Genomic DNA, 56,653 nt, shown 5'->3' with positions numbered 1-56,653 from the left:
AGATCGAGGATGCGCTGATTCTTGAAAGAGGGATTGCCTCCGCGGTGCTGTTCCAGTGCTGCACCGCAGAAGGCGTTGAGGAGGATTTCCAGCGTTGTGTAGGCGCCGATCTCGTGCAACGTCTTGCGCTTGTCCTGGAATATCTTCTGACGGGCCATTGCTTTTGCCTGCACGACGCAGGCCTTGGCCGGGCCGTGCATGTGCTCGACCAGATCACCATGAAGCTCGCCTCGCAGCAGGTTGTGCTGCTGCTCGACGAACGCTGTGGCGGCGGCGTTGGTCAGGTGCTCGATCGCCTTGCCGCGCAGAATCGCCAACTTGCGCCGTCGCGAATCGCGTGGCCCCAGCTGGCGATAGGTTTCCGGAATGTCATCGCCCACCAGCCCAAGCAGCAGGGCTTCCACCTCGGCATAGTCGAGCAGCTCCATCTCCAGACCGTCTTCCAGGTCGATCAGCCCATAACAGATGTCGTCGGCTGCCTCCATTAGATAAACAAGGGGATGGCGAGCCCAGCGTTGATCGGCAACCTTGGGCAGGTCTAGCTTCTGCGCGATCTGTTCCAGCAGCGACAACTCGTTCTGATAGCAACCGAACTTGTGCTTCTTGTAGCCGAGCGCCTCGGCGTGACGTGATGTCCATGGGTACTTCAGGTAAGTGCCCAGAGTGGCGTAAGTCAGGCGAGTGCCACCGTCGAACTGGTGATATTCCAATTGGGTGAGTACGCGAAAGCCCTGTGCGTTGCCCTCGAAATTGAGGAAGTCGGCTCGCTGCGAATCCGTCATCTCGTCGAGCCAGCCGCGTCCGGCAGCCTGCTGGAACCAACAGCGAATGGCGTCTTCACCGGAGTGACCGAACGGTGGGTTGCCTATGTCGTGGGCCAGGCAGGCGGATTGAACGATCATCCCGAGATCGGCGGGGCTGCACCATTCTGGCAGCTCATCGCGCAACACCTCGCCGACACGCATGCCGAGAGACCGCCCGACGCAGCTTACCTCCAGCGAGTGGGTCAGGCGTGTATGGATATGGTCGTTGCTTGAAACGGGGTGTACCTGGGTCTTGCGCCCGAGGCGGCGGAACGCCCCGGAGAAAATGATGCGGTCGTGATCCTTGTGAAACGGGCTGCGTCCCAGCTCGTCGCTGCTATGGGCGGACTTGCCGAGTCGTTCACGGGTAAGCAGTGTGTGCCAGTCCAAGGACTATCTCCATATTGCCATCAGCGGGCTGGTGCAAAACTACCATAACCGTCCATCGACCGATCGCTACTATCGCATGAAAGGTGCCGCAGGAGCGCAGGCTGGCCGGCCCTGGGTAAGGCTGCAGAGTAGCGATTGCGGGAGTTCTGCATTGAGCGGGCGAAAGCCGCTCAATGCAGTTTCTGGCGCAGTTTCTGCTGGCCCTTGATCAACGGGTAGAGGGTCAGTGCGATACGAGCCAGTTTTCCGACCTTTCCGAGACGGCGGCCGAATAACGCGAGTGCAACCGTAGCCGCAATCATCACCGGACCCTTGCCAGATGACGTCTCGGCATCGGAGCGGCGAGACGTCATGAAGCTTCTCACCTGCTGCAGAGGGTGGGACAGGGGTTGTGCATGATAAAGCAGCTGCTGGCGGTGCATCTCCATGCGCAGGCGTACCAGATCCTTGCGCATGCTCAGATCGTTAGAAGTGCTCAGTGGCTGGCTCATGGCAGTAGACGCTCCCGATTGCGTTCCAGCTCTTCAAGTGTCGCCTGGAACGGCGCTGCACATTGCTTGGCGAGCGAAACCGCGCGGCTGATGCAGATAATCATCGCCAGTGCATAAACCGCACACAGCGTGAGAATCGCCGCCATTCGATGGGTTTCCCAGAAGGCGATTACGATCGCCGCGGAGAGCCCGACAAGAATCAGAAGGCCAAAGATCAGACTGATTCCCGCGAGAAGAAACAGCCGGAACGTGCGAGCTTTTTCCTCCTGGACCTCGATGCCGATTAGCTCCAGATGACCTTGCAACAGGCCGACAAACGCGCCGCCCAGCTTTTTGAGCGATGGCTTGGGAGCTTCGGTGCCAGGCTTCGCATCCATTGGCGGTACTCCCATCAGCGACGTGTGATCAGACCGAGCAGAAATCCGACGCCTGCAGCGATGCCGATCGATTGCCAGGGATGGGTGTGAACATATTCCTCGGTGCACTGGATCGCAGCCTGGCCCTGCTCGCGCATGGAGCCCTCGCGCTCTTTGAGCATCTCACGAGCCTTGGCGATGTTTGCGTTGATCTTGTTGCGCAGCTCTTCGGTCTGCCCGCCTGCAGATTCCTGCGTGTGTCTAAGGAGGCGTTCGGTATCACCGATGAGTGTATGAAATTCCTCGATCAGCGCATTCTGGGCGGCCTGCAGGTTCCGACGATGGGCGGATGTATCGATCAGGGGGCGGGTGCTCCCAGCGGGACCTTCAGGAATCGGGGTGTTATCGCTGGTGCCGAAAGTGGACTCGGTAGACATGCGCAGCTCCTCTCGAATCTAGGGGCGGAAGGCCCCGTTGCCTCAAGTTTCGAGCGTTGCGTCGTGGCAAAGGTTCCCCGCTTCGTTGAGCGGTGTAGGCAGCGTTTAATTGTTTGGTTTTGGCAGAACGGCAGGGACAAAAAAGAAAACCCGCCGAAGCGGGTTTTCTTGTCTACAGCAGCGAGTGCAGTAGCCGCTATTACATCAGCGGGATGGTGTAGCTGACGATCAGACGGTTCTGATCGATGTCGCTACCGGTGCCGTTGGAGCGGAAGGTGGCGTTACGCCACTTGAGGTTCAGATTCTTCAGCGCACCTTCCTGGAAGGTGTAGCCGATATCGGTATCACGCTCCCACTCTTTGCCATCGCCATTGGCACCGAAGTCATCACCGGTGAGATAGCGGGTCATGAAGGTCAGGCCGGGGATGCCGACGGCGGCAAAGTTGAAGTCGTAGCGAGCTTGCCAGGACTTCTCGTCAGTCTTCGCGAAGTCGCCGATCTGCACGTAGTTGACGAGGTAGGGGTCGATGTTGCCGCCAACGTAGGCGAAACCGGTATCACCGGACATCTTCTGGTAACCCAGACCGAAGCTGTGGCCACTGAGCGAGTAGGTGACCATGGCGCCGAAGGCCTTGTTGTCGACGTTGGTGTTGCCGTCGTCCTTCGAGCGCTGGTAGCGCAGGTCGGTCTTCAGCGACTGGCCGTCAGCAATCGGCAGCACATGAATAAGGTTCAGTGCGTGCTGCTTGTAGAAGTCTTCCAGGTTGCTGTAGTAGTACGAAGCGCTCAGATCCTTGGTGACCTTGTAGGTGCCGCCAAGATAGACAAACTCGTCGGATTCTACGCCGCCAGTACCAGTAATGCTTTTACCGGCATTATTGACGACCATGTCTTCATAGTTCGTCGAGTTGCGGTTGTTGATCTGGTCGATATAACCCAGGTCCAGGGTCAGACCGTCGATCTCGTTGGAAACCAGCTGGCCACCGCGCATTACGGCCGGCAGCAGACGGCTGTCGCTAGTGCCAATCGCCGGGTTCTTCAATTGCAAGGTGCCGACTTTCAGAACGCTCTTGGAAACTTTGGCCTTGGCGGTCAGACCCAGCTCGGAATAATCATCCGGAGCGCGTCCAGAATCACCAACCGGCAGCAGGCCGGTGCCGGTGCGGTCAGGACTGGAATCCAGTTTGACGCCAAGCAGGCCCAATGCATCTACACCAAAGCCCACTGTGCCTTCGGTATAACCCGACTCAACGCGCAGCAGGAAGCCTTGTGCCCATTCATCTTGCTTGGATTGGCCAGCGCCGTCTTGGCGGTTATCACTGTTGTAGTAGAAGTTACGCAGTTCCAGACCAGCCTTGGTGTCTTCGATGAAGGCGGCTTGGGCCATAGTTGGGATAGCCAGTGTTGCTCCCAGAGTGGCGAGGGCCACGCCCCGGGCGATGGGGGTCTTGAGCATTTCTTATTTCTCCTCGTTGGATGATGCTCTGAAGTCGCTCTTTACGGCGCCATGCAATAAAACATTACAGAGGGTTTTCAACCTTTAGACTTTAGTCGTCAAGTCTCGCGAGTCAACGTGCTAGAGCGTCGCACTCGTGCCATCAGTTGATGGGCAGTTCGAATGCGGATCGGTTTCGCGCATTGCGTGAGCCTGGCGGTTAAAGACTAACGGGGTGTCGCCGGACAATCTGCGTTGCCTCGGGTGGCCGCATCCTAGCGTTTTACTTGGGCTGAGTCGAACGGCTCGCTCAAGATCGCCTAATCAGTGGGGGCGATTTCACAGTTTTTGAGTGCTTGCTCCGTTTGGGCAGGACGGGCAGTCGTGGCGGGCTGCGGATCAATTGCTAGAATTTGCGCTGCGAACAGATTCGAGATCAACAGATGCTGCCTGAATGTCAACTTTTCGGAACGCTGGGCTGCCATCTCTGCGAGCAGGCAGAAGAGGTGCTTATGCCTCTTGTCGAGCACGGGTTGCTGGTCGAACTGATGGATATCGCGGACAGCCCGGAATGGGTCGATTATTACGGGCTGCGCATCCCGGTGTTGCGGCGTGTGGATACAGGCGCCGAGCTTGATTGGCCGTTCGAGGCCAATCAGGTTGTCAGTTTTCTCGGTGCGCCACAACGGGAGTGAATGGCGAGCATAAAAAAACCGGCGCTTAGGCCGGCTTTTTATGTGTTCAACTAGTGCTGAACGCGGGATCTGGTCGGAGCGACTGGATTCGAACCAGCGACCTTCTCGTCCCGAACGAGACGCGCTACCAAGCTGCGCTACGCTCCGAAGATGGCGCGCATTCTACAGAAAAAGTTTTGCTGCACAAGACGTTATGCAGGATTTTTTTGATCGAGAGGGCTGCCCAAGGCGAGAGTCATGAGTCCCTGCGCCGCCTCGTTAGAGGGGCGCTGGGACCGAGGTTTATAACTCACGTACGGTGCGCACTTGGTCCTTGTTTACTTTTCCAGGCTTGCCGTCGAGCTGTTCATACTCGTAGAAGCCGGACTCATCATCGAAGTCGGGCCGATCGAGAGTTTGAATTTCCCGACCGTCGTTCAGGGTGATCACGCTTGGGTTGGCGCAGCCGGCGAGCATGCCGAAGCCCAGCGCAAGAACCAGGGTCGCGAAGTAGCGTTGGCGCATGAGGCTATTCCTTCTGAAGTATGGTTAACACATCGGACGGAACGCCCCCAGATGAAGTTCCCAGCGCAAGCTCGGCGGCCGCAAGCAGTTCCGGGGTGTTTAGATTGGCAAGGCGAATGTCGTCTTCGGCGACCCGAACGGCATGCGCTCCGAGCTTCAGTAGAAGCCGCTGCGGGCTGCGCTCGCCGGCCAGCCAATGAGCTTCGACCTCTGGTGTCAACGAGGTCGGGATGATGCTGAACAACGGTTCCCACTGCTGTCCGCGGCGTAGCATGACCGGTTTGCCCGGTGCTGCGATTGCGGCGGAGCAAAGTGATCGAAGCAACTGTTGGTCGATCAGCGGCGTATCGCAGGGCAGCAGCAGCAGCCATTGGCCGCGCGCAGCTGCCAGGCCGGCTCGTATACCCGCGAGGGGGCCAGGGTAATCTTCGCTGATGTCATGCACCAGTCGATCCGCGTAGATCGCATAACGCGATCGGTTGCGGTTGCAGGAAACGAGCAGGTCTTCCGTCAGGGGGCGTACCAGATCGTGCAGCCAGGCGATCAGCGGACGCCCGCGCCATTCGATAAGGCCTTTGTCCCGTCCTCCCATGCGCTGCCCACGACCGCCGGCGAGCAGCAGAATCGAACAGGATGGCAGTCTCGTGTCGGGCACGCTTCGGGTCCGAGTGGGTTGAGGGCTGATCCGGCATGACAAGCCGCTCGCCGAGTGAGCTGCGCCGGCTGTGGGGCATCTGGGGCGAGTTGAGCATGCACAGGAGCGGTCCGCAAGCCCGGGCGCTAAACCAACCGAAAAAGCTGTTGTCTATCTCCACCATCCGCTCGTTCCTGAGTAGTGGATGCCGCCTGCTTATTTGGCTGACATACAAGGAGAACAACACCATGCAGGAGAGAAACGTTTGGGTTGACTATGCCAAGGCGATAGGGATCATCCTCGTTGTGTACGGGCATGTCGCGCGTGGGGTATTCAACGCGGGGTTGCCGATGGATGAGGCAGAGTTCGTGCTGGTGGATAGCATCATCTACAGCTTCCATATGCCGTTGTTCTTCTTTCTGTCGGGGTTGTTCTTCTTTGACTCGCTGCAGAAGCGGGGCAGGGGCGGGTTGATCATCAACAAGATCGATACGATCGCTTATCCGTTTATCGTCTGGTCTCTGCTGCAGGGTTTGTTCGAAGTCGCGCTCTCGAACTACACGAATGGCCAAGTGACTTTGGTCGAGGTTTTCTCGCTGCTGTGGATGCCTCGGGCGCAGTTCTGGTTTTTGTATGCACTGTTCCTGGTGTTCGTGGTTTGCACCTTCCTTTATGCGAAGGCAGACCGCCGGTTCTTCCTGCCGTTTGTAGTGCTGTTTGGTGTGTTGTTCGTTTTCCAGCAGGACCTGACCATCAACAACATGACGCGCTTCATCCTGGGCAATACAGTGTTTTTTGCGTTGGGTGTCTGGTTCAATGAAGTCAAGGCTTTTTTTCTGGCGCGATATTCTTCGCTCACGCTCGTCTTCGGTGCCATGTTCATAGCTGGGCAGTATCTGTTTCACGTGACGTTTGGCATGAATTACACCGATGGTGGTTTGCCGGTCTTGGCCTTGGCCACCGTCTCCATTTTCTTCATGGTCGCGCTGTCAATGTGGCTTGGGCAGTACCGGGTCGACTGGTTGCTGTTCATTGGCGCTTCGTCGATGACCATCTACCTGATGCATATCCTGGCGGGCAGTGGTGTACGCGTGATACTCAGTAAGTTCATGGGGATCGATTCGATTACGGTCCATTTGTTGGTCGGTACGCTGATCGGTACCGCCGCTCCGTTGGTGGCGCAGCTGATCATTAATCGGTACCGACTGCACTTCCTGCTTGCTCCGCCGAAGCGAATTTCGGCATCGCACTTCCGTATGCGCAAAGCTCTTGCGTGATAGAACTCCGGACCGCTCGGCATCATTACCGAGTGGTCCGTGGCAGTCTCGGCTTACTCAACCGCAGCTGACGCGTTCGATCTTCATGTTTGCGTCGGTATTGATGTTGAGTCTCCGCGGATTGTATTCCAGGGTAACGATATCGTCGGGGCGCAGGATCCGTGCTCTTTCGGCATTGGAAAGTTGCCTCGCTTGCTCAAGGACTTCAGGGGTCGCTGTTCTACCTACAAAGTGCTGTACCACATCGGAATTACAATGCCCCTGCCTCTGAGTTGGCGTATCAGCGACCGATGGTTGCGTGGTGCTCTTGCACGCGGCCAATAGCAGCACAGCGGTGGCGATGATCAGAGCATTGCGATTGAGTCGGAACATGACATCTCCTTTCTCTTCTGGGGTTTGGGAACGCGACTATTATGAATAGTGCCGATACGGACGTGATCTGAAGTATGCAGGGCTGCGGGTATTCTGCCGGTACGGCCAGACGGGAACCGAAGCGCTGTTATTGCGTCTGATGGCGTTGTGCAATCCAGCAGTCAACGAAAACAAGGAGTGACCACGATGTTCAATTCCCCACTGCTCAAGCGTATCGCGGCGATGCTCGCCGCCCTGCATCTGCTTTTGGTGGCTCAGATCCCATTGGCGCAAGCGGCCATGATCGGTACGCCGGAAGTCGTTACGGAACAACAGCAGCAGGTGGATCGGCAGCAACTGCTGACCATGCTGGACGACCAGGACGTGCAGAAGAAGCTCGAATCGATGGGTGTTGAGCGTGACCAGGTCGAGAAGCGCATCAATAGCCTGACTGCGGCCGAACTGGCGCAATTCAATCAGCAGCTTGATCAGGCGCCTGCTGGTGCCGGCGTCGTCGGCGTGATCGTTCTGTTCCTAGTCATCTTCATCATCACTGACATGCTCTGCGCGACCAACATCTTCAATTTCGTCAATTGCATCAACCGTTGAGTCGACTGCTGCTGGTACTGCTGTTGGCCGGACTGGTCGGAGGCTGTGCATCGTCGAGAATTTCCATCGACGATGCAGGCCTTCCGTCTGCGGCTGAGCTGACCGAAGTGCCGTTCTACCCGCAGGAAGCCTATCAGTGCGGGCCGGCTGCGCTTGCTACCATGCTGGCGCAGCGGGGCATTCCTGCTGATCCGGATGTGCTCGTGGATCAGGTGTACATCCCAGAGCGAAGGGGCAGCCTTCAGGTGGAAATGGTCGCCGCAGCGAGGGCGGCGGGGCTTCTGGTATATCCGCTGCGCTCGCGCCTGGAGGACGTGCTGGCGGAAGTGGCGGCCGGCAATCCAGTTCTGGTTCTGCAGAACCTGGCGTTCGATCGGTGGCCGCAATGGCATTTCGCCGTTGTGGTGGGTTACGACCTTGTCGAACAACGGCTCGTGTTGCGCTCTGGTACCACCGAGCGTTGGATCGCCTCCTTTCGCGACTTCGAACGCACCTGGTCCAAGGCCGAGCGGTGGGCCGTCGTGACGCTTAAGCCGGATCAGCTTCCGGCGACGGCACGAGAAACCGTCTGGTTGCGTAGTGCAAGTGATCTCGAGGAGGTTGGGCAAGTACGCCCGGCGAGAGTCGCCTACGAGGCGGCGGTTGCTCGTTGGAGATCTTCGCTCGGGTTATTTGCGCTGGCCAACAGTCAGTACGCGGCCGGGCAGAAGGAAATGGCGGAGCGGTCGTTGCGGGATAGCATCGCTACGGACCCAGGCTTCGCCATTGGCTGGTTCAATCTTTCGCATGTGCTGGCCGAGCGTGGATGCCATGTCGGTGCGCAGCAGGCGCGGTCCTGCGCTAAGCGTCTAGCGCCAGACGACCCTCGTTTCGATGCGCCGCTGCCGGCAGTCACGCGGGAGTCGCCAGCATCGTGCCAGCCGGCGCCGCCGTGCGGTGCTCGCTAGGTATCATCAGAAGCCCAGTCTGTCGCGCAGGCTGTAATAAAGAGCTCCAAGTGCGCTGAGTGGCGCCTGGAAGCGTTGCCCGCCAGGAAATGGATAGTGGGGGAGGCTGGCGAATGCATCGAATCGCTCAGCCTGGCCGCTCAATGCTTCGGCGATGACCTTCCCGGCAACATGGGTGTAAGTGACACCATGCCCACTGCAACCCTGCGAATAATAGATATTGTTGCCCAGGCGGCCAACCTGAGGCAGTCGGGAGAGCGTGAGCAGGAAGTTGCCGGTCCACGCGTAGTCGATACTCACCTTGGCCAGCTGCGGGAACGTCTTGAGCATTTTGGGGTGGATAATCGATTCGATGTCAGCAGGGTCTCGAGCTCCGTAGACGACCCCCCCGCCATAGATAAGGCGCTTGTCGGCCGAGAGGCGGTAGTAATCGAGCAGGTAGTTGCAGTCTTCCACGCAGTAGTCCTGAGGGAGGAGGCTGCGCGCTAGTTCGTCATCGAGCGGCTCAGTGGCAATCACCTGGGTTCCGCAGGGCATGGACTTGGCGGCTAGCTCCGGTATCAGATCGCCCAGATAAGCGTTGCCGGCGACCACCACGAATTTTGCACGGACATTGCCGGTGGGGGTGTGTATCAAAGGCTGTTCGCCTCGCTCGATTCGTACGGCGGGGGAGTTTTCGTATACGACGCCGCCTAACGATTCGACGGCAGCGGCTTCGCCGAGCGCCAGATTAAGCGGATGGATATGGCCGCCTTGCTTGTCGAGCATGCCGCCGATGTACCGATCACTGGCTACGACCCGCTTGATGCCCTGCTCATCGAGCAGCTCCAGCTGGTGGTAGCCATATCGTTCCCACAGTGCCTTCTGTGCTTCGAGGTGATGCATCTGTTTCTGGCTTAACGCCGCAAACACGCCGCCGTCCTTCAGATCGCACTGGATGTTGTAGCGTGCGACCCGCTCGCGGATGATCCTGCCGCCCTCGAAGGCCATTTGACCGATCAATTTGGCGGCCGAGCTATCGACGCTTCGTTCGATGCTGTCGAGGTCGCGGCTGTAGCTGTTGACGATTTGCCCTCCGTTGCGGCCAGAGGCGCCAAAACCGACCTTCGCCGCTTCCAGGACAGTTACGCTGAAGCCCTTTTCGAGCAGGAACAGCGCGGTAGAAAGCCCGGTATACCCGGCGCCGATGACACATACATCCGTTTGCTTCGCTTCTTGCAGTGTCGGGCGTTCCTTGGTCATGTTTACGGTGGCGGCGTAATAGGAGGCCGGGTAGGGAGTGTTCGGCATATTGGAATCTCTGTTCTGAATCTTTTACGCATGCTAGCGCTTAGTCGCACGACTCGCCAGTGACTGAGCGCTGATAGGGGCTTTTTCAAATTTTCCAAATATCAGTGAGTTAGCTGAAAAAACCGCTTGACCTTTTTTTTCGAGTCTTTAGAATGCGCCCCCATCGAAGGCACATAGCTCAGTTGGTTAGAGCACCACCTTGACATGGTGGGGGTCGTTGGTTCGAATCCAATTGTGCCTACCAATTCGAATAAAAGGGTCGCGCAAGCGACCCTTTTTTTTGGCTCGCTTGTCAGGATCTCGGCATTCTGAAAGTATCGCCAGTCGTGTTTTCCCAGTGACTTCGGTCCGGTCGAGAGTAAGCCTTCAGGCTCCTGCCACTGTGCGGTGGGAATGCTCGCCGGGTCGCTTTCCTGGCTCATCCCAACCCATGTGGCCTTTGGTACGGGTCACCACTAGGAGAGGAGGCGCCATGCCCACTATTACTCTTCCCGATGGCAGTCAGCGTTCGTTCGATCACCCGGTTACCGTGGCTGAGGTGGCTCAGTCCATTGGTGCTGGCCTGGCCAAGGCGACGCTCGCCGGTAAAGTCGACGGTAGATTGGTCGATGCCTGTGATCTGATCGACGCGGATGCTTCGTTGCAGATCATTACGCCTAAGGATGAGGAGGGGCTGGATATCATTCGCCACTCCTGTGCGCACCTGATCGGTCATGCAGTAAAACAGCTGTATCCGACTGCGCGCATGGTTATTGGGCCGGTCATCGATGAAGGCTTTTATTACGATATCGCCTATGAGCGGCCCTTTACGCCTGATGATGTCGCGGCCATCGAGCAGAGGATGCGTGAGCTGATCGAGCGTGATTACGATGTCGTCAAGAAGATGACTCCGCGCGCCGAAGTCGTCGAGGTCTTCAAGTCCCGGGGCGAGGATTACAAGCTGCGTTTGATCGAGGATATGCCCGACGAGCAGGCGATGGGTTTGTACTACCACGAAGAATATGTCGACATGTGCCGAGGCCCGCATGTGCCGAATACCCGTTTCCTCAAGGCATTCAAGCTGACCCGCATTTCCGGGGCATACTGGCGTGGTGACTCAAAGAACGAACAGCTGCAGCGCATCTACGGCACCGCTTGGGCCGACAAAAAGCAGCTGGCCGCTTACATCCAGCGCATAGAGGAGGCCGAGAAGCGCGATCATCGTCGCATCGGCAAGCAGCTCGACCTCTTTCATACGCAAGAGGAAGCGCCGGGTATGGTCTTCTGGCATCCGGCCGGCTGGACCCTGTACCAGAACCTCGAGCAGTACATGCGTCAGGTGCAGCGCGAGAACGGCTATCAGGAGGTGCGTACGCCGCAGGTGGTCGATCGTATCCTGTGGGAAAAGTCTGGGCATTGGTCCAACTACGCCGAGAACATGTTCACCACCTCGTCGGAGAATCGCGATTATGCGGTGAAGCCGATGAACTGCCCGTGTCATGTGCAGATCTTCAACCAAGGCCTGAAGTCCTATCGTGATTTGCCGCTGCGCATGGCTGAGTTCGGCGCCTGCCACCGTAACGAGCCTTCCGGCGCGCTACACGGCATCATGCGTGTGCGCGGCTTCACTCAGGATGATGCGCACATCTTTTGCACCGAAGAGCAGGTGAAGAAGGAGGCTGCCGACTTCATCAAGTTGACGCTCAAGGTCTATGCCGATTTCGGTTTCAGCGACATCGCCATGAAGCTCTCCACTCGTCCAGCCAAGCGTGTCGGCTCCGATGAGTTGTGGGATCGTGCAGAGGGTGCGCTGGCCGAGGCGCTCAACGAGTCCGGGCTGGCATGGGAATATCAGCCGGGCGAAGGAGCATTCTACGGACCGAAGATCGAGTTCACCTTGCGTGATTGCCTGGGGCGTAATTGGCAATGCGGCACCCTGCAGTACGATCCGAACCTGCCTGAGCGCCTGGATGCCAGTTTCGTCGCTGAAGATAATAGCCGCCAGCGGCCGGTGATGCTGCACCGTGCCATTCTCGGTTCGTTCGAGCGTTTCATCGGTATGCTCATCGAGCACTACGCTGGCGCATTCCCTGCTTGGCTCGCTCCGACTCAGGCGGTGATCATGAATATCACCGACAAGCAGGCTGCGTTTGCCATGGAAGTCGAGAAAAGCCTTGTCCAAAGCGGATTCCGTGCCAAGTGTGACTTGAGAAACGAAAAGATCGGCTTTAAAATCCGCGAGCATACTTTGCTCAAGACTCCTTATCTCTTGGTTATCGGGGATCGGGAGGTTGAGACTCGATCCGTTGCTGTGCGCACCCGTGAAGGCGTCGATTTGGGCTCCATGCCCCTCGATCAATTCGCGCAGCTGTTGGCACAGGCGGTTTCCCGGCGTGGTCGCCAAGAATTGGAGTAATGACTATTAAGCGTGAAATGAGACAGGATAAACGAACTGCACCCAAGGCCCCGATCAACGAGAATATCTCGGCTCGTGAGGTCCGTTTGATTGGCGCTGATGGCGAGCAGATTGGCATCGTCTCGATTGATGAAGCGCTGCAGGTTGCAGAAGAGGCCAAACTGGATCTGGTTGAGATCTCTGCCGATGCGAATCCTCCGGTGTGCCGGATCATGGATTACGGCAAGCACCTTTTCGAGAAGAAGAAGCAGGTCGCTGCGGCGAAGAAGAACCAGAAGCAGGTTCAGGTCAAAGAAGTAAAGTTTCGTCCAGGGACGGAGGAGGGGGACTACCAGGTCAAGCTACGTAACCTGGTGCGTTTCCTGAGTGACGGGGACAGGGCCAAGGTATCCTTGCGATTCCGCGGTCGTGAGATGGCTCATCAGGAGCTGGGGATGGAACTGTTGAAGCGGGTCGAGACAGATCTCGCTGAATACGGTTCGGTCGAGCAGCATCCGAAGATGGAAGGACGCCAGCTGATCATGGTCATCGCTCCCAAGAAGAAAAAGTAACCTCCAGGGCACTGGCAGGCCTTGCGGTTATTTGTAATCACCCACAATGTGGAGTACCGAACATGCCAAAGATGAAAACCAAAAGTGGTGCTGCGAAGCGCTTCAAGAAGACTGCTAACGGCTTCAAGCACAAGCACGCTTTCAAGAGCCACATCCTGACCAAGATGACCACCAAGCGTAAGCGTCAGCTGCGCGGTTGCTCGCAAGTGCATCCGTCCGACGTCGCAAAAGTGGAGCGCATGCTGCGCGTTCGTTGATCCGGTCAAGACTCAGAGGAATAACTCATGGCTCGTGTTAAGCGTGGCGTCGTTGCCCGTCGCCGTCACAAGAAAATTCTGAAACTCGCCAAAGGCTACTACGGTGCGCGTTCTCGCGTATTCCGCGTTGCCAAGCAGGCGGTAATCAAGGCAGGCCAGTACGCCTACCGTGACCGCCGTCAGCGCAAGCGTCAGTTCCGCGCTCTGTGGATCGCCCGTATCAACGCCGGTGCTCGTGTCAACGGTCTGTCCTACAGCCGTTTGATCGCCGGTCTGAAGAAGGCGGCCATCGAGATCGATCGCAAGGTTCTGGCCGATCTGGCAGTGAACGAAAAAGCAGCCTTTGCTGCGATTGTCGAGAAAGCCAAAGCTTCTCTGGCTTAAGCCCCGGCAATCACGGATCTTCGGATTCGTTGTAAGTCATCGATAGGGGAAGAGCCTTGTGCTCTTCCCCTATTTCGTATCTGGAAGGGGCTTTTGCAAAAGTGCGCTTGGCGACAGCCTGCATGAGGCATCTAGCCAGTGCGGTTCTGCAAGAACCTCTGGAGGTTATGTACATGGAAAATCTGGATGCACTGGTCTCGCAAGCGCTAGAGGCCGTGCAACGAAGCGAAGACATCGGTGCCCTTGAGCAGGTCCGTGTTCAGTACCTTGGCAAGAAGGGCGAGCTGACTCAGCTGATGCAAACGCTGGGTAAGCTGTCTGCCGAAGAGCGTCCGCAGGCCGGCGCGTTGATCAACGCTGCCAAGAATCAGGTGCAGGATGTGCTCAATGCTCGCAAGGCCGATCTGGAACAGGCTGAGCTAGAAGCCAAGCTGGCTGCTGAGCGAATCGATGTAACCTTGCCGGGCCGCGGTGACGCGTCCGGCGGGTTGCATCCGGTGACCCGTACGCTGGAGCGAGTCGAACAGTTCTTCAGTCATATCGGCTACAGCGTTGCGGAGGGCCCAGAGGTTGAAGACGACTATCACAACTTCGAAGCGCTGAATATTCCGGGGCATCATCCCGCGCGGGCGATGCACGACACTTTCTACTTCAATGCCAACATGTTGCTGCGCACACACACTTCGCCCGTGCAGGTGCGCACCATGGAATCTCGCCAGCCACCAATTCGAATCGTATGCCCAGGCCGCGTCTATCGCTGCGACTCGGATATCACCCACTCGCCGATGTTTCATCAGGTCGAAGGTCTGCTGGTCGACGAAGGTGTCAGCTTCGCGGACCTCAAGGGAACTATTGAGGAGTTCCTCCGCGTGTTCTTTGAGAAGCCACTTGGCGTGCGCTTCCGTCCATCGTTCTTCCCTTTCACCGAGCCGTCTGCGGAAGTCGACATGCAGTGCGTGATGTGTAGCGGCAAGGGTTGTCGTGTCTGCAAGCAGACCGGCTGGCTCGAGGTCATGGGTTGCGGCATGGTGCATCCAAACGTATTGCGGATGTCGGGAATCGATCCGGAGCGCTATTCCGGTTTCGCCTTTGGCATGGGCGTCGAGCGCCTTTCCATGCTGCGTTACGGCGTCAATGATTTGCGCCTGTTCTTCGACAATGACCTGCGGTTCCTTGCGCAATTTCGCTAGTGCCGCCGACCGTCAACGCATATTTAGGAGAACAGGATGAAATTCAGTGAACAGTGGCTGCGGAGCTGGGTTAATCCGCAGGTTTCGCGTGAAGAGTTGGTTGCCCGCCTGTCCATGGTTGGGCTTGAAGTCGATGCCGTGACGCCGGTTGCAGGCAGCTTCAGTGGCGTGATCGTCGGCGAGGTGCTGGAAACAGCGCAGCACCCTGATGCCGACAAGCTCAGAGTTTGCCAGGTCAGCAACGGCAAGGAGACTTTTCAGGTGGTGTGCGGCGCGCCAAACGTGCGCCCTGGACTGAAGATTCCTTTCGCCATGATCGGGGCCCAGTTGCCGGGTGATTTCAAGATCAAAAAGGCCAAGCTGCGTGGCGTTGAATCCAACGGCATGCTGTGTTCTGAAACCGAGCTGCAGATAGGCAGCGACGACAGCGGTCTGATGGAGCTGGCAGCTGGTGCGCCGGTTGGTACAGATCTGCGCGAGTATCTCGGGCTCGATGATGTGTCTATTGAGATCGGTTTGACACCCAATCGTGGCGATTGCCTCTCTCTAGCCGGTTTGGCTCGGGAAGTCGGTGCTATCTATGGTGCCGAAGTGCGTCCGGTGGAAGTCGGCGTGGCCAATATCGCTCATGAAGATGTACGCCCGGTCGAGGTGTTGGCGCCGAAGGCATGCCCACGCTATCTCGGACGGGTAATCCGCAATGTCGACTTGTCGCGTCCGGCGCCTCTCTGGATGGTAGAGCGCCTGCGTCGCTCCGATATTCGCAGCATCGATGCGGTTGTCGATGTCACTAACTACGTGATGCTTGAGCTGGGTCAGCCGTTGCACGCATTCGATCTCGATGAGATCAAGGGCGGCATTCGGGTCCGTATGGCAGACGAAGGCGAAAAGCTGGTTCTGCTGGACGGCCAGGAGATCATCTTGCGCAGCGATACGTTGGTAATCGCCGACCATGAGCGACCGCTTGCTATCGCCGGGGTCATGGGGGGGGAACACAGCGGTGTGAGCGCCTCCACTCGCAGCATCTTTCTCGAAAGTGCGTTCTTCGACACCATCGCGTTGGCAGGCAAGGCGCGCTCATACGGCCTGCATACGGATGCCTCGCATCGCTTCGAGCGTGGCGTCGACTCGCAGCTTCCACGTCGTGCAATGGAGCGGGCGACCAATTTGCTCCTCGAAATCGTTGGTGGAGAGGCGGGCCCGATCGTCGAGGCGGTCAGCGAAGGTGATCTGCCAAATATTGCCCCGGTAACCCTACGTGCCGAGCGCATCAACCAGATGTTGGGGTTGGAGCTGGACCATGGCGAAGTAGTGCGCTTGCTGACCTCGCTGGGGCTCACCGTTGCACAGGAGGCTGAGGGGCGTTGTCAGGTTTCCGTTCCGAGTCATCGATTCGACATCAGCCTGGAGGTCGATCTGATCGAGGAACTGGGACGCCTGTACGGCTATGACCGTCTACCCGTACGTTACCCGCAGGCCCGTCTCGCTCCCGTTGCGAAGCCCGAAGCGCGTGCGGAGCTGCCATTGCTGCGACGTTTGTTGGTGGCGCGTGGTTATCAAGAAGCGATCACCTACAGCTTCATCGATCCCAAGCTGTTCGAGCTGTTCAGCCCTGGCGTGAAACCTTTGGAGCTGGCCAATCCGATTTCGGCAGATATGGCTGCAATGCGCGCATCGCTCTGGCCAGGGTTGGTCAAGGCATTGCAATACAACCTCAATCGACAGCAGTCGCGCGTTCGCCTGTTCGAGGCGGGGTTGCGATTTGTTGGTCAGCTGCCCGGGCTCGAGCAGGACGCCATGTTGGCAGGTGTGGTGACGGGTAGTCGTGAGCCCGAGGGTTGGGCGAATACCAGCGAAACGGTGGACTTTTTCGACGTCAAGGCAGATGTCGAAGCATTGCTCGCGTTTGCCGGCAACGCTGGCGCCTATCGTTTCGTGCCAGGTGAGCATCCAGCATTGCACCCAGGCCAAACCGCTCGGGTCGAACGTGATGGGCAGTTGGTCGGATTTGTTGGCAGTTTGCACCCCGAACTGGCGAGCACGTTGGGTATCGATCAGCCTGTCTATCTATTTGAGCTCAAGCTTGCTGAGATAGCCGAAGGGCGTATGCCGTCCTTCGCCGAGCTTTCGCGCTTTCCGGAAGTCCGTCGGGACCTTGCGGTTCTGGTCGGGCGTGAGGTGATGGCTCAGGACATACTGGACTGCATTCGCGTCGTCGCGGGCGCTAATCTGACCGACCTCAAGCTATTTGACGTCTATCAGGGAAAAGGTATTGATCCTCTTAGCAAAAGTGTGGCAGTCGGCTTGACCTGGCAGCACCCTTCGCGCACTCTAAACGACGATGAGGTGAACGAAACGATGCAGAAGATCCTCACCTCCTTGGAAGAAAGGTTCAATGCCACGTTAAGGAAATAGCGTATGGGGGCTCTGACGAAAGCTGAAATGGCGGAACGTCTATATGAAGAGCTGGGCTTGAATAAGCGCGAGGCCAAGGAACTGGTCGAGCTGTTTTTCGAGGAGATTCGTCAGGCGCTCGAGCACAATGAACAGGTCAAGCTATCCGGTTTCGGCAATTTTGACCTGCGCGACAAGCGACAGCGCCCAGGACGTAATCCTAAAACTGGAGAGGAAATTCCTATCACGGCACGTCGTGTTGTAACGTTCCGTCCAGGGCAGAAGCTCAAAGCCAGGGTCGAAGCATATGCTGGAACCAAGTCATAACGACGAACTCCCGACGATACCGGGCAAACGTTACTTCACTATCGGAGAGGTCAGCGAGCTCTGCGCGGTGAAGCCTCACGTTTTGCGTTATTGGGAGCAGGAATTCCCCCAGCTCAACCCAGTGAAGCGCCGTGGTAATCGACGTTACTACCAGCGTCAGGACGTCCTGATGATTCGTCAGATTCGTTCGCTTCTCTACGAGCAGGGCTTCACGATCGGAGGAGCCCGCCAGCGTATGTCAGGCGAGGAAGCACGGGAAGATACGACGCAGTACAAGCAACTGATCCGTCAGATGATCTCGGAGTTGGAAGAAGTCCTTCAGGTGCTCCGAAAGTAGCAAGGGGCATCGAAAAAACTTTCACATTTTCAGATGCTTAATGTATAGTTCTTCCCGCTTTCAGCAGTGCTGATAGCATTAGTCGGGGCGTAGCGCAGCCTGGTAGCGCACTTGCATGGGGTGCAAGGGGTCGAGTGTTCGAATCACTCCGTCCCGACCAAAATTCCCTAGAAAATCCAGTTGCTTAGCGGTGACTGGATTTTTTTTGTCCGGTCCGCGCGTGGCAGTGTGGGGACTTTTGGGGGGACTTTTTCATCCTGCCTTCCTCCTCAGTATCGTCAGCGCCGGTCCCCTCGAATCCGTCGCCGATATCTTGTTGGCCTCATCGATCAGCTTGCCCAGTTCGGCCGCCGAGTAGTGGCTGGTGATGCTGCCGTTCTTGTGACCCAACAGGACCTTCCTGTCTTCCTCCGTCACGCCTGCGGCGCGAAGCCTGCGACCGAACGTGTGCTTCAGGTCATGCACGCGGATTGATGCAAAACCCGCCGGAGCCGTTCGCTTGAAGCGCTGCTCGTACATCGCGGCCGCCCGTTTCCTTGCCTTGCGCCACGCCGAGTCGTTCATGCGATGCATCGCAGTGGCGTTGCCATCCTTGTCGGGCTGACCGTAGGGAAACGCCCATACCGGATCCAGTGGCTATCCTTCGCGCCGCGGCTTATCAAACGTCCATCCGGAAGATCGCTGGAACTAGTCGATGCTACCGGCATCGCAGAAAAACATCCCGTTTCGCGCGTCTGGGATCACTCCAGCTCGACAAAGGTGTCGCCGGGGACGTCGGCCGCTATGTCCGATGCACAGATGGTTGCTCGCCTGATTGCTCGCCGCATTTTCCGGCTCCGAGCCTTCCCAATGGGTACAAGCGCGAGCTGGCATGCCGATCCGCAGGAGACCGAGACAGCTAGGCGAAATGGCCAATAGAGGAGTAGATCATGAGTAGCATGACTGTCGGAGATTATCTTGTTGAACGGCTTTACCAGTGGGGCGTGCGGCGCATATACGGGTACCCTGGCGACGGCATCAACGGCGTACTCGGCGCACTGAATCGCGCCGGTGGCAAGATCCGCTTTATCCAGGCCCGACACGAAGAAATGGCCGCTTTCATGGCGTCGGCCGATGCGAAGTTCAGCGGTGGGCTGGGGGTCTGCCTGTCCACTTCCGGTCCCGGTGCCTCGCACCTGCTTACCGGCCTTTACGATGCGCGGCTTGATCACATGCCGGTGCTGGCGATCTGTGGCCAACAGGCGCGTACCGCGCTGGGTGCGCATTATCAGCAGGAGATCGATCTGTCCGCCATGTTTAAGGACGTTGCAGGCGCGTTCGTCCAGCAGGCGAGCGCGCCTGCACAGGTGCGCCATCTCGTCGACCGCGCGATCCGCACCGCCTATGGCGAACGCCGTGTGGCGGCGATTGTCCTGCCGAACGATCTGCAGGAAGCTGAATACACTGAGCCGCCGCGCTCGCACGGCGCGGTGAAATCCGGCATTGGCTACACCCGGCCCAAGATGGTGCCCTATGACGCCGACCTGCAGCGCGCCGCCGAGGTGCTCAATGCCGGCAAGAAAGTGGCCATCTTGGTCGGTGCTGGGGCGCTGGAGGCGACCGACGAAGTCATCGCAGTGGCCGAGAAGCTCGGCGCCGGCGCGGCCAAGGCGCTGCTCGGCAAGGCGGTGCTGCCGGACGACCTGCCCTGGGTCACCGGCTCCATCGGGCTGCTCGGGACCGAGCCGAGCTACAAACTGATGACCGAGTGCGACACCTTCCTGATGATCGGCTCGGGCTTCCCCTATTCCGAATTCCTGCCCGAGGAAGGCCAGGCGCGCGGCGTGCAGATCGACATCAAGGCCGACATGCTGAGCATCCGCTACCCGATGGAGGTGAACCTCCAGGGGCAATCTACGGAGACCCTCCGCGCACTGCTGCCCTTGCTCAAGGAAAAGACCGACCGCAGTTGGCGGCAGCAGGTCGAGAAATGGCGCGGTAAATGGGAGGAAGAGCTGGAAGAGCGGGCCATGGCCACCGCCAACCCGATCAACCCGCAGCGTGTGGCTTGGGAACTGTCGCCGCGCCTGCCGGACCAGGCCATCATCACCAGCGACTCGGGTTCCTGCGCCAACTGGTTCGCTCGTGACATCAAGATCCGTCGCGGCATGATGTGCTCGCTATCGGGCGGCCTGGCCTCGATGGGTGCCGCGGTGCCCTATGCCATCGCTGCCAAGTTCGCCTATCCGGACCGCCCCGTGGTGGCTTTGGTCGGCGATGGCGCCATGCAGATGAACAACATGGCCGAACTGATCACCGTCGCCAAATACTGGAAGGAATGGCCCAGCTCCAAGTGGATCTGCTGCGTGTTCAACAACGAAGATCTCAACCAGGTGACCTGGGAACAGCGCGTGATGGAAGGCGACCCGAAGTTCGAGGCCTCGCAGAACATCCCGGACGTGCCCTATCACAAGTTCGCCGAGTCGATCGGCTTAAAGGGCATCTTCTGTGATCGCGAGGACGGCGTCGCCGCCGCCTGGGAACAAGCGCTGGCAGCTGACCGACCGGTATTGCTGGAGTTCAAGACCGACCCTAACGTGCCGCCGCTGCCGCCCCATATCAAGCTGGAGCAGGCCAAGGCCTATGCCTCGGTATTGCTGCATGGCGACCCGGATCAGGGCGGCATCATCAAGCAGACCGCCAAGCAGGTGCTCGGCTCCGTGATGCCAGGGCACCACAAGGAAGAAAAGTGACGTTCCGGCCTGGCACCACCATCCGCACCTTGCGCGTGGCGGCCTACCGGATCCCGACCGATGCGCCCGAAGCCGACGGTACTTTCCAGTGGAACGCCACCACTTTGGTGGTGGTGCAGATCGAGGCCGGAGGTGAGACCGGCCTGGGCTACACCTATGCCGACGCGTCGCTGGTTCAGCTGATCGAGGGTCACTTTCGCGATTTGCTCGAAGGGGCGGACGCGTTCTCTATCGGCCAGATCAACGAGCGGCTCTGGGCCAGCGTACGCAACCTGGGCCGCTCCGGGCTCGCCGCCTGCGCCATATCGGCGGTGGACACGGCACTCTGGGACCTCAAGGCGCGACTACTCGACCTGCCTCTGGTGCAGCTGCTGGGCGCCCGCCGCGAGCGCATCCCCGTGTACGGGAGTGGTGGCTTTACCGGCTATGACGACACCCGGCTTCAAGAGCAGCTTGGCCAGTGGGTCCACGAGGACGGCTGTCGCTGGGTGAAGATGAAGATCGGCGCCGATGTGCCAGGCGATGCCGAACGTGTCGGCGCAGCGCGCGAGGCAATTGGCGAGGCCGGGCTGTTCATCGATGCCAACGGCGCTCATACGCCGCGAAGTGCCATCGCCTTTGCGCATCGTGTGGCTGAGCAGCAGGTCGGCTGGTTCGAGGAGCCGGTCAGCTCGGATGATCTGGTCGGGCTGCGCGAGGTTCGCCAGGCGCTGGATGCCAGCGGCCAGGCCATGGAGGTGGCGGCTGGCGAGTATGCCTATACGCCGGATGATTTCCGTCGCCTCGCTGAAAATGGCGTGGTAGACGTGCTGCAGGCGGACCTGACGCGCTGCGGCGGTGTAACCGGATTCCTCCAGGCGGCAGCGGTATGCGAGGCCTTCCATCTCGACCTTTCGGCACACTGCGCACCAGCGTTGCACCTGCACATTGGCTGCGCGGCGCCTCGCTTTCGTCATCAGGAATGGTTCCACGACCATGTGCGGCTGGAATCGATGCTGTTCGAAGGGGCTCCGCTGTTAAAGGATGGCCATATCGCACCCGACCTGACGCGCCCTGGCCACGGACTGCGGCTGCGTGAGGCGGATGCCCGGCGCTACATCATCTGACGGAGGACCCATGGTTTCACGCACGCAACTCAGGGTGCTGGCTGTTGGCGCGACCACTGCTCTGGGGATCGCTGCGTTGAGCTGGCAAAAGCATGAGAAACGCAGTCGTGGTCTGCTGTTCACCCCGAGCCAGGGCACCATGGTCGACGCTGCGCGCACACTGAATCGCGGTGCCGGCTTGCTGGCCACCTCGGTGGCGCTGGACAGCGCACTGGAACACTACCGCGGCGACTTCCAGAACCGTGCCATGTACACGCCGCTGATCATCTCCACACTGTCGCTGCTGGCCAGCGGTCAAGGCCAGCAGGATCCGGACGCCATGCTCAGCAAGGTGCGGGACCCTATCTACATACTGACAGGGCTGACCGGGCTCGCCGGTGCAGGCTTTCATCTTTACAACGTGACCAAGCGACCCGGAGGCATGAGCTGGAGCAACCTTTTTTACGCAGCGCCACTCGGCGCGCCCGCCGCGTTGGTGCTCTCCGGGCTGCTCGGTTACTACAGCGAGCAATTGCGCAACACGAGTAGCGATGCCGCGCCGCGTGTCTTGGGCCTGCCGGCCGGCAAATCCGTCGCGTTGATGGCCGCTGCGGGGCTGCTCGGCACCACCGCCGAAGCCGGGCTGCTGCACTTTCGCGGCTCGTTTCAAAACCCGGCCATGTACCTGCCGGTGACTGCACCTCCGCTGGCCGCTGGCCTGTTGGCAGCCAGCGCCCTGAGCAGTCCACGACGCCAGCGGCTGCGCTGGTTGTCACGCCTGATCCTGCGCTTTACCGCCTTTATGGGGTTCGCCGGTGCCGGTTTCCATGCCTTGGGCCTCGCCCGCAACAACGGTGGTTGGCGCAATTGGCGACAGAACTTGCAGGCCGGCCCACCCCTGCCGGCGCCGCCGAGCTTCACCGGCCTCGCGCTGGCGGGGCTGGCAGCGCATTCGCTGCTGGATGAAGAAAGGGAACTGGCCCAATACCGATGGTGGAAATGATGACCAACCGTTATCCCGACTACGACGTGTTGCGCAAACGCCAGGGGCCGTCCTGGAACGAGCCGAGCCGTCAGGTCGTCGATCGACGCCTGGCCGTGCCGCCCGAGAATCACTTTTTCAGCGTGACGCAGCGACGCACGTTGCAGGCGTTATGTGATCGCATTGTCCCTCAGCCAACGGATCGACCACCGATACCTGTCGCCGCGCTGGTGCAGCTCAAGGTCGCCGAAGGACGTGGCGATGGCTACCGTGACGTGCGTTTGCCACCGCTGCAACAAGCCTGGCCGCTCGGTCTCGACGCGCTCGACAGCGAAGCGCGGCAGCGGCACGGACACTGCTTTGCAGAGCTGGCCGCAGCAGAGCAGGACGCAATGATCGCCGCCATGCAGCGCGACGAGCTGCAAAGCGATGCCTGGCGTGGACTTCCTGCAGCCGCCTTCTTCAGCCATCGTGTGGTGCACGACATCAGCGCTGCCTATTACAGTCACCCGACCGCCTGGAACGAACTTGGCTTTGGCGGGCCGGCCAGTCCACGCGGCTACGTGCGCCTCGCCGAGGACAGTCGCGACAGCTGGGAAGCCGCCGAAGCCCATCCTGGCAGGGAAGCCACGGCACGGAAACTGAACCGCCATGTCCGCTGATCGCTGGTTCGATGCCCTCCATACCCCACGCGGCCGCCATGGTCAGGCACCGGATGTGTTTCGCCGCGGCGGCTGGGTGCCAATGCGCGAATATCCTCAGCACGAGGCGGTTGATTTCGCCATCGCCGGAACTGGAGCCGGTGGTGGGACGCTGGCGTGCAAGCTCGCCGAGGCCGGCTTCTCGGTGGTCGCCTTCGATGCCGGTGCGTGGTGGCGACCACTGGAAGAGTTCGCCTCAGATGAAGCGCACCAGGAGAAGCTCTTCTGGACCGACGAGCGTCTGTGCGACGGGGAGAATCCACTCAAGCTCGGCACCAACAACAGCGGCAAATCGGTTGGCGGCAGCACGGTGCACTTCGCCATGGTCTCGCTGCGCATGCGTCCGGAGTGGTTCAAGTCGCGTTCGCTGCTGGGCTATGGCTTCGACTGGCCTATCGGCTGGCAGGAGATGTGGCATTACTACGAAGAAGTTGAGCAGGCCCTGAAGATCGCCGGCCCGGTGCGCTACCCCTGGGGACCGAAGCGCCCCCGCTACCCTTATCGACAGCATGAGGTGAACGCCTCCGGTCTGGCACTGGCCAAGGCCTGCGAAGCGATGGGCGTGGCCTGGGCGCCGACACCGCTGGCGACCCTTTCGGCGCCGCGCGATAACGCACCACCCTGTGTCTACCGCGGCTTCTGTGTCACCGGCTGCTCCACCAACGCCAAGCAGAGCGTGCTCAACACCTGGATTCCGCGGGCATTGAAAGCCGGCGCAGAGATCCGCGATCTGGCGATGGTCGGGCGCATCGAAACGGGCAGCGATGGGCTTGTCAGCGGCGTGCATTACCAGCGCGACGGCGAGTGGCGCTTCCAGCATGCCCGTCATGTCATCGTCGCCGGCTATGCCATCGAGACGCCCCGGCTGTTGCTCAATTCGGCCAACGCACACTACCCGGACGGGCTTGCCAATAGCAGCGGACTGGTCGGCAAGAACCTCATGGTGCATAACAACCAGGCGGTATGGGGCGAGGTCGACGAGGAAATACGCTGGTACAAGGGGCCACCCTCACTGGCGATCACCGAGCACTGGAACTACGAAGATCGCGGCAAGAACTTCCATGGCGGCTACGCCATCATGAGCCAGGGCCCGCTGCCCGCCGCCTGGGCCGCGACCCAGACCGGCAATCGTGGCCTCTGGGGTCAGGCATTGGTGGACGAAATGCAGAAGTACAACCATCAGGTGGGGCTAAAGATCGTCGGCGAGACGCTGCCGCAGGAACGCAACCGGGTCACCCTGGCGGACGAGAAGGATCAGTATGGCCTGCCGATTGCCCGCGTCACCTGGTCAATGGGCGACAACGACCAGCGACTGGTCGAACATGCCGTGGACTTCATGCGCTGCGGCCTCAACGGCATGGGCGCGCGCAACATATGGAGCGAAGCGGACGGCACCGCGCATTTGATGGGCACCGCACGCATGGGGTTCGATCCGGCGACCAGCGTGGTGGATGCCGACTGCCGCAGCTGGGACATACCAAACCTGTGGATCTGCGACGGATCGGTGTTTCCTACGTCAGGCGGGGTGAACCCGTCGTTGACGATTCAGGCCATCGCCTGCCGCACGGCTGATCGCATTCGCCAGTTGTCGGCGAGGGGCGAATTATGACGGGCTGGGCGTTGCCGGGTGTGAAGTCAGATTGCTCGCGGAGGAGGGAGTGCGTTGTCACCCTTCTGTCGGTTGTCCGATGCAAGACAAAACTGTAATGCGTGGGTCGTCCGTACAAACCCTGATTCGAAGGTGCTCCGATGAAGCTCTACTAATACGATCATTGCCCATTCAGTGCGCGCGTACGCATGGCCCTGAATACAAGGGCATCGAGGCCGAAAGGGTGGTGCTACCGGCCGATGACGAGCAGACCCTCACAGGTCTGAGCGGCAAGCACCGGATACCGGTGCTGGTGCGAAAGCGATGATCTGGTGTGTCCGCGACCGGGCGCGCCCACCACTCCAGGCCGGCTCCTGGACGATTGATTGGTTTGATCCAGGAGACCACCCTGACCGCTCGCCGACACCGGCGAAGTTGAGTAGGACTACAGCACGGGGCCGCCGTAGCAATGTGCGTGATTAGCTCTGGATACAGCAGGCTGGTGCCACGGACTTCAGGGCGAAGAGAGGACTATTGAAAATCCCGGCTGCGCACATCAAGCCCGGTGAGCAGGGGCGTGAGGTCGCTCAAGCGGCCGGCAATGAGGTGTCGTACATTGCTGGCTGACTCCAGATGGCCATCCACGCGAAGCAGTTGCGACTGGATCAAGGGCCGCCTCTGGCGCTCGGCCAGGTCGCGCCAGACCACCACATTGACCATGCCGAACTCGTCTTCCAGGGTGACGAAGATGACGCCGCTGGCGGTCTGTGGGCGTTGTCGGCCGATCACCAAGCCTGCAACGCTGACCGGGCGGCCATGCTCGATTGTGGCCAGTTCCCGTGAGCTGCGACAGCGCCGGGCTTTCAATTCTTCCCGCAGCAAGGCCAGGGGATGCGGTCCCAGTGTCGTGCCGAGGGTCGCGTAGTCGTTGAAAAGGTCTTCGCTCACCGAAGGCAGTGGCAGGTTGATGGAGGTTTCCTCCGGTGCGGGCAGGCTGGCGAACAGCGGCAGCTGTGGTTCGATTCCGGCGACTGCCCAACGCGCTCGATGTCGATGGCCGGCCAGGCCGCGCAGGGCGCCGGCATCGGCGAGCTGCTCACGCGCACGCGGTTCGAGCTCGGCGCGCAGGCACAGGTCATGGATGTCCGTGAATGGCTGGCGTAGGCGTGCGGCTTCGATGCGCTGGGCATCGGCTTCCCGAAAGCCGCGCACCATGCGTAGCCCCAGGCGGATTGCCGGTTGTTCCTGGTGGCATGGCTCGAGGCTGCAATCCCAGCCGCTGTAGCGAGCGTCCACCGGGCGGATTTCCAGCCCGTGGCGGCGGGCGTCCTGGAGAATCTGGTCGGGGTTGTAGAAGCCCATCGGCCAGCTGTTGATCAGCGCGCAGGCAAATGCCGCCGGTTCGTGGCACTTCAGCCAGCTGCTGGCATAGGTGAGCAGGGCAAAACTCGCCGCGTGCGATTCGGGAAAACCGTAGCTGCCGAACCCTTTGATCTGCTCGAAGATCCGCGCGATGAAGTCGGGCTGGTAGCCTTTGGCGAGCATTCGCTCGGTCAGTCGCACGCGGTGGGGCTCCAGGCTGCCGTGACGCTTCCAGGCGGCCATGGCACGGCGCAGTTTGTCGGCCTCGTCTGGCGTGTATTCGGCCGCCACGATCGCCAGTTCCATCACCTGTTCCTGAAAAAGGGGCACGCCAAGGGTGCGTTCGAATACCGGTTTCAGTTCTTCGGACGGGTAATCCACCTTTTCTTCATTGTTACGTCGACGCAGGTAAGGATGCACCATGTCGCCCTGGATCGGCCCGGGGCGGACGATGGCAACCTGGATGACCAGATCGTAGAAGGTCTTGGGACGCAGGCGCGGCAGCATGGCCATTTGCGCCCGCGATTCGATCTGAAAGACGCCGATAGTGTCGGCCCGACTGATCATCTCGTAGGTGGGCTTGTCCTCCGCGGGCAGCGTGGCGAGGGTCCAGCGCGTACCGCGATAGTGTTCGATCAGGTCGAAACAGCGACGTATCGCGCTGAGCATGCCCAGTGCCAGCACGTCGACCTTGAGCAGACCGACCGCATCGAGATCGTCCTTGTCCCACTGAATCACCGTGCGGTCGGCCATGCTGGCATTCTCGATCGGCACCAGAGTATCGAGCGGTTGCTCGGAGATCACGAAACCGCCAGGGTGCTGGGAAAGATGGCGAGGAAAACCGATGAGCGCCTTGGTCAGCACCAGGACCCGGCGCAGAACCGGATTGTCCGGGTCGAAGCCGGCCTCGCGCAGTCGCGAGTCGTCGGGTATGTGCTCACTCCAGCGTCCACAGCAGCCGGCCAGGGCGTTGATCTGATCCGGCGGCAGGCCCAGCGCCTTGGCGACATCCCGCAGGGCGCCGGTGGCGCGGTAGCTGCTGGCGACGGCGGTGAGGGCGGCGCGATTACGCCCGTAGCGTTGAAAGACGTACTGGATGACCTCCTCGCGGCGGTCGTGCTCGAAATCCACGTCGATATCGGGCGGCTCGTTGCGCTCGCGGGAGAGGAAACGCTCGAACAACAGTTTGCTGCGTACCGGGTCGAGTTCGGTGATGCCCAGCACGAAGCAGACGCTCGAGTTGGCCGCCGAGCCGCGACCCTGGCAGAGAATGCCCCGCTCGCGGGCAAAGCGGACGATGTCATGCACGGTCAGGAAATAGCTTTCGTAATGCAGGTCGGCGATCAGCTCCAGTTCATGTTCGAGCTGCGCGCGGGCCTTTTCCGGGATGCCGTCCGGCCAGCGCCAGCGTGCGCCATCCTCGACCAGCTTGCGCAACCATGAGGTGGTGTCATGTCCAGGCGGGACCAGTTCGTGGGGGTAGTGATATTTCAGCTGGTCGAGCTGGAAATGGCAGCGCTGGCTGATGCGAAGGGTTTCGGCAAGCAGTGCGGCTGGATAGAGCTGGGCCAGCTCCTCGCGCGACCGCAGGTGGCGTTCGCCATTGGGAAAGAGGTGGCATCCGGCCTCGGCGACCGGCAGATGGTGGCGGATGGCGGTCATGCAGTCCTGCAATGCCCGGCGACCGCGGGCATGCATGTGCACGTCGCCACAGGCCACGGCGGGTATGCCCAGGCGTGAAGCCTGGGTCAGGGATTGCCGCAGCTGCAGCGCGTCGTCCGGCCCCCGATGCAGTTCGATGCCGAGCCAGAGGCGATCGCGAAAGTGCTCGAGCAGCCATCGACCTTCGGTGTCGGCACTATCGTGGCCGGGCAGCCAGATCGCCAGCAGCCCCTCTAGCGACCATTCGCTCAGGTCTTTGCGCAGCGCCTGGTAACGACCTTTTTCGGTCCGCCGGCGGGCACGGGTGATCAGCTGGCACAAGGCCTGGTAGCCGATCAGGTTTTCTACCAGCAAGACCAGTTTGGGCCCCTCTTCGATCTGCACCTCGCTGCCGATGATCAGCGGCAGACCGGTGTCCTTCGAGGCCTGCCAGGCGCGCACGATACCGGCCAGGCTGCATTCATCGGTGATCGCCAGAGCGTCATAGTCCTGGCGCTTGGCGCGCTCGAAGAGTTCGCGCGCGCTGGATGCTCCCCGCTGGAAGCTGAAGTTGGACAGGCAGTGCAGCTCGGCATATTCGGCGTTCATGCGAACCAGCCGTGCAGCAGCAGCGGCCCGCCGGTAAGGGCGCGAAACGCCCAACCCTGTTGGCCGGTAGTGGTTTGCACCCGATAGTAGTCGCGCCGCGCGTCGGCACCATCCCACCAGCCGGACTCGATGCGCTCGGGGCCAGCCAGGGTGAGCAGACCCTCTTCGCGTAAGGGCTGCGGGGTGCTCAGCAGCCAGCCGGGGCGCAACCCCACGTGAGGCAATGGCTCGGTGTGGGCGAGGCTGTTTTCCCGCCAGGCGCATTCCGGGCGGTGGTCCGCTCGTGCGCTTAGCGAGACCACGGCATTGTCGCCCAGTCGGGCGCGGAGGCGTTCGCGCAGTTGCTCCCAGGGCACATTCTGTTGCGGGCGCTCGTCGAACAAGGCCTGATGGGCCGGCGTGAAGGCTGGCAGATCACGAGCCAGCAGACGCACGGCCAGGACGGGGGCCGGCAGTTGCAGGTGCTCGAGGCGGCCACGGGTCAGTTCGAACAGCATGGCGGGCTCGCGTTCGGTACTGAGCAGGCCGACCGGCACCTCGCTGTCGGGCAGGGTGCGATGTTCCAGGTACAGACTGAAACGCTGGACGCCGCTGTCCCGCCCGGCGAGAAAGGCGGCCAAGTCTGCGGTCAGTCTGCGCAATGGAAACAGCAGAGCCTGGTGGGACTCGACCTCGAAATTCAGTTCGATGCGGGTGTCGAAGACATCCGGCGGGCGGTAGAACTCCAGAGGCAGCGGCCGATGCCCGAGCAGGGTGTCGAGCTGGGCCAGCACTTCGGCCGGAAAGCGTCTGGCCAGGCTGTCGCGCGGCAGGGCGAGCAGTTGATGAAGATGGCGCAGGCCCATGCGTACCAGCGATGTGCTGACTTCACGGGGCAGGCCGAGGCGCTCTATCGGCAGTACCCCGAGCGCCTGATGCAGCGTGGCTGTATCGGTTACGGCCAGCCCGTCGTGGGCATTGGCAAGGATGCGCGCGGCCGCCGGGTTGGGTGCCAGGGTGATGCGGTGGCGGAAGCCCAGGGCCGTGAGCTCGTCGCGCAGGCGCGTCTCGAATCGTGGCCAGGGGCCGAACAGGCCGAGGCTGGAATGCACCTCCAGCAGCAAGCAGCGCGGGTAGTGCAGGCTGACCTGGGCACTGTAGCCGTAACCCCAGGCCGCCAGGAACTGCTGCCAGCGTTCGATCACCAGCGGGTCGTAATCGGCGGTGACGAAGTCGTGGGTCAATGCCTGGGCTGCGACCAGCGATTGCCCTGGCTTGAGGCCGAGCTTGCGGGCGGCGGTGTTGACGGCCTGCAGCACGCGGCGCTGTGGCGGGCCGGCGAGTAGAACCAGTGGTGCGGCGGCATCGTCGCGGTGGCGCAGGATGCCGTCCATGGCCAGTTGCGGCAGCAGAATGCAGGCCCAGAGCATCGTCACACCTATTGCCAAGCGCTGGCCGGTAGCGACCGGGCCGGAGCCAGGCCACCGCGGCACTTGATGACACGCAACTGCACCGGCTGTGCCTCGAGGGTCAGGCGCAATGCCGCAGGCGACGGATTTTCCGCTTCGCGCAGCGGGCGATAGGCAAAGGCCAGGGTCTGGCCGGTTTCGGCGGCTATCTGCAGTCGCCGCAGAGCGCGGTCATCGGCCTGTCGCGGCCAGCACAGCACGGCGGCGCAACTGCCGGAGCGCAGGCACTGTTCGGCGCTCCACAAGGCATCGCGGTCCTTGGCCTGGACGATGACCAGATGGCGCAGATCCACTCCAGCCGCAAGCCAGGCCTGGGGGCAGAGGCGATGGGGTGGGGCGACCAGCACGACACGTTCACCGGCGCGGGTCAGCCTGGCGAGGGTCGGCCACAGCAGGCGCAGTTCGCCGATACCGGGGGCTGCGAAAAGGATCTCGCTGAGCGCCGAATCCGGCCAGCCGCCAGCGGGCAGGAGCGCATCCAGCATGGCATGCCCGGTCGGTTGGGTGGCCTTAGGGGATGCAACGGCCTGGCCACGCCAGATGCGACGTGCATCCAGCAGGCGGTCTAGGGCGACCACGGAAGACATGAAAGAAACATCCAAAAATACTGTATATAGATACAGTATTAGGCTGTCATGCACTGGTCAAGCTGACCCGGATAGGCGCGCGCATTCGGCGATCTGGCGTCAGGGCGCGCGCCGCTATTCGATTGGAACCGGCGTGGCCTAGGTATCAGTAGCGTTGCTTGTGCTTGGAAAATCAGTGCATTAGCATTCGCGCCCGGGTTGCGACGGCCGAGGCGGCGCACCGCTGTTTCCCGGCATATTTGATATAGAAGCCCGGTTCGCCCGCGATCCGGGCTTTTTCTTTGCTGTGCGGGGCGCATCATGGGCTCTGCTTCGACGAAGCTGAACGAGGGAAATGCCATGCGCGAGCGCCTGCTGGCCGCGGAAAAGGTGAAATCGATCGAGTGGCATGGCGATCGCCTGAGCCTGCTCGATCAGCGCAAGCTGCCGACCGAAGAGGTCTGGCACAGTTGCGATTCTGCCGCTGCGGTCGCTGACGCCATTCGCGACATGGTCGTGCGCGGCGCGCCTGCCATCGGCATCAGTGCGGCCTATGCGCTGGTCCTGGCTGCCCGTACGCGCATGGCGGCCGGTGGTGATTGGCGGCAGGCGCTGGAGGAAGACGCCACGATCCTTGCCGCATCGCGTCCCACGGCGGTCAATCTGGTCTGGGCGCTGAATCAAATGCGCGAACGTCTCGAACGCCTCAAGCCAGGCGAGGATCCTTGCGCGGCGCTGGAGGCCCAGGCCATCTCGATACATGAGAGCGATCGCGAGGCCAATCTGGCCATGGCGCAGTTCGGTGTCGATCTCATTCGTCGCCATCAGGGCAATCCGCAGAACCTGCTTACTCACTGCAACACCGGTGCCCTGGCGACCGGTGGTTTCGGTACCGCGCTCGGTGTCATCCGCGCGGCGCATCTCGATGGGTTGGTGGAGCGCGTCTACGTCGACGAGACCCGTCCCTGGCTGCAGGGCTCCCGCCTGACCGCCTGGGAATTGCTGGGCGATGGCGTGCCGACCACGCTGAACGTCGATTCGGCCGCGGCCCATCTGATGAAGACGCGGGGGATCTCCTGGGTGGTCGTCGGAGCCGATTGCATCGCCGCCAATGGCGATGTGGCGAACAAGATCGGTACCTACCAGCTCGCGGTTCTAGCGATGCACCACGGCGTGCGTTTCATGGTGGTGGCGCCGAGCTCATCTATCGACATGACGCTGGAAAGCGGCGACGAGATTCCCCTCGAGGAGCGTGCCGGCAGCGAGCTGCTCGAGGTCAATGGCCGGCGTTTCGCAGCTGATGTCGAGGCATTCAATCCAGTGTTCGATGTAACACCGGCTGATCTCATTGATGTCATCGTCACCGAGAAAGGGGTGGTCGAGCGCCCGACCGCAGCGAAGATGGCCGATTTGATGAGCCGCAAACGCTTGCATTGAACCTGAATCGATCGGCGCGCGAGCGGGCCATGCAGACAAGCCGCAGCCGTGCGCAAGGCTCAGCTTATAGCCGCCGTCTGTGTTACCATCCCGCGCTTATCGCAGGACCCTGCTGACTATAAGGAACCAGGCTTCCATGGGCGAACTGGCCAAAGAAATCCTCCCGGTCAATATCGAAGACGAGCTCAAGCAGTCCTACCTTGATTACGCCATGAGCGTGATCATCGGCCGTGCGCTGCCGGACGCGCGCGATGGCCTGAAACCGGTGCACCGTCGCGTGCTCTACGCCATGAGCGAGCTGGGCAACGACTGGAACAAGCCGTACAAGAAATCCGCCCGTGTGGTCGGTGACGTGATCGGTAAGTACCACCCGCACGGCGACTCCGCGGTGTACGACACCATCGTGCGTATGGCGCAGCCGTTCTCGCTGCGCTACATGCTGGTCGACGGTCAAGGCAACTTCGGTTCGGTCGATGGCGACAGTGCCGCGGCAATGCGTTACACCGAAGTGCGCATGGCCAAGCTGGCGCACGAGCTGCTGGCCGACCTGGACAAGGAAACCGTCGACTGGGTGCCCAACTATGATGGCACCGAGCAGATTCCGGCAGTCATGCCGACCAAGATCCCCAACCTGCTGGTCAACGGTTCCAGCGGTATCGCGGTCGGTATGGCGACCAACATCCCGCCGCACAACCTGGGCGAAGTCATCGATGGCTGCTTGGCGCTGATCGACAACGCCGATATCACCATCGATGAGCTGATGCAGTTCATTCCCGGCCCCGATTTCCCCACCGCGGGCATCATCAACGGTCGCGCCGGCATCATCGAGGCCTATCGCACCGGTCGCGGCCGCATCTATATCCGTGCGCGCGCCGATATCGAGGACATCGACAAGGTCGGCGGACGTCAGCAGATCGTCATCACCGAGCTGCCGTATCAGCTGAACAAGGCGCGGCTGATCGAGAAGATCGCCGAGCTGGTGAAAGAGAAGAAGATCGAAGGCATCACCGAGCTGCGTGACGAGTCCGACAAGGACGGCATGCGTGTGGTCATCGAGCTGCGTCGTGGCGAAGTGCCGGAGGTGATCCTCAACAACCTCTATGCCCAGACCCAGCTGCAGAGCGTATTCGGCATCAACGTGGTGGCGCTGGTCGATGGCCAGCCGCGCACACTGAACCTCAAGGAACTGCTGGAAGCCTTCGTCCGGCACCGCCGCGAAGTCGTCACCCGGCGTACCGTGTACGAATTGCGCAAGGCGCGCGAGCGCGGGCACATCCTCGAAGGTCAGGCGGTCGCGCTGTCCAACATCGATCCGGTGATCGCCCTGATCAAGGCTTCGCCGACGCCGGCCGAAGCCAAGGATGCGCTGATCTCCACTGCCTGGGAGTCGAGCGCGGTCGAGGCGATGGTCGAGCGCGCCGGGGCAGACGCCTGCCGTCCGGAGAATCTGGACCCGCAATACGGTCTGCGCGACGGCAAGTATTTCCTCTCGCCGGAGCAGGCCCAGGCGATCCTCGACCTGCGTCTGCACCGCCTGACCGGTCTCGAGCACGAGAAGCTGCTCGCCGAGTACCAGGAAATCCTCACCCAGATCGGTGAGCTGATCCGCATCCTGACCAATCCGGTGCGGCTGATGGAAGTCATCCGCGAGGAGCTCGAGGGCGTGAAGCGCGACTTCGGCGATGCGCGGCGCACCGAGATCCTCGAGTCCCGTCTCGACCTGACTCTGGCCGACCTGATCACCGAAGAAGAGCGCGTCGTCACCATTTCCCATGGTGGTTATGCCAAATCCCAGCCGCTGGCCGCCTATCAGGCGCAGCGCCGCGGCGGCCGTGGCAAGGCCGCGACCGGGGTGAAGGAAGAGGACTACGTCGAGCATCTGCTGGTCGCCAACAGCCATACCACCCTGTTGCTGTTCTCCAGCAAGGGCAAGGTGTATTGGCTGAAGACCTATGAGATTCCCGAGGCCTCGCGCACTTCGCGTGGGCGTCCGCTGGTGAACCTGCTGCCGCTGGACGAGGGCGAGCGCATCACCGCCATGCTTCAGGTCGATCTCGAGGCCCTGCGCAAGCAGGCTGCCGAGGGTGACGAGGAGCTGGACGACGCCGAAGGTCTGGTGATCGAGCATGACGACGTCGACGATGTCGAGGGCGACGACGACAGCGATGAGAAGGACGAGCCCACCGGTGCCTACATCTTCATGGCGACGGCCAAGGGTACGGTCAAGAAGACACCGCTGGTGCAGTTCAGTCGGCCTCGTACTTCCGGTCTCATCGCACTGAAGCTGGAGGAGGGCGACACCCTGATCGCCGCCGCCGTGACCGATGGCGCCCAGGAAGTGATGATGTTCTCCGACGGCGGCAAGGTCATCCGCTTCAAGGAAAGCAAGGTCCGCATCATGGGCCGCAATGCCCGCGGTGTGCGTGGCATGCGTCTGCCGGAAGGGCAGCGGATCATCTCGATGCTGATTCCGGAGCCCGGCGCGCAGATCCTCACCGCCTCGGTGCGCGGTTATGGCAAGCGCACGGCGATGGAAGAGTTCCCGCGCCGCGGTCGTGGTGGCCAGGGCGTCATCGCCATGGTGACCAACGAGCGCAACGGCCCGCTGGTCGGTGCCGTACAGGTGCTCGAGGGCGAGGAGATCATGCTGATCTCCGATCAGGGCACGCTCGTGCGGACTCGTGTCGACGAAGTCTCCTCGCTGGGTCGCAACACCCAGGGCGTCACGCTGATCAAGCTGAGCAAAGGCGAACACCTGGTCGGTCTGGAGCGGGTGCAGGAGCCGTCCGAGGAAGAGGTGCTGGAAGACATCGAGGCGCTGCTGGATGACGATGCCCTCGAGAAGGAAATGCCGGTCATCAGTACCGAGCCGAGCGAAGACGAATTGCTTGGCGGTGGCGGCGATGTGTCGCCGGACGTGGTGCCGACCGACGACGAAGACTGATTGGCGATAGCGCCATCCGATAGAAAGCAGCACACCGGGCAGACGGTAGCGAGGCGGTCGGTAAACGAAGCCGGCCGTCGAGCCCGGGATTCAATATCGAGCAAGAGCGAGAGAACAGCAGTGAGCAAACGCGCCTTTAACTTCTGTGCCGGTCCGGCTGCGCTTCCCGAAGCCGTCCTTCAGCGCGCCCAGGCGGAGCTTCTCGACTGGCATGGCAAGGGCCTGTCGGTCATGGAAATGAGCCATCGCAGCGACGATTACACTGCCATCGCCGAAAAGGCGGAGCAGGATCTGCGCGATCTGCTGGCGATTCCGTCGAACTACAAGGTGCTGTTCCTGCAGGGCGGGGCCAGCCAGCAGTTCGCCGAGATTCCGCTGAACCTGCTGCCCGAGGGTGGCGTGGCCGATTATGTCGATACCGGCATCTGGTCGCGCAAGGCGATCGAGGAGGCCCGTCGTTTCGGGCACGTGAACGTCGCGGCGACTGCCAAGCCTTACGACTACTTCGCGATTCCCGGACAGAACGACTGGCAGCTGAGCGATGGCGCGGCCTATCTGCACTACGCCAGCAACGAGACCATCGGCGGCCTGCAGTTCGATTGGGTGCCGGAGCTGGGCGATACCCCGCTGGTCGTCGACATGTCGTCGGACATCCTCTCGCGGCCGATTGATGTATCGAAGTTCGGCCTGATCTATGCCGGAGCACAGAAGAATATTGGCCCGTCCGGGCTGGTGGTGGTCATCGTCCGTGAGGACCTGCTCGGCCACGCACGCTCCACCTGCCCGACCATGCTCGATTACAAGATCGCCGCCGACAATGGCTCGATGTACAACACCCCGGCGACCTTCTCCTGGTATCTCTCGGGGCTGGTTTTCGAGTGGCTGAAGGAGCAGGGCGGCGTCGAGGCAATGGAAAAGCGCAATCGCGCGAAGAAGGACATGCTCTACGGCGCCATCGATGCCAGCGATTTCTACACCAACCCGATCGCCGTCAACGCGCGCTCGTGGATGAACGTGCCGTTCCGCCTGGCCGATGAGCGCCTGGACAAGGCCTTCCTGGCTGGTGCCGACGCGCGTGGCCTGCTGAACCTGAAAGGTCATCGCTCCGTGGGCGGCATGCGCGCCTCGATCTACAACGCTGTCGGCCTGGATGCGGTCGAGGCGCTGGTGGCCTACATGGCCGAGTTCGAGAAGGAGCACGGCTGATGAGCGACGCCGATCAGCTGAAGGCGCTGCGGGTTCGAATCGACAGTCTCGACGAGCGCATTCTCGAGCTGATCAGCGAGCGCGCCCGCTGCGCCCAGGAAGTGGCCCGGGTCAAGACCGCTGCGCTGGCCGAGGGCGAGTCGGCGGTGTTCTACCGCCCGGAACGCGAAGCCTGGGTGCTCAAGCACATCATGGAACTCAATCGTGGGCCGCTCGACAATGAAGAGATGGCCCGCCTGTTCCGCGAGATCATGTCCTCCTGCCTGGCGCTCGAGCAGCCGCTGCGCGTGGCCTATCTGGGGCCGGAAGGGACGTTCTCTCAAGCCGCCGCGCTCAAGCATTTCGGCCATGCGGTGATCAGCACCCCGATGGCGGCGATCGATGAGGTGTTCCGCGAAGTGGTCGCCGGTGCGGTGAACTTTGGCGTGGTGCCGGTGGAGAACTCCACCGAAGGCGCGGTCAACCACACACTCGACAGCTTTCTCGAGCACGACATCGTTATCTGTGGCGAGGTGGAGCTGCGCATCCACCATCATCTGCTGGTGGGCGAAACCACCAAGACCGATCGCATCACGCGCATCTATTCCCATGCTCAATCGCTGGCGCAGTGTCGCAAGTGGCTCGATGCGCATTATCCGAACGTCGAGCGGGTGGCGGTTTCCAGCAATGCGGATGCGGCCAAGCGGGTCAAGAGCGAGTGGAACTCGGCCGCCATTGCCGGCGACATGGCGGCCCAGCTGTACGGCCTGACCAAGCTGGCGGAGAAGATCGAAGACCGCCCGGACAACTCCACCCGCTTCCTCATCATCGGTAACCAGGAAGTGCCGCCGACCGGCGATGACAAGACGTCGATCATTGTCTCGATGCGCAACAAGCCGGGTGCGCTGCACGAGCTGCTGGTGCCGTTCCACACCAATGGCATCGACCTTACCCGGATCGAGACGCGGCCGTCGCGCAGCGGCAAGTGGACCTATGTGTTCTTCATCGACTTCCTCGGCCACCACCAGGATCCGCTGATCAAGGACGTGCTGGAGAAGATTGGCCAGGAAGCCGTGGCGCTGAAGGTGCTGGGTTCCTACCCCAAGGCAGTACTTTAATTGCGGCTCCGGGCTTCAGGAGCAGGTGGCAGGCGACAGGCTTGTGCCTGCCGCCTGAGCCTGCAGCCTGAGGCCTAACCAATGAGTTGTGATTTCCTTGCCCTGGCGCAGCCGGGCGTGCAGAAGTTGTCGCCTTACGTACCAGGCAAGCCGGTCGATGAGCTGGCGCGCGAGTTGAAGCTGGACCCCGCCGGGATCGTCAAGCTGGCCAGCAATGAGAACCCTCTGGGGCCCAGCCCGAAGGCGCTGGCAGCGATCCAGGCCGAGCTTTCCGAGCTGACCCGCTACCCCGACGGTAACGGCTTCGTGCTCAAGCAGCGCCTTGCCCAGCGTTATTCGGTGGGTGTCCACCAGGTCACGCTAGGCAACGGTTCCAACGACATCCTCGAGCTGGTCGCCCGTGCCTATCTGGCACCGGGGCTCAACGCGGTGTTCAGCGAACACGCCTTCGCCGTCTATCCGATCGCGACCCAGGCTGTCGGCGCCGAGGGGCGTGCCGTCGCGGCGAAGAACTGGGGGCACGATCTCGAGGCGATGGCCGATGCGATCGACGAGAACACCCGGGTCGTCTTTGTCGCCAATCCCAACAACCCCACCGGGACCTGGTTCGATGCCGCTGCGTTGGGTGCTTTCCTCGCGCGCGTCCCAGCCCATGTACTGGTGGTGCTGGACGAGGCCTATATCGAGTACGCCGAAGGTCAGGAGCTGCCTGATGGGCTGGCCTACCTCGCCGACTATCCCAATCTGCTCGTTTCGCGCACCTTCTCCAAGGCTTATGGCCTGGCGGCCCTGCGCGTCGGCTACGCCATCAGCTCGCCGGTGATCGCCGACGTGTTGAACCGTGTTCGCCAGCCCTTCAATGTGAACAGCCTGGCGCTGGCCGCCGCCTGCGCGGCACTGGATGACGTCGATTATCTGGCAGCCAGCCGCCGGGTGAACGACGCCGGGATGGCTCAGCTGGAGCGCGGCTTCCGCCAGTTGGGGTTGGAGTGGATTCCCTCGCGGGGCAATTTCATTGCGGTGGATTTTGCCCGCGATGCTGCACCGATCAATCAGGCACTCTTGCGCGAGGGTGTGATCGTGCGGCCGGTAGCCGGTTACGGAATGCCGACATTCCTGCGGGTTTCCATTGGTACCGAGCGTGAGAATGCACGCTTTCTGGACGTGCTGACGCAGGTACTGCAGCAGTGAGCCCAGCCGCCGTGGAACAACGAACCGCACCTGTCATCGATCGTCTGGTGGTGATCGGGCTCGGGTTGATTGGCGGTTCGTTTGCCAAGGGGCTGCGTGAGTCCGGCCTTTGCCGCGAGGTGGTCGGCTTCGATCTGGACGCCCGCTCGCGTGAACTGGCGGTCGAGCTGGGCGTGGTGGATCGCTGTGCCGACACGCTGGCCGAAGCCTGCCGTGACGCCGACGTTATTCAGCTCGCCACACCCATCCTCGCCCTGGAACGACTGCTCGGCGAGCTGGCGAAGCTCGACCTGGGCTCCGCCGTGATCACCGATGTCGGCAGCGCCAAGGGCAATGTGGTGCGCTGCGCGCGTAACGTGTTCGGCGAGATGCCGTCGCGTTTCGTTCCCGGCCATCCCATCGCCGGATCGGAGCTCAGTGGTGTCACGGCGGCCAAGAGCACGCTGTTCCGCCGCCACAAGGTCATACTGACTCCGCTGAAGAACACCGATCCGCAGGCGCTTGCGCTGGTGACCCGGCTTTGGGCGGCGCTCGGTGCCGATGTCGAGCACATGGACGTGGCTCACCACGACGAGGTGCTGGCCGCCACTAGTCACCTGCCGCACCTGTTGGCCTTCGGTCTGGTTGATTCGCTCGCCAAGCGCCATGAGAATCTCGAGATCTTCCGTTACGCGGCGGGTGGGTTTCGTGATTTCACCCGTATTGCCGGTAGCGACCCGGTGATGTGGCACGACATCTTCCTCGCCAATCGCGAGGCGGTGCTGCATACCCTGGATGATTTTCGTGCCGACCTCGACGCCCTGCGCGCCGCGGTCGATGAAGGAGACGGGCGCAGGTTGTTGGGCGTGTTCACGCGCGCCCGGGCTGCCCGGGAACATTTCAGCAAAATACTGGCTCGCCGAGCCTATGTGGACGTTATGCATTCCAATGACCTCGTTTTCCTCGCCAACCCTGGCGGCAGCCTGACCGGCCATCTGCGTGTCCCAGGCGACAAATCCATTTCGCATCGTTCGATCATGCTGGGTTCCCTGGCGGAAGGGACCACCGAAGTCGAGGGTTTTCTCGAAGGTGAAGACGCCCTCGCCACGATTCAGGCGTTCCGTGACATGGGTGTGGTCATCGAAGGCCCGCAGCAGGGGCGGGTGACCGTCCATGGCGTTGGCCTGCATGGTCTGAAGCCGCCGCCTGGCCCGATCTATCTGGGTAACTCCGGCACCTCCATGCGCCTGTTGTCCGGCTTGCTTGCGGCGCAGCCGTTCGATACCACCCTTACCGGCGATGCCTCACTGTCCAAGCGCCCGATGAATCGCGTCGCCAAGCCGCTGCGCGAGATGGGCGCGGTCATCGAGACGGCTGCCGAAGGTCGCCCGCCGCTGACCATTCGTGGCGGCCAGCGTCTGTCCGGTATGCACTACGACATGCCGATGGCCAGCGCGCAGGTCAAATCCTGCCTGCTGCTGGCCGGCCTGTACGCGGCCGACCAGACCTCCGTGACCGAGCCCGCACCGACGCGTGACCACACCGAACGCATGCTGCGTGGTTTCGGCTATCCGGTGACAGTCGAGGGGCGCACCGCGATCGTCGAGCCCGGGCACAAGCTGCATGGCACCCATATCGAGGTGCCGGCGGATATTTCCTCGGCAGCCTTCTTCATGGTCGCGGCCAGCATTGCACCGGGCTCCGAGATCGTACTCGAGCACGTGGGGATCAACCCGACTCGCACCGGCGTGATCGACATCCTCAAGCTGATGGGTGGCGATATCGTCCTGGAAAATCTTCGCGAGGTGGGCGGCGAGCCAGTCGCTGATATTCGCGTTCGTGGTGCGCAGCTCAAGGGCATCGACATTCCCGAGGATCTGGTGCCGCTGGCCATCGACGAGTTCCCCGTGCTCTTCGTTGCCGCGGCATGTGCCCAGGGACGTACGACCCTACGCGGTGCCGAGGAGCTGCGCGTCAAGGAGTCGGATCGTATCCAGGTCATGGCTGACGGCCTGCAGACGCTGGGTATCAAGGCGGAACCGACACCCGATGGCATCGTCATTGAAGGTGGCAAGATCGGTTCCGGTGAGGTCTGGGCGCACGGCGATCATCGCATTGCCATGTCATTCAGCGTCGCTGCGCTGCGCGCCAGTGGCCCGGTCCGTATCCATGATTGCGCGAACGTGGCAACTTCGTTCCCCAATTTCCTCGACTTGGCTCAGCGAGCCGGCATGCAGGTTCAGGCGGAGGGCGCCTCATGATCAAGCCGGTACCAGTCATCACCATCGACGGGCCCAGCGGCTCGGGCAAGGGAACCGTTGCTGCGCTGCTCGCGGGCAAGCTCGGCTGGAATTTTCTCGACTCCGGCGCCCTGTACCGTTTGCTGGCCTTCGCTGCGCGCAATCATGGTGTCGACCTGACCAACGAGGAAGCCCTGAAGGTGCTTGCCGAGCATCTGGATGTGCAGTTCGGCGCTGCCCGCGATGGGCACGGTATGATCATCATCCTCGAGGGCGAGGAAGTCACCGAGGCCATTCGCAACGAGAGCGTCGGTGCAGGCGCTTCGCAGGTCGCGGCATTGCCGGTGGTTCGGACTGCGCTGTTGCAACGGCAGAAGGCCTTTCGCGAGGCGCCCGGCCTGGTCGCTGACGGACGCGACATGGGAACCGTCGTGTTCCCCGATGCGCCACTGAAGATATTCCTTACCGCCAGCGCTGAAGAGCGTGCCCGCAGACGCTACTTGCAGTTGAAGGCGCGCGGTGATGATGTTAATCTCGCGAGTCTTCTTGAGGAGATTCGGGAGCGCGACGAGCGCGATACCCAGCGAGCGGTAGCGCCACTGAAGCCGGCAGACGATGCCATTCAGTTGGATTCCACTACACTCTCTATCGAAGAAGTGCTGCAAAGGATTCTGAGCGAAGTCGCCGATCGCGACTTGGCTGGATGATCGGAACGCCGAAAGGCGGCCAAACGGACTTCGATGTCAGCGCAGCCAGTAGGTTGCGCACCTCGAGCCGTTAATAAGGAGGCATGTGGGAGACCAGATCCAGTCCCGCAGGCCTTTTTTTATATGAATGAACCCACATTGTCTGGAATGTGGAGATTGGGCGGATCCTCGCCCGAAAACAGCAGGAATCAACATGAGCGAAAGCTTCGCAGAACTTTTTGAAGAAAGCCTTAAATCCCTCGACATGCAGCCGGGTGCCATCATCACCGGCATCGTGGTCGACATCGACGGTGACTGGGTCACCGTGCATGCTGGCCTCAAGTCCGAGGGCGTCATCCCGGTCGAGCAGTTCTACAACGAGCAGGGCGAGCTGACCATCAAGGTGGGTGACGAGGTCCACGTTGCTCTGGACGCGGTTGAAGATGGCTTTGGCGAAACCAAGCTGTCCCGTGAAAAGGCCAAGCGCGCGGAATCCTGGATTGTTCTGGAAGCGGCTTTCGCTGCAGAAGAAGTGGTCAAGGGCGTCATCAACGGCAAGGTCAAAGGTGGCTTCACCGTCGACGTCAACGGCATCCGCGCGTTCCTGCCGGGTTCGCTGGTCGATGTCCGCCCTGTGCGCGACACCACTCACCTGGAAGGCAAAGAGCTCGAGTTCAAGGTCATCAAGCTCGATCAGAAGCGCAACAACGTTGTCGTTTCCCGTCGCAGCGTGCTGGAAGCCGAGAACAGCGCCGAGCGCGAAGCCCTGCTGGAATCCCTGCAGGAAGGCCAGCAGGTCAAGGGTATCGTCAAGAACCTCACCGATTACGGTGCGTTCGTTGACCTGGGCGGCGTCGATGGTCTGCTGCACATCACCGACATGGCCTGGAAGCGCATCAAGCATCCGTCCGAGATCGTCAACGTTGGCGACGAGATCGATGTCAAGGTGCTGAAGTTCGACCGCGAGCGCAACCGCGTATCGCTGGGCCTGAAGCAACTGGGCGAAGACCCATGGGTTGCCATCAAGGCTCGTTACCCGGAAGGCACCCGCGTTCAGGCTCGCGTCACCAACCTCACCGACTACGGCTGCTTCGCCGAGCTGGAAGAAGGTGTCGAAGGTCTGGTGCACGTTTCCGAAATGGACTGGACCAACAAGAACATCCACCCGTCGAAGGTCGTTCAGGTCGGCGACGAAGTGGAAGTCATGGTTCTGGACATCGACGAAGAGCGTCGTCGTATCTCCCTGGGCATCAAGCAGTGCAAATCCAACCCGTGGGAAGATTTCTCCAGCCAGTTCAACAAGGGCGACCGTATCTCCGGCACCATCAAGTCGATCACCGATTTCGGTATCTTCATCGGTCTGGATGGCGGCATCGACGGTCTGGTTCACCTGTCCGACATCTCCTGGAACGAGCCAGGTGAAGAAGCCGTTCGCCGCTTCAAGAAGGGCGATGAGCTGGACACCGTCATCCTGTCGGTCGATCCGGAGCGTGAGCGTATCTCCCTGGGCATCAAGCAGCTGGAAGACGATCCGTTCTCCAACTACGCCGCCGTCAATGACAAGGGCAGCATCGTTCGCGGTACCGTGAAAGAAGTTGACGCCAAAGGCGCCATCATCGATCTGGGCAACGATATCGAAGCGACCCTGAAGGCGTCCGAAATCAGCCGTGACCGTGTTGAAGATGCGCGCAACGTGCTGAAGGAAGGCGACGAAGTCGAAGCCAAGATCATCAGCATCGACCGCAAGTCCCGCGTGATCAGCCTGTCCATCAAGTCCAAAGACGTCGAAGACGAGAAGGACGCGATGAAAGAGCTGCGCACCAAGCAGGAAGTTGAAAGCACCGGCCCGACCACCATTGGTGATCTGATCCGTGCTCAGATGGAAAACCAGAACTAAGTTCGGGTTCTTCATGAAAAAGGGCGACTTCGGTCGCCCTTTTTTGTGCCCGCGGTTCTGGCGTAGTGAAGCCTCCGGCGCTGCGAGGGCTGTCAGCCCCTGGCCTTTTCCACAGCGAGCGCCTGGTTGACCGCGAGCCAGCCGTCCACTGCTTGTTCCCCTGCATCATCGAAGGCGCGTTGCAGCAGTCTGACCTGTTCCCGTCGCAGCGCCTGCTCGAGCTTCGCACCCTCGGCGGTGAAGCGCAGCATGCGTTTGCGCTTGTCGTCCTCGGCAGTGAGGCTTTCCACCAGATGCATTTCGATCAGCTGGCGCAACGGTGTGTTCAGTGCCTGCTTGGTAACGCCAAGGTAGCCCAGTAGCTCCTTGACACTCAGGTCGGGGTAACTGGCGATAAAGAACAGGATACGGTGGTGCACGCGGGACAGGCCGCGACGGGCCAGCATCTCGTCAGGCTTTGCCGTGAAAGCCTGATAGCCGAGAAAGAAGCTTTCCATTATCTGGCGCTGCACGGCGCTTTTTTTTAGGTCAGGCATATTGACGTATTTATTATGAGAGGCGTAATTTCGGTCAAGAAGTTTGACTTATTTTGCAACGCCTCGCACCTGGAATGGAAATGGCCTTCTCCGAACGCATTACTCGCCTGAAAAGCTCCCTGATTCGTGAAATTCTGGCTGCAGCCCAGCGTCCTGAAGTGATGTCCTTTGCCGGTGGGTTGCCGGCTGAGGCGATGTTGCCTGCAGTGGATTGGACCGAACTACCTGCAAGCATGGGGCAGTACGGGATGAGCGAAGGCGAGCCTGCACTTCGCGAAGCGATCGCCGCCCAGGCCCGGGCCTTGGGCGTGCCTTGCGAGGCCAGCCAGGTGCTGATCGTCAGCGGGTCGCAGCAGACGCTGGATCTCGCCTCGAAACTGTTCATCGACGCGGGCACCGAGGTTCTAGTCGAGGCGCCGACTTACCTTGCCGCGCTGCAATCGTTCCAGCTGTTCGGCGCTCAGTGCCTGGCCGTTCCACAACAGGCTGATGGACCGGACCTCGCGGCATTGCGTGCCACCTTGGAGCAGCACGCGCCGGCTTTCGCTTACCTGATTCCGACTTTCCAGAATCCTTCTGCGGTGCGTTACAGCGAAGCCAAACGTGAGGCGGTTGCCGGTTTGCTGGACGAGTTCGGAGTGACCTTGCTGGAGGACGAGCCATACCGTGAGCTGGTGTTCGATCAGGGTAGCGCCAGGCCCATCGTGTCGCGCCTCAAGCGGGCCAGCTGGATATATACAGGCACGGTTTCCAAGACACTGCTGCCCGGCCTGCGGGTTGGTTACCTGATCGCGTCTGCGGACCTGTTTCCTTATCTGCTGCGCCTGAAGCAGTCGGCCGACCTGCATAGCAATCGGGTTGGGCAGTGGCAGGCCCTGCAATGGCTGGGCAGCGATCGTTACCTGGCGCATCTCGAACAGTTGCGCGAGTTCTACCGAGTCCGCCGCGATGCCATGCAGGCGGCACTGGACGAGCACTTCCGTGATCTGGCGACCTGGGAGCTGCCGCAGGGCGGGCTGTTCTTTTGGTTGACCCTCAAGCAGCCGCTGGACACGCGGACGCTGCTCAATCAGGCGCTGGCCGAGGACGTCGTGTTCATGCCCGGCGAGCCCTTCTTCGTCGACCCGGATGCGAATCCCGGTTACCTGCGGCTGAACTTCAGCCATGTCGCGGCCGAGCGAATGGGCGAGGGGCTGCGCAGGTTGGCGCAGGTCATTCGCGACGCCGGTGCGCTGGAAGCTGCTTGAGGAGTCATTGCTGACCCGCGCCGCGGGTCGATCGGGAGGGGAGACCATGTTGAAAGTCTATGGCGATTACCGGTCAGGTAATTGCTACAAGGTCAAGCTGATGCTGCATCTGCTGAGCCAGCCGTACGAGTGGGTTCCGATTAACATCCTTCGCGGCGAGACGCGCTCGGAGGATTTCCTCAAGAAGAATCCGAACGGCAAGATCCCAGTGCTGGAGCTTGAGGACGGCTCCTGTCTATGGGAATCCAACGCTATCCTGAATTACCTGGCCGAGGGGAGCGAGTTCCTGCCGACCGATCCGCGCCTGCGCACCCAGGTGCTGCAGTGGCAGTTCTTCGAGCAGTACAGCCACGAGCCGTTCATCGCCGTGGCGCGGTACATCAAGGTCTATCTGGGTATGCCGGAGGAGCGACGCGAGGAATACGAGGCCAAGCAACTCGACGGCTATCACGCACTCAACGTGATGGAGCAGCAGCTGCTGCGCACGCCTTACCTGGTGGGAGACCACTATTCGATCGCCGACGTTGCGCTCTATGCGTACACCCATGTCGCGGAAGAAGGCGGCTTTGATCTGGGCGGATATCCTGCGATTCGCCAGTGGCTGCAGCGCGTTGCGAGCCATCCACGGCATGTCGGCATGTACGATTGACTGAAGACAGAGCAGGGCCGTGAAGGCCCTGTCTCTTTATTGCGTCACTTCACCAGCCCGAGAAACTCGCTGCGAGTAGCGGCATTGTCGCGGAATTGGCCCAGCATCACCGAGGTGACCATGGACGAGTTCTGCTTCTCGACGCCGCGCATCATCATGCACATGTGCTGGGCCTCGATGACCACGGCAACGCCGGAGGCTCCGGTGACCTGCTGCATCGCTTCGGCGATCTCGCGGGTCAGGTTTTCCTGAATCTGCAGCCTGCGCGCGTACATCTCGACAATCCGCGCGACCTTCGACAGGCCGAGCACTTTGCCATTGGGCAGATACGCGACATGCGCCTTGCCGATGAACGGCAGCATGTGATGTTCGCAAAGTGAATACAGCTCGATGTTCTTGACCAGCACCATTTCGCTGTTATCGGAGCTGAACAGTGCGCCGTTGGTCACTTCCTCCAGCGTCTGCTGGTAGCCCTTGCACAGGTACTGCATGGCTTTGGCGGCGCGCTTGGGCGTGTCGAGCAGGCCTTCGCGGTTAACGTCCTCGCCAAGCTGGCCAAGGATCGCGGTGTAGTGTTGTTCCAGGGACATTGAGCTACCTGTCGGGTACATAGCGAAGGCGAAGGGTAGGGTGCGCCCGCCCCGCTGGCAAGTGTGCCGCGTAGTCGGGTGACTGATCTGCACGCTTTATTCGTCGCGGCCTTCGAGCATGGTGCGCTTGAGCATCACGTAAAGTGCTCCAGTCCCACCGTGGCGCGGCAGGCAGGACGTAAAGCCCAGCACTTTTGGGTGCTGGCGAAGCCAGGTGTTGACGTGACTCTTGAGCAGGGGACGTTTGCCGTCGAGTCTGGCCGCCTTGCCATGCGTCACGCGCACGCAACGAACCTCGAGCTTCGTGGCTTCGGCTATGAAATCCCAGAGCTGTTCGCGGGCTTTCTCTACGCTCATGCCATGCAGGTCCAGGCTGCCTTCGAACGGGATCTGGCCCGCTTTCAGCTTGCGCAACTGGCTGTCCTGAACGCCATCTCGAGCCCAGTACAGCTCATCCTCTGCGCCAACGTCTATTACGAACTGGTCGGAAAGGCCGTCGACTCGATTCGTTTCATTGTTGGTCGTGGCATTGCTGCGACGAGTCGCAATTTGCTCGCGGTTGCTGCGCGCTTTACCTGTTTCAGCACGGTCGTGCTTGATCGGCCTGACTCCGCGGACCGCCGATTGGAAAAGAGAGAAGTCGTCGTCTTGCATGGAGCCTCCGAACCGAGCGATGCAAGTCAGCGCTTCAGCGCGTCGACATTCGGAACGCAAACGGCGAAATTGTCCGCAAGGATCGTCATTTCGATGCGGTGGACCTGGTCGGCATCGATGCTGCCATCGCCCATCGGTAGATCACGCGTGGCGCAGGCACTGTCAACCAAGGTGCAGCGATAGCCATAGTCCTTTGCCGCCCGTACCGTGGTGCTCACGCTCGAGTGAGTCATGAATCCACACACGATCAGATCGAGCCGGCCGAGCTTCTGCAGCAGTTCGTGCAGCTCAGTGCCGGAGAACGCATTGGGCAGTCGTTTTGCCACGATGGATTCGCCGGGCTGGGGCGCGGCTTCGGGCATGATCTGCCCACGAAAGCCCTGCGGATCGAACAGGCCGCCGCTAATGCCCAGGTGATGTACATGGACGATCGGTGCGCCGGCCTCCCTTGCGGCCGCTAGCAGGTGAGTAATCTCCGGCAATGCCCGGTTCAGGGCTGGCAGGGCGAGCACGCCGCTGCGGTACTCCTCCTGTACGTCGATGACCAGCACGGTGGCGTTTGTCAGCGCCGCCGGATTATAGCTGCGGCCACTGAGCTGGAGCATGGTCTGTGGCTTGGTCATTGTCGACTCCTTGTACTGTGAGGGGGGTGATTGTGGCGCCAGAATGGCCGGTTGTGAACCGCCTGCGCCGTGTTTCGCTGGCCTCGCGCCGAACGAGACGATACATGCGCGTCGATTGCCGAGGCGCGGTACATCTTCACGTGGGCAGGCAGAGTAATGCGCACCGGCCGTGTGCGCATGAAACGAATCGCGCATTTACAAATGTGCAGGTTTGGATATCGGCACTACGCAGGCGATCGCGCACGTGGTTGGCATTTCCGGTTGCCTGTTAAACTCGCGTCCTTTTACAGGAGATTCGCTCTTGACCGCTTCGCTTTCCCGCTTGCGCACCCTGCGCGACTACATCCGCTGGGCTGTCAGTCGATTCCAGGCGGAGCAACTGTTCTTCGGCCACGGCACTGACAATGCCTGGGACGATGCGCGTCAGCTGGTTCTGGGTGCACTTCATCTGCCGTGGGAGATGTCTGACAGCTATCTGGACTGTCGCCTGGAAGCGGATGAGTGCGAACACCTACAGAACTTGCTGCGTCGGCGGATCGATGACCGCGTGCCGACTGCCTATCTGTTGCAACAGGCGTGGTTTTGCAGACTGCCGTTCTTCGTGGATGAGCGCGTGCTGATTCCACGATCCCCCATTGGCGAACTCATCGAGCATCGCTTCGAGCCATGGTTGCCCAAGACGCCTGCGCGGATACTCGACCTGTGTACAGGATCGGGGTGCATCGGCATCGCCTGCGCCTATGAATTTCTCGAGGCAGAGGTGGTTCTCGCCGATCTGTCGTTTGATGCGCTGGAAGTGGCGAACCGCAACATTGAGCAGCATGGTCTCGAAGATAGGGTTTATGCCGTTCAGAGCGACGGGTTCGACGGTCTGCCCAAGCAGCGCTTCGATCTGATTGTCTCGAATCCTCCCTATGTCGATGCCGAAGACTTCGCCGACATGCCAGCTGAGTTCCAGCATGAACCTGCGCTCGGCTTGGCTTGTGGGGAGGATGGTTTGGATCTGGTGCGCCGTATGCTCGCTGAGGCCGCCGACCACCTGACCGATGACGGCGTGCTTATCGTGGAGGTCGGCAACAGCCAGGTTCATGTCCAGGCGCTGTATCCCGAAGTGGATTTCACCTGGCTGGAATTCGCTCGTGGCGGGCATGGCGTGTTTCTGCTGGCAGCCCAGCAATGCCGCGAGCATCAGGCGCTGTTTCGAGCACGATTGAATCGCAGCTGATCGTCCGTAGGAGCGGAGCCCGCAGAGCAGTACGTCCGACAAGACGGTGAAAACACGTCTCGCGCTGAGCATTTGCTTGTGTCAGTGGTCTGCTCAGTATGGCGTCTGATTCTGGTGCGGTCTGCGTTCATCCTGCGCGCCCGCCGGTTCAACGCAGTGCGCAATCCGCGCTCACCGGACACCTGCATTCAAGCGAGCGGATCATGCCTGGCATCACCGTCGAGCCCATCACATTCGCTTTGTTCGGCGCCCTGGGAGATCTGGCGCTGCGCAAGTTGTTTCCGGCGCTGTATCAGTTGGATCGCGCCGGTCTGTTGCACGCCGATACGCAAATTGTGGCGCTATCGCGCGAGAGCGCCGACCCGTCGGCGCACAAGTCGCGTATAGAGCAGGCGCTGCGGGCGCGCATTCCAGCCAATGAAGTCGATGAGCGAGCATTCGAACGCTTCGGGCAGCGCTTGCGCTACCTGGGTATGGACTTTCGCCAAGGCGAGGGCTACAGGGTGCTGGCTGAGAGCGTACCGGCCGGCCAGCCGCTCATTGCCTATTTCGCTACGCCGGCTGCCGTTTATGGCGATATCTGCCGGTTTCTTGCCTCGGCCGGACTTTCCGAGCAGACGCGGGTCGTGCTGGAAAAGCCCATCGGGCATGACCTCAAGTCCTCGCGCACCGTCAACGACGCGGTGGCCGAGCACTTTCCCGAAAGCCGGATCTATCGAATCGATCATTATCTTGGCAAGGAAACCGTACAGAACCTGATCGCATTGCGATTCGCCAACAGTCTGTTCGAAACGCAGTGGGACCAACACCATATTTCCCATGTGGAGATCACTGTCGCCGAAACTGTTGGCATTGAGGGCCGCTGGGGATACTTCGATCAGGCCGGTCAGCTGCGCGACATGGTGCAGAACCACTTGCTGCAGCTGCTCTGCCTGATTGCCATGGACCCGCCGAGCAACCTCACCGCTGACAGCATCCGTGACGAGAAAGTGAAGGTGCTCAAGGCGCTCGCGCCCATCACCGCCGAAGCGATTCATCAGCGAGTGGTGCGCGCACAGTATGCGGCCGGTAACGTTGGCGGCGAGAGGGTGCCGGGTTATCTGGACGAGGAGAATTCCAATGCCCAGAGCAGCACGGAAACCTTCGTCGCGTTGCGAGCAGACATCTGCAACTGGCGATGGTCCGGCGTGCCGTTCTACCTACGTACCGGCAAGCGAATGGCACAGAAGCTGTCGCAGATCGTCATTCACTTCAAGGAGCCGCCGTTCTATATCTTTGCGCCCGAACAGCGCTCGTTGATCAGCAATCGCCTGATCATCCGCCTGCAGCCAGACGAGGGTATATCTCTGCAGGTGATGACCAAGGAGCAGGGGCTCGACAAGGGAATGCACTTGCGCAGCGGCCCGCTGCAGTTGAATTTCTCTGAAACTTATAAGAGCGCGCGCATTCCCGACGCCTATGAGCGCTTGTTGCTCGAAGTCATGCAGGGCAACCAGAATCTGTTTGTGCGCAGGGACGAAATCGAATATGCCTGGCAATGGTGCGATCAGCTCATCGAAGGCTGGAGTCGGCTCGGTGCAGAGCTCAAGCTCTATCCAGCCGGCTCCTGGGGGCCGGTCGCTTCGATAGCGCTCATTACACGTGATGGGAGGGCGTGGTATGGCGATCTCTGAGCTCGATTTACCCACCGGCGTGGTCGCTCATAGCTCGGCCGACGCGCAGCGGCAGGCCGAACTGATGGCCGACAGCGTGGCCAAGGCGCTGCGCTATGCGGTGCAGACACACGGCGTCGCAAGTCTGGTGGTATCCGGCGGGCGCAGCCCGGTTGCGTTCTTCGAGTCCCTGTCGCGGCGAGAGCTGGACTGGGCGAAGATTCAGGTCAGCCTGGCCGACGAGCGCTGGGTCTCGCCAACCGATCCGGCCAGCAACGAAGGCCTGCTGCGGCGTCACCTGCTGCAGAATGCCGCGAACGCCGCCCGGTTGATCGGTCTCTACCAGTCCGCCGACTCGCTCGAGCAGGCTGCGGGCCTTGCCATCGCGGCGCTCGACCAATTGCATCAGCCGATCGATGTGCTCGTGCTCGGCATGGGCGACGATGGCCATACCGCTTCGCTGTTCCCTGGCAGCGCCAACTTGGCACACGCCCTGCGGGAGGATTGTCCCGAGCGCTGCGTGGCTATGCAGGCGCCTGTCGCACCCGAGGCCCGCCTGACGATGACCTATCCTCTACTGGCCTGCGCCAGGATGCAGTGTCTGGCCATTCAAGGCAGCGAAAAGCTTGAAACCCTGCGTGTAGCGCTGAGTGCCGACCCATTGCAGATGCCCATCCGGGCGTTCCTGCACGCTCCGCTCGAAATCTACTGGTGCCCGTGAGGCCCGAGGATTCCTGCATGACCATGGATCAGAAGAATGCCCTGATCGAACAGATCTGCGTTGCGGCGCGGATTCTGCCGGTCATCACCATCGGCAGCGAACAGCAGATCCTGCCGCTTGCCGATGCCTTGTCGGCGGGTGGCCTCCGTACCCTGGAGATCACCTTGCGCTCGCGTCATGGCCTGACCGCTATTCGACGGTTGCGCCAGGAGCGACCGGACCTCTGCATCGGCGCCGGAACCGTCCTGGACCGGCGCATGATGGACGAAGTGGAGGCGGCCGGTGCCCAGTTCATCGTCACGCCGGGCTCTACCCGCGACATTCTCGAGGCCGGGGTGAGCTGCTCGATACCATTGCTACCGGGCACGAGCAGCGCGTCCGACGTCATGGAAGGCTACGCGCTGGGTTATCGGCGCTTCAAACTGTTCCCGGCCGAGGTGTGTGGCGGTATCGCCGCGCTCAAGGCCCTCGGCGGACCCTTCGGGGATGTTCGGTTCTGCCCGACTGGCGGGGTGAGCGCTGCCAATGCCGCTCAGTACCTGGCGCTGACGAACGTCATGTGCGTCGGCGGCACCTGGATGATCGACAGCGCAACGCTGGAGCGCGGCGACTGGGCGGGCATCCAGCAGCGTACCGCGGAGGCCCTGGCCGCTCTGAGCTAGTGAAAAATGGCGCCTCCGTCCAGCCGCCGCGAGGTGCGCAGCCGGCGCGATCCGCGTATGATTCGCGCCCTTTCAATCGGATTGCCACACCGGGAGGTGCCCAGATGACCGAGCACGAAGAAACCAAACCCCACATCACACATGGCGAGAAACTGCAGAAGGTTCTTGCCCGTCTGGGCGTCGCATCGCGTCGCGACGTCGAGAAGTGGATCGTCGAGGGCCGCGTGAAGGTCAATGGCGCAGTCGCCACCCTTGGCCAGCGTGTCGATTCCCACGACGCCATTGCGGTCGATGGCCGTCTGCTCAAGCGGGACGAAGCCAGTCAGGTGGTTCGGCGTGTGTTGATCTATAACAAGCCCGACGGCGAGATCTGCACCCGCAACGACCCCGAAGGCCGCCCTACGGTGTTCGATCGTCTGCCACGACCTAAAGAGGGTCGTTGGATCAATATCGGCCGGCTCGACATCAACACGACGGGTCTGCTGCTGTTCACCACTGACGGTGAGCTGGCCAATCGTCTGATGCACCCCTCGTACGAAATGGACCGGGAATATGCGGTACGTGTGCGCGGCGAGGTCGACGACGAGATGATCGAGCGGCTGAAGACCGGGGTGATGCTGGAGGACGGTCCGGCGCGCTTCACCGATATCCAGGAAGCGCCTGGTGGCGAAGGCTTCAACCATTGGTATCACTGCGTGGTCATGGAAGGCCGCAACCGTGAGGTTCGTCGGCTTTGGGAGTCTCAGGGACTGGTCGTCAGTCGGCTGAAGCGTGTTCGTTTCGGGCCAGTCTTCATGACGTCAGACCTGCCCATGGGGCGCTGGCGCGAGATGTCGCAAGCCGAGGTGGACATTCTCAGCGAGGAGGTCGGCCTCAAGCCGGTCGCGCTGCCGAGCATGAAGGCCAAGGCCAAGGAGAAAATCGACCGTATGCAGCGCAAGGTGGCCAAGCCAATGGGGCGGGGCGAGCGGCGGTCACGCGTCCTTCGTCCGGCCCATGAGGCCGAGGCGCCTGTAGCGGAAAAACCGCGGGCGGCACGAGACGACAGGAGCGAGCGCAAGCCGCGGAGCAGCGACAAGCCTCGTGGAACGCCGGTCGCCGAGCGCCCGGGGGATAGCCGCAAGGGTGGCAAGCGCCGCGAAGGAAGCGGGCCCTCATCTGGCCCGGCGAGGAAGCCGGCCGGAGAGGGTCAGCGGCCCGGGTTCGGTCGCGAGCGTAGCAAGCGTCCCTGATCGGCCTGCCTGCAGCGCAGCGGATTCACTGCGCGTCCAGCGCCTGGCCGTTGATGCCGGCGCTGTCCGGGCCCATCAGGTACAGATAGACCGGCATAATTTCTTCGGGCAACGGATTGACCAGTGGGTTCTCGCCTGGATAAGCCTTGGCGCGCATATCGGTACGGGTAGCGCCCGGGTTGATGCTGTTGGCACGCACCGGCGCGGTATCGTCCAGCTCGTCGGCCAAGACCTGCATCAGCCCTTCCGTGGCGAACTTCGATACGGCGTAGGCACCCCAGTAGGCGCGGCCTTTGCGTCCGACGCTGCTGGAGGTGAAGATCACCGAGGCGTCCTTGGAGAGCTTGAGCAGCGGTAGCAGGGTGCTGGTCAGCATGAACATGGCATTTACGTTGATCTGCATGACTCGCATGAAATTGTCGCCGGACAACTGCTCGATTGGCGTGCGAGGGCCAACGATCGCCGCGTTGTGCAGCAATCCGTCCAGGTGTCCGAATTCCCCTTCGATCATGGCTGCCAGCTCGTCGTACTGATGCGGCAGGGCTGTCTCCAGGTTGAAGGGGATGACAGCGGGGCGCGGATGGCCTGCCGCCTCGATGTCGTCGTACACCCGATTCAGATTGTCTTCATTCTTGCCCAGCAGCAGCACGGTTGCTCCGTGGGCCGCGTAGGCCTTGGCAGCAGCTTCGCCGATGCCACGGCCAGCGCCGGTGGCCAGAATGATGCGCCCTGCGAGGAGGTCGGGGCGGGCGGAGTACTCGAACATCGTTTGCCTCGTAAATCGAAATTGATGGGTGCTCGGCAGCCGTTGCCGAGCGATAACTCTATGTCGGTGGCGCTATCGCTGCTTCAGCAGCTGCACAGGGCGCTGTCCAGGACCTGGCGCAGATCCAGCGGGTGATCCACCACTACGTCCGCGCCCCAGTTGCTCGGGTTGTCTTGTGGATGGATATAGCCATAGCGGACCGCGGCGGTCCTGCTGCCGGCCGCGCGGCCCGATTCGATGTCGCGCAGGTCATCGCCGACGAACAGCACCGTAGACGGGGCAAGGTCGAGCTGCTTGCACGCGAGGATCATCGGCTCGGGGTCGGGCTTGCTGTTGGCGACGTGGTCAGGACAGACCAGCACGGCAGAGCGGGACGCCAGGCCCAGCTGCTGCATGATCGGTTCGGCGAAACGCAGCGGCTTGTTGGTTACCACACCCCAGCGCAGGTTGGACCGCTCGATTTCGTCCAGCAGTTCCGCCATGCCATCGTAGAGGCGGCTATGCACGGCGCAATGCTCCTGGTAGCGCGCAAGAAACTCCAGGCGCAATGTTTCGAACTCGTCCGACATGGGGTCCACATCGAAGGCGCCGAGCACCATGGCTCTGGCACCACCGGACACCACGTCACGAATCTGGTGATCCGGCACCGGCTCGAGACCGCGTGCAACCCGCATGGCCTGGGCCACGGCGATGAAATCGGGAGCGGTATCGAGCAGGGTACCGTCCATGTCGAACAGAACAGCGCGCAGGCGCATCAGGACTCCTTGACGGTCTGGACCATGTAGTTGACGTCGACGTCCGGTGACAGTTTGTAGTGCTTGGTCAACGGATTGTAGGTAAGGCCGATGATGTCCTTCACGGCCAAGCCGGCATCACGGCTCCAGGCGCCGAGCTCGGAAGGGCGGATGAATTTCTTGAAATCATGTGTGCCGCGCGGAAGCAGCTGCAGCACATACTCCGCGCCGATGATGGCGAACGTGTAGGCTTTCGGGTTGCGGTTGATGGTGGAGAAGAACACCTGGCCGCCCGGTTTGACCAGTGTGGCGCAGGCCCGGATGACTGAGGCCGGGTCCGGTACGTGTTCGAGCATCTCGAGACAGGTGACCACGTCGAATTGCTCCGGCGCCTCTGCGGCCATGGCTTCGGCGGTGATCTGCCGATAATCGATCTCGAGTCCGGACTCAAGAAGGTGCAAACGGGCAACGGACAGAGGGGCTTCGCCCATGTCGATACCCGTGACTTTGGCCCCACGGTGCGCCATGGCCTCGCTGAGGATGCCGCCTCCGCATCCGATGTCGATGACCTTTTTACCTGCCAGCGAGATATGTTCGTCGATCCAATTCACGCGAAGCGGATTGATCTCGTGCAATGGTTTGAACTCGCTTTCACGATCCCACCAGCGATGGGCAAGGGCTTCGAATTTGGCGATTTCAGCGTGGTCGACATTGCTCATGGTCCGGTCCGTTAGAAGGCTTGTGGAAAAGTTCGAATTGCAGATGCGCATGTTGCCAGCTTCGGCTGGAAAGGTGGTGCAATTGCCGCCTGGATTCTTATGTCAGGTTGTCGCGTAGGTTGGCCTTTGGGGTCGTCCGAGGGCTTCAGCCTTTGTTTGTACTTGCGATGCGTTCTCCCCAGCGACACGCCTCGGTGATTATCCGTTGTTCATCCATTCGGAGCAGTTGTCCTTTCTCGAGCAGCTGCTTGCCTCCGACCCATACGTGTTGGACCGTGTCTCTGCCGGTGGAATAGATAAGCTGGGATACCGGGTCATATATCGGTTGCTGGCTCAGACCGGAAAGATCGAATGCAACGAGGTCTGCGAACTTGCCGATTTCCAGAGAACCGGTCTGGTCCTCTATACCCAGGGCTCGGGCGCCATTGAGGGTAGCCATGCGTAGCGCGCGATGGGCATCCAGAGCTGTCGCGGAGCCCGCGACAGCCTTCGCCAGCAAGGCCGCGGTGCGGGTTTCCCCGAGAACGTCTAGGTCATTGTTGCTCGCAGCGCCATCGGTCCCCACTGCTACGTTGATTCCCGCCTCCCATAACCGCTCGATCGGACAGAAACCGCTAGCGAGCTTGAGGTTGGATTCCGGGCAGTGGATGACACTGCAGTTGTGCTCGGTGAGCAGTGCAATATCGGACTCATCAACCTGAGTCATGTGCACGGCCTGAAAGCGAGGGCCGAGCAACTGCAGCCTCGCGAGACGCGCCAGCGGGCGCTCGCCATGCTTGCGCAATGCTTCCTGAACTTCTTGCGCAGTTTCATGAATGTGCATGTGGATACCTGCGTCCATTTCCGCTACCAGGATCCGGATCGCCTCAAGCTTGTCGTCCGTAATCGAATAGGGGGCATGTGGCCCGAAGGCGATCGAAATGCGCGGGTGATGCTTGAGATCGTCGAATAGAGCTACACTGGTGCGTAGTGCTTGGTCTGCATCGCGTGCGCCCGGAACAGGGAAATCCAGTACGGGAATGGTGATTTGCGCGCGTACCCCATGCCTGTGTACAAGCTCACTGATGACCTTGGGGTAAAAGTACATATCCGAAAAGCACGTGACCCCGCTTTTCAGCTGCTCGGCGATCGCAAGTTCGGTGCCGCATCGCACGAAGTCTTCATCGACCCAGCGTGACTCAGCCGGCCAAATATGCTC

General features: G+C 61.1%; 52 protein-coding genes, 3 tRNA genes and 1 pseudogene (2 of these 56 running past the window's edge). 34 read left to right on the top strand and 22 right to left on the bottom strand.

Annotated elements, in window-relative coordinates; genetic code table 11:
* The 5 genes from OUY36_RS12760 to OUY36_RS12740 all read right to left on the bottom strand — a co-directional run.
* Positions 1-1,193, bottom strand: the 5' portion of a protein-coding gene (locus OUY36_RS12760) for a deoxyguanosinetriphosphate triphosphohydrolase (RefSeq protein ID WP_102840347.1). The gene continues 139 nt to the left of window position 1, outside the view; 1,193 of the gene's 1,332 nt are visible here — the first part of the coding sequence; it begins with the start codon at positions 1,191-1,193; its stop codon lies off the left edge, out of view.
* A 170-nt stretch (positions 1,194-1,363) separates the two neighbouring features.
* Positions 1,364-1,684 carry a hypothetical protein gene (locus OUY36_RS12755; protein ID WP_133456809.1) on the bottom strand — a complete coding sequence of 107 codons (321 nt, stop codon included), beginning with the start codon at positions 1,682-1,684 and terminating at the stop codon, positions 1,364-1,366.
* A complete protein-coding gene (locus OUY36_RS12750; protein WP_102840349.1) occupies positions 1,681-2,061 on the bottom strand; it encodes a phage holin family protein in 381 nt (126 codons plus the stop codon). Before OUY36_RS12750 ends, OUY36_RS12755 begins: the two co-directional genes overlap by 4 nt.
* Before the next feature lie 14 nt (positions 2,062-2,075).
* A complete protein-coding gene (locus OUY36_RS12745; protein WP_267934525.1) occupies positions 2,076-2,477 on the bottom strand; it encodes a DUF883 family protein in 402 nt (133 codons plus the stop codon).
* A gap of 199 nt (positions 2,478-2,676) precedes the next feature.
* On the bottom strand, positions 2,677-3,933 hold the full coding sequence (locus OUY36_RS12740; RefSeq protein WP_110776645.1) for an OprD family porin: 1,257 nt from the start codon (positions 3,931-3,933) through the stop codon (positions 2,677-2,679).
* Positions 3,934-4,355: 422 nt separating this feature from the next.
* Here OUY36_RS12740 and OUY36_RS12735 point away from each other — a divergent pair, with 422 nt between their 5' ends.
* The gene (locus OUY36_RS12735; protein ID WP_102840352.1) at positions 4,356-4,607 is read left to right on the top strand and encodes a glutaredoxin family protein; all 252 of its coding nucleotides are present in this window, start codon (positions 4,356-4,358) and stop codon (positions 4,605-4,607) included.
* A gap of 70 nt (positions 4,608-4,677) precedes the next feature.
* On the opposite strand, the gene OUY36_RS12730 is transcribed toward OUY36_RS12735, so the two are convergent.
* The 3 genes from OUY36_RS12730 to mobA form a co-directional block, all read right to left on the bottom strand.
* Positions 4,678-4,754: transfer RNA gene (locus OUY36_RS12730), tRNA-Pro, on the bottom strand.
* Between the two features lie 135 nt (positions 4,755-4,889).
* The gene (locus tag OUY36_RS12725) at positions 4,890-5,111 is read right to left on the bottom strand and encodes a YgdI/YgdR family lipoprotein (protein WP_102840353.1); all 222 of its coding nucleotides are present in this window, start codon (positions 5,109-5,111) and stop codon (positions 4,890-4,892) included.
* Positions 5,112-5,115: 4 nt separating this feature from the next.
* Complete coding sequence (mobA, locus tag OUY36_RS12720) at positions 5,116-5,766, bottom strand: molybdenum cofactor guanylyltransferase MobA (protein WP_267934522.1); 651 nt, start codon at positions 5,764-5,766, stop codon at positions 5,116-5,118.
* Positions 5,767-5,993: 227 nt separating this feature from the next.
* Between mobA and OUY36_RS12715 the strand changes: the two genes are divergently transcribed.
* Positions 5,994-7,022: an acyltransferase family protein gene (locus OUY36_RS12715; protein WP_102840412.1), complete on the top strand. Its 1,029-nt coding sequence runs from the start codon at positions 5,994-5,996 to the stop codon at positions 7,020-7,022.
* Between the two features lie 57 nt (positions 7,023-7,079).
* Here the strand turns inward: OUY36_RS12715 and OUY36_RS12710 are convergent, their stop codons facing one another.
* Positions 7,080-7,394, bottom strand: coding sequence for an I78 family peptidase inhibitor (locus OUY36_RS12710; RefSeq protein WP_267934520.1), 315 nt, complete (start codon positions 7,392-7,394; stop codon positions 7,080-7,082).
* A 186-nt stretch (positions 7,395-7,580) separates the two neighbouring features.
* Here OUY36_RS12710 and OUY36_RS12705 point away from each other — a divergent pair, with 186 nt between their 5' ends.
* The gene (locus tag OUY36_RS12705; RefSeq protein ID WP_063541042.1) at positions 7,581-7,982 is read left to right on the top strand and encodes a PA2779 family protein; all 402 of its coding nucleotides are present in this window, start codon (positions 7,581-7,583) and stop codon (positions 7,980-7,982) included.
* Positions 7,979-8,929: a PA2778 family cysteine peptidase gene (locus OUY36_RS12700; protein ID WP_267934518.1), complete on the top strand. Its 951-nt coding sequence runs from the start codon at positions 7,979-7,981 to the stop codon at positions 8,927-8,929. The genes OUY36_RS12705 and OUY36_RS12700 overlap by 4 nt, the downstream gene beginning before the upstream one ends.
* A 6-nt stretch (positions 8,930-8,935) precedes the next feature.
* Here OUY36_RS12700 and OUY36_RS12695 read toward each other — a convergent pair whose 3' ends face one another.
* Positions 8,936-10,219: an NAD(P)/FAD-dependent oxidoreductase gene (locus OUY36_RS12695; RefSeq protein ID WP_267934517.1), complete on the bottom strand. Its 1,284-nt coding sequence runs from the start codon at positions 10,217-10,219 to the stop codon at positions 8,936-8,938.
* A gap of 167 nt (positions 10,220-10,386) precedes the next feature.
* Here OUY36_RS12695 and OUY36_RS12690 point away from each other — a divergent pair.
* The 10 genes from OUY36_RS12690 to OUY36_RS12645 all read left to right on the top strand — a co-directional run bounded on the left by OUY36_RS12690 (position 10,387) and on the right by OUY36_RS12645 (position 18,214).
* A tRNA-Val gene (locus tag OUY36_RS12690) sits at positions 10,387-10,463 on the top strand.
* Between the two features lie 228 nt (positions 10,464-10,691).
* A complete protein-coding gene (gene thrS / locus OUY36_RS12685; RefSeq protein ID WP_102840359.1) occupies positions 10,692-12,614 on the top strand; it encodes a threonine--tRNA ligase in 1,923 nt (640 codons plus the stop codon).
* The gene (gene infC, locus OUY36_RS12680) at positions 12,614-13,165 is read left to right on the top strand and encodes a translation initiation factor IF-3 (RefSeq protein WP_172974169.1); all 552 of its coding nucleotides are present in this window, start codon (positions 12,614-12,616) and stop codon (positions 13,163-13,165) included. Before thrS ends, infC begins: the two co-directional genes overlap by 1 nt.
* Positions 13,166-13,227: 62 nt before the next feature.
* Positions 13,228-13,422, top strand: a complete 195-nt coding sequence (gene rpmI, locus OUY36_RS12675; RefSeq protein ID WP_003298367.1) for a 50S ribosomal protein L35 — start codon at positions 13,228-13,230, stop codon at positions 13,420-13,422.
* Between the two features lie 27 nt (positions 13,423-13,449).
* Entirely contained in the window at positions 13,450-13,806 is a 357-nt protein-coding gene (gene rplT / locus OUY36_RS12670) for a 50S ribosomal protein L20 (protein ID WP_003282569.1), read from the top strand.
* 173 nt (positions 13,807-13,979) lie between these two features.
* A complete protein-coding gene (pheS, locus tag OUY36_RS12665) occupies positions 13,980-14,996 on the top strand; it encodes a phenylalanine--tRNA ligase subunit alpha (protein WP_267938170.1) in 1,017 nt (338 codons plus the stop codon).
* Between the two features lie 36 nt (positions 14,997-15,032).
* Positions 15,033-17,411, top strand: a complete 2,379-nt coding sequence (pheT, locus tag OUY36_RS12660) for a phenylalanine--tRNA ligase subunit beta (protein WP_267934516.1) — start codon at positions 15,033-15,035, stop codon at positions 17,409-17,411.
* Positions 17,412-17,414: 3 nt separating this feature from the next.
* Positions 17,415-17,717, top strand: coding sequence for an integration host factor subunit alpha (gene ihfA / locus OUY36_RS12655; protein ID WP_003282572.1), 303 nt, complete (start codon positions 17,415-17,417; stop codon positions 17,715-17,717).
* Complete coding sequence (locus tag OUY36_RS12650; RefSeq protein ID WP_063541047.1) at positions 17,698-18,054, top strand: MerR family transcriptional regulator; 357 nt, start codon at positions 17,698-17,700, stop codon at positions 18,052-18,054. Before ihfA ends, OUY36_RS12650 begins: the two co-directional genes overlap by 20 nt.
* Before the next feature lie 83 nt (positions 18,055-18,137).
* A tRNA-Pro gene (locus tag OUY36_RS12645) sits at positions 18,138-18,214 on the top strand.
* A 92-nt stretch (positions 18,215-18,306) separates the two neighbouring features.
* Here the strand turns inward: OUY36_RS12645 and OUY36_RS12640 are convergent.
* Positions 18,307-18,687 (bottom strand): annotated as a pseudogene (locus OUY36_RS12640) (tyrosine-type recombinase/integrase); the annotation flags it as partial.
* Positions 18,688-18,983: 296 nt separating this feature from the next.
* Here OUY36_RS12640 and OUY36_RS12635 point away from each other — a divergent pair.
* From OUY36_RS12635 to OUY36_RS12615, 5 genes are read left to right on the top strand one after another with little or no spacing between them, the layout of a single operon-like run.
* On the top strand, positions 18,984-20,786 hold the full coding sequence (locus OUY36_RS12635; RefSeq protein WP_267934514.1) for a thiamine pyrophosphate-requiring protein: 1,803 nt from the start codon (positions 18,984-18,986) through the stop codon (positions 20,784-20,786).
* On the top strand, positions 20,783-21,892 hold the full coding sequence (locus tag OUY36_RS12630) for an enolase C-terminal domain-like protein (RefSeq protein ID WP_267934513.1): 1,110 nt from the start codon (positions 20,783-20,785) through the stop codon (positions 21,890-21,892). Before OUY36_RS12635 ends, OUY36_RS12630 begins: the two co-directional genes overlap by 4 nt.
* 10 nt (positions 21,893-21,902) lie before the next feature.
* The gene (locus tag OUY36_RS12625) at positions 21,903-22,874 is read left to right on the top strand and encodes a hypothetical protein (RefSeq protein ID WP_218276915.1); all 972 of its coding nucleotides are present in this window, start codon (positions 21,903-21,905) and stop codon (positions 22,872-22,874) included.
* Positions 22,874-23,515, top strand: a complete 642-nt coding sequence (locus OUY36_RS12620) for a gluconate 2-dehydrogenase subunit 3 family protein (protein WP_110778984.1) — start codon at positions 22,874-22,876, stop codon at positions 23,513-23,515. Before OUY36_RS12625 ends, OUY36_RS12620 begins: the two co-directional genes overlap by 1 nt.
* The gene (locus tag OUY36_RS12615) at positions 23,505-25,163 is read left to right on the top strand and encodes a GMC family oxidoreductase (RefSeq protein ID WP_267934511.1); all 1,659 of its coding nucleotides are present in this window, start codon (positions 23,505-23,507) and stop codon (positions 25,161-25,163) included. Before OUY36_RS12620 ends, OUY36_RS12615 begins: the two co-directional genes overlap by 11 nt.
* 510 nt (positions 25,164-25,673) lie before the next feature.
* Here the strand turns inward: OUY36_RS12615 and OUY36_RS12610 are convergent.
* From OUY36_RS12610 to imuA, 3 genes are read right to left on the bottom strand one after another with little or no spacing between them, the layout of a single operon-like run.
* On the bottom strand, positions 25,674-28,754 hold the full coding sequence (locus OUY36_RS12610; protein WP_267934509.1) for an error-prone DNA polymerase: 3,081 nt from the start codon (positions 28,752-28,754) through the stop codon (positions 25,674-25,676).
* Complete coding sequence (locus OUY36_RS12605; protein WP_267934508.1) at positions 28,751-30,163, bottom strand: Y-family DNA polymerase; 1,413 nt, start codon at positions 30,161-30,163, stop codon at positions 28,751-28,753. The genes OUY36_RS12610 and OUY36_RS12605 overlap by 4 nt, the downstream gene beginning before the upstream one ends.
* 8 nt (positions 30,164-30,171) lie before the next feature.
* Positions 30,172-30,789 carry a translesion DNA synthesis-associated protein ImuA gene (gene imuA, locus OUY36_RS12600; protein WP_267934507.1) on the bottom strand — a complete coding sequence of 206 codons (618 nt, stop codon included), beginning with the start codon at positions 30,787-30,789 and terminating at the stop codon, positions 30,172-30,174.
* 339 nt (positions 30,790-31,128) lie between these two features.
* Here imuA and mtnA point away from each other — a divergent pair, with 339 nt between their 5' ends.
* From mtnA to rpsA, 8 genes are all read left to right on the top strand, one after another.
* Complete coding sequence (mtnA, locus tag OUY36_RS12595) at positions 31,129-32,205, top strand: S-methyl-5-thioribose-1-phosphate isomerase (RefSeq protein WP_267934505.1); 1,077 nt, start codon at positions 31,129-31,131, stop codon at positions 32,203-32,205.
* A 136-nt stretch (positions 32,206-32,341) separates the two neighbouring features.
* Positions 32,342-35,149, top strand: a complete 2,808-nt coding sequence (gyrA, locus tag OUY36_RS12590) for a DNA gyrase subunit A (protein ID WP_014596844.1) — start codon at positions 32,342-32,344, stop codon at positions 35,147-35,149.
* A gap of 120 nt (positions 35,150-35,269) precedes the next feature.
* Positions 35,270-36,355 carry a 3-phosphoserine/phosphohydroxythreonine transaminase gene (gene serC / locus OUY36_RS12585; RefSeq protein WP_110776768.1) on the top strand — a complete coding sequence of 362 codons (1,086 nt, stop codon included), beginning with the start codon at positions 35,270-35,272 and terminating at the stop codon, positions 36,353-36,355.
* The gene (gene pheA / locus OUY36_RS12580; protein WP_011913461.1) at positions 36,355-37,452 is read left to right on the top strand and encodes a prephenate dehydratase; all 1,098 of its coding nucleotides are present in this window, start codon (positions 36,355-36,357) and stop codon (positions 37,450-37,452) included. The genes serC and pheA overlap by 1 nt, the downstream gene beginning before the upstream one ends.
* 81 nt (positions 37,453-37,533) lie before the next feature.
* On the top strand, positions 37,534-38,643 hold the full coding sequence (gene hisC, locus OUY36_RS12575; RefSeq protein ID WP_267934504.1) for a histidinol-phosphate transaminase: 1,110 nt from the start codon (positions 37,534-37,536) through the stop codon (positions 38,641-38,643).
* 11 nt (positions 38,644-38,654) lie between these two features.
* Positions 38,655-40,883 (top strand): bifunctional prephenate dehydrogenase/3-phosphoshikimate 1-carboxyvinyltransferase, encoded by a 2,229-nt coding sequence (locus OUY36_RS12570; RefSeq protein WP_267938169.1) that lies wholly within the window; start codon positions 38,655-38,657, stop codon positions 40,881-40,883.
* Positions 40,880-41,569: a (d)CMP kinase gene (gene cmk, locus OUY36_RS12565; protein ID WP_063541055.1), complete on the top strand. Its 690-nt coding sequence runs from the start codon at positions 40,880-40,882 to the stop codon at positions 41,567-41,569. The genes OUY36_RS12570 and cmk overlap by 4 nt, the downstream gene beginning before the upstream one ends.
* 193 nt (positions 41,570-41,762) lie before the next feature.
* Positions 41,763-43,445, top strand: a complete 1,683-nt coding sequence (gene rpsA / locus OUY36_RS12560; RefSeq protein WP_063541056.1) for a 30S ribosomal protein S1 — start codon at positions 41,763-41,765, stop codon at positions 43,443-43,445.
* A 92-nt stretch (positions 43,446-43,537) separates the two neighbouring features.
* On the opposite strand, the gene OUY36_RS12555 is transcribed toward rpsA, so the two are convergent.
* Positions 43,538-43,981, bottom strand: a complete 444-nt coding sequence (locus OUY36_RS12555) for a MarR family winged helix-turn-helix transcriptional regulator (protein WP_267934503.1) — start codon at positions 43,979-43,981, stop codon at positions 43,538-43,540.
* Positions 43,982-44,061: 80 nt separating this feature from the next.
* Here OUY36_RS12555 and OUY36_RS12550 point away from each other — a divergent pair, with 80 nt between their 5' ends.
* Together OUY36_RS12550 and OUY36_RS12545 are read left to right on the top strand one after the other, a co-directional pair.
* Positions 44,062-45,228: an aminotransferase-like domain-containing protein gene (locus tag OUY36_RS12550; protein ID WP_152481344.1), complete on the top strand. Its 1,167-nt coding sequence runs from the start codon at positions 44,062-44,064 to the stop codon at positions 45,226-45,228.
* Between the two features lie 46 nt (positions 45,229-45,274).
* Complete coding sequence (locus tag OUY36_RS12545; protein ID WP_253751171.1) at positions 45,275-45,877, top strand: glutathione S-transferase family protein; 603 nt, start codon at positions 45,275-45,277, stop codon at positions 45,875-45,877.
* 44 nt (positions 45,878-45,921) lie between these two features.
* Here the strand turns inward: OUY36_RS12545 and folE are convergent, their stop codons facing one another.
* From folE to OUY36_RS12530, 3 genes are all read right to left on the bottom strand, one after another.
* Positions 45,922-46,467, bottom strand: coding sequence for a GTP cyclohydrolase I FolE (gene folE / locus OUY36_RS12540; RefSeq protein ID WP_063541059.1), 546 nt, complete (start codon positions 46,465-46,467; stop codon positions 45,922-45,924).
* A 96-nt stretch (positions 46,468-46,563) separates the two neighbouring features.
* Entirely contained in the window at positions 46,564-47,121 is a 558-nt protein-coding gene (locus OUY36_RS12535) for a Smr/MutS family protein (RefSeq protein WP_230724536.1), read from the bottom strand.
* 26 nt (positions 47,122-47,147) lie between these two features.
* On the bottom strand, positions 47,148-47,744 hold the full coding sequence (locus OUY36_RS12530; RefSeq protein WP_267934502.1) for a cysteine hydrolase family protein: 597 nt from the start codon (positions 47,742-47,744) through the stop codon (positions 47,148-47,150).
* Between the two features lie 301 nt (positions 47,745-48,045).
* Here OUY36_RS12530 and prmB point away from each other — a divergent pair, with 301 nt between their 5' ends.
* The 5 genes from prmB (at position 48,046) to rluB (ending at position 53,236) form a co-directional block, all read left to right on the top strand.
* Positions 48,046-48,969 (top strand): 50S ribosomal protein L3 N(5)-glutamine methyltransferase, encoded by a 924-nt coding sequence (gene prmB, locus OUY36_RS12525; protein ID WP_230724534.1) that lies wholly within the window; start codon positions 48,046-48,048, stop codon positions 48,967-48,969.
* Positions 48,970-49,172: 203 nt separating this feature from the next.
* Entirely contained in the window at positions 49,173-50,642 is a 1,470-nt protein-coding gene (zwf, locus tag OUY36_RS12520) for a glucose-6-phosphate dehydrogenase (RefSeq protein WP_230724533.1), read from the top strand.
* Positions 50,629-51,342, top strand: coding sequence for a 6-phosphogluconolactonase (pgl, locus tag OUY36_RS12515; RefSeq protein ID WP_230724532.1), 714 nt, complete (start codon positions 50,629-50,631; stop codon positions 51,340-51,342). The genes zwf and pgl overlap by 14 nt, the downstream gene beginning before the upstream one ends.
* A gap of 17 nt (positions 51,343-51,359) precedes the next feature.
* Entirely contained in the window at positions 51,360-52,004 is a 645-nt protein-coding gene (locus tag OUY36_RS12510; protein ID WP_230724531.1) for a bifunctional 4-hydroxy-2-oxoglutarate aldolase/2-dehydro-3-deoxy-phosphogluconate aldolase, read from the top strand.
* Between the two features lie 104 nt (positions 52,005-52,108).
* Complete coding sequence (gene rluB, locus OUY36_RS12505; protein ID WP_267934501.1) at positions 52,109-53,236, top strand: 23S rRNA pseudouridine(2605) synthase RluB; 1,128 nt, start codon at positions 52,109-52,111, stop codon at positions 53,234-53,236.
* A 25-nt stretch (positions 53,237-53,261) separates the two neighbouring features.
* On the opposite strand, the gene OUY36_RS12500 is transcribed toward rluB, so the two are convergent.
* The 4 genes from OUY36_RS12500 to OUY36_RS12485 all read right to left on the bottom strand — a co-directional run.
* Complete coding sequence (locus OUY36_RS12500) at positions 53,262-54,002, bottom strand: YciK family oxidoreductase (protein WP_267934500.1); 741 nt, start codon at positions 54,000-54,002, stop codon at positions 53,262-53,264.
* Positions 54,003-54,085: 83 nt separating this feature from the next.
* Entirely contained in the window at positions 54,086-54,757 is a 672-nt protein-coding gene (gene mupP / locus OUY36_RS12495; RefSeq protein WP_267934499.1) for an N-acetylmuramic acid 6-phosphate phosphatase MupP, read from the bottom strand.
* Positions 54,757-55,455 carry a bifunctional 2-polyprenyl-6-hydroxyphenol methylase/3-demethylubiquinol 3-O-methyltransferase UbiG gene (ubiG, locus tag OUY36_RS12490; RefSeq protein WP_267934498.1) on the bottom strand — a complete coding sequence of 233 codons (699 nt, stop codon included), beginning with the start codon at positions 55,453-55,455 and terminating at the stop codon, positions 54,757-54,759. The genes mupP and ubiG overlap by 1 nt, the downstream gene beginning before the upstream one ends.
* Before the next feature lie 145 nt (positions 55,456-55,600).
* Positions 55,601-56,653: the 3' portion of a TRZ/ATZ family hydrolase gene (locus OUY36_RS12485; protein ID WP_267934497.1), read on the bottom strand. The gene runs 285 nt beyond the window's last position; only the last 1,053 of its 1,338 coding nucleotides appear in the window; its start codon lies off the right edge, out of view; the stop codon is at positions 55,601-55,603.

It is taken from the genome of Stutzerimonas sp. R40042 (assembly GCF_026642215.1).
Lineage (GTDB): Bacteria > Pseudomonadota > Gammaproteobacteria > Pseudomonadales > Pseudomonadaceae > Stutzerimonas > Stutzerimonas frequens.
This window is presented reverse-complemented; position numbering and strand designations above follow the sequence as displayed.

Bases quoted from the DNA above. Each gene is read 5' to 3' on its own strand.
- OUY36_RS12755 (WP_133456809.1), bottom strand. From the start codon at position 1,684: ATGAGCCAGCCACTGAGCACTTCTAACGATCTGAGCATGCGCAAGGAT.
- OUY36_RS12750 (WP_102840349.1), bottom strand. From the start codon at position 2,061: ATGGATGCGAAGCCTGGCACCGAAGCTCCCAAGCCATCGCTCAAAAAG.
- OUY36_RS12745 (WP_267934525.1), bottom strand. From the start codon at position 2,477: ATGTCTACCGAGTCCACTTTCGGCACCAGCGATAACACCCCGATTCCT.
- OUY36_RS12740 (WP_110776645.1), bottom strand. From the start codon at position 3,933: ATGCTCAAGACCCCCATCGCCCGGGGCGTGGCCCTCGCCACTCTGGGA.
- OUY36_RS12735 (WP_102840352.1), top strand. From the start codon at position 4,356: ATGCTGCCTGAATGTCAACTTTTCGGAACGCTGGGCTGCCATCTCTGC.
- OUY36_RS12725 (WP_102840353.1), bottom strand. From the start codon at position 5,111: ATGCGCCAACGCTACTTCGCGACCCTGGTTCTTGCGCTGGGCTTCGGC.
- OUY36_RS12715 (WP_102840412.1), top strand. From the start codon at position 5,994: ATGCAGGAGAGAAACGTTTGGGTTGACTATGCCAAGGCGATAGGGATC.
- OUY36_RS12710 (WP_267934520.1), bottom strand. From the start codon at position 7,394: ATGTTCCGACTCAATCGCAATGCTCTGATCATCGCCACCGCTGTGCTG.
- OUY36_RS12705 (WP_063541042.1), top strand. From the start codon at position 7,581: ATGTTCAATTCCCCACTGCTCAAGCGTATCGCGGCGATGCTCGCCGCC.
- OUY36_RS12695 (WP_267934517.1), bottom strand. From the start codon at position 10,219: ATGCCGAACACTCCCTACCCGGCCTCCTATTACGCCGCCACCGTAAAC.
- thrS (WP_102840359.1), top strand. From the start codon at position 10,692: ATGCCCACTATTACTCTTCCCGATGGCAGTCAGCGTTCGTTCGATCAC.
- infC (WP_172974169.1), top strand. From the start codon at position 12,614: ATGACTATTAAGCGTGAAATGAGACAGGATAAACGAACTGCACCCAAG.
- rpmI (WP_003298367.1), top strand. From the start codon at position 13,228: ATGCCAAAGATGAAAACCAAAAGTGGTGCTGCGAAGCGCTTCAAGAAG.
- rplT (WP_003282569.1), top strand. From the start codon at position 13,450: ATGGCTCGTGTTAAGCGTGGCGTCGTTGCCCGTCGCCGTCACAAGAAA.
- pheS (WP_267938170.1), top strand. From the start codon at position 13,980: ATGGAAAATCTGGATGCACTGGTCTCGCAAGCGCTAGAGGCCGTGCAA.
- pheT (WP_267934516.1), top strand. From the start codon at position 15,033: ATGAAATTCAGTGAACAGTGGCTGCGGAGCTGGGTTAATCCGCAGGTT.
- ihfA (WP_003282572.1), top strand. From the start codon at position 17,415: ATGGGGGCTCTGACGAAAGCTGAAATGGCGGAACGTCTATATGAAGAG.
- OUY36_RS12650 (WP_063541047.1), top strand. From the start codon at position 17,698: ATGCTGGAACCAAGTCATAACGACGAACTCCCGACGATACCGGGCAAA.
- OUY36_RS12635 (WP_267934514.1), top strand. From the start codon at position 18,984: ATGAGTAGCATGACTGTCGGAGATTATCTTGTTGAACGGCTTTACCAG.
- OUY36_RS12625 (WP_218276915.1), top strand. From the start codon at position 21,903: ATGGTTTCACGCACGCAACTCAGGGTGCTGGCTGTTGGCGCGACCACT.
- OUY36_RS12620 (WP_110778984.1), top strand. From the start codon at position 22,874: ATGACCAACCGTTATCCCGACTACGACGTGTTGCGCAAACGCCAGGGG.
- OUY36_RS12615 (WP_267934511.1), top strand. From the start codon at position 23,505: ATGTCCGCTGATCGCTGGTTCGATGCCCTCCATACCCCACGCGGCCGC.
- OUY36_RS12610 (WP_267934509.1), bottom strand. From the start codon at position 28,754: ATGAACGCCGAATATGCCGAGCTGCACTGCCTGTCCAACTTCAGCTTC.
- OUY36_RS12605 (WP_267934508.1), bottom strand. From the start codon at position 30,163: ATGCTCTGGGCCTGCATTCTGCTGCCGCAACTGGCCATGGACGGCATC.
- imuA (WP_267934507.1), bottom strand. From the start codon at position 30,789: ATGTCTTCCGTGGTCGCCCTAGACCGCCTGCTGGATGCACGTCGCATC.
- mtnA (WP_267934505.1), top strand. From the start codon at position 31,129: ATGCGCGAGCGCCTGCTGGCCGCGGAAAAGGTGAAATCGATCGAGTGG.
- gyrA (WP_014596844.1), top strand. From the start codon at position 32,342: ATGGGCGAACTGGCCAAAGAAATCCTCCCGGTCAATATCGAAGACGAG.
- pheA (WP_011913461.1), top strand. From the start codon at position 36,355: ATGAGCGACGCCGATCAGCTGAAGGCGCTGCGGGTTCGAATCGACAGT.
- hisC (WP_267934504.1), top strand. From the start codon at position 37,534: ATGAGTTGTGATTTCCTTGCCCTGGCGCAGCCGGGCGTGCAGAAGTTG.
- cmk (WP_063541055.1), top strand. From the start codon at position 40,880: ATGATCAAGCCGGTACCAGTCATCACCATCGACGGGCCCAGCGGCTCG.
- rpsA (WP_063541056.1), top strand. From the start codon at position 41,763: ATGAGCGAAAGCTTCGCAGAACTTTTTGAAGAAAGCCTTAAATCCCTC.
- OUY36_RS12555 (WP_267934503.1), bottom strand. From the start codon at position 43,981: ATGCCTGACCTAAAAAAAAGCGCCGTGCAGCGCCAGATAATGGAAAGC.
- OUY36_RS12550 (WP_152481344.1), top strand. From the start codon at position 44,062: ATGGCCTTCTCCGAACGCATTACTCGCCTGAAAAGCTCCCTGATTCGT.
- OUY36_RS12545 (WP_253751171.1), top strand. From the start codon at position 45,275: ATGTTGAAAGTCTATGGCGATTACCGGTCAGGTAATTGCTACAAGGTC.
- folE (WP_063541059.1), bottom strand. From the start codon at position 46,467: ATGTCCCTGGAACAACACTACACCGCGATCCTTGGCCAGCTTGGCGAG.
- OUY36_RS12535 (WP_230724536.1), bottom strand. From the start codon at position 47,121: ATGCAAGACGACGACTTCTCTCTTTTCCAATCGGCGGTCCGCGGAGTC.
- OUY36_RS12530 (WP_267934502.1), bottom strand. From the start codon at position 47,744: ATGACCAAGCCACAGACCATGCTCCAGCTCAGTGGCCGCAGCTATAAT.
- zwf (WP_230724533.1), top strand. From the start codon at position 49,173: ATGCCTGGCATCACCGTCGAGCCCATCACATTCGCTTTGTTCGGCGCC.
- pgl (WP_230724532.1), top strand. From the start codon at position 50,629: ATGGCGATCTCTGAGCTCGATTTACCCACCGGCGTGGTCGCTCATAGC.
- OUY36_RS12510 (WP_230724531.1), top strand. From the start codon at position 51,360: ATGACCATGGATCAGAAGAATGCCCTGATCGAACAGATCTGCGTTGCG.
- rluB (WP_267934501.1), top strand. From the start codon at position 52,109: ATGACCGAGCACGAAGAAACCAAACCCCACATCACACATGGCGAGAAA.
- OUY36_RS12500 (WP_267934500.1), bottom strand. From the start codon at position 54,002: ATGTTCGAGTACTCCGCCCGCCCCGACCTCCTCGCAGGGCGCATCATT.
- mupP (WP_267934499.1), bottom strand. From the start codon at position 54,757: ATGCGCCTGCGCGCTGTTCTGTTCGACATGGACGGTACCCTGCTCGAT.
- ubiG (WP_267934498.1), bottom strand. From the start codon at position 55,455: ATGAGCAATGTCGACCACGCTGAAATCGCCAAATTCGAAGCCCTTGCC.